The following is a 56,985-nucleotide window of genomic DNA, read 5'->3' on the forward strand; positions in this document are numbered from 1 at the left end:
CCGGCGTCGCCGGCCTCGGTGTCCATGGCCATGTCGAGCACGAAGGGCTGGCCCTCCTCGAGCACCACGGCGCCGTCGCGGAAGCGGGCGATGCGGATCTTGGGCCCCTGCAGGTCGCCCAGGGCGGCGACGCTCTTGCCCAGGCGGTCGGCGATCTGGCGCACGGCGATCAGCCGGCGGCGGTGATCGGCGGCGCTGCCGTGGGAGAAGTTGAGGCGCACCACGTCGACCCCGGTGCGAATCATGGCCTCCAGCACGCCCTCGCGGTCGCTGGCCGGGCCCAGGGTGGCGACGATCTTGGTGCGGCGAATGGGGGGGTGTGGCGACTGGGTTGACATCGCGATCCTCCGGCGTGGTGGTTGGCGGATGACTTACGGTAACGCCAGCAAGGTAATATTACTACAGAATATTCTCGATAAACGAGTTCGCTCCCTTCTCATAAGCCCTGCCAGCAGTAGGGGCATGGGTCATTTTCGCTTTCGCGAAAGTGAAAGTTTGTCGAACGCCGATCAGCATAAAGAGGCTTCAGTACGATGTTTATGTTGTAAAGTTACTAAAAGGCGCTTGAGTCTGTCGCTCTCCTGCGTCACATTGTGCGGTATTGCCATGAGCCGTGGGCCCGCGCGCATTCAAGAGCACGTCCTCCGCCAATCGGCTCGACTCCCTATCGACAACCCCTACGGAGGAAGCGAACCATGACGCTCAAGATCGCCATCAACGGGTTTGGCCGCATCGGCCGCAACGTGCTGCGTGCCCTGTACGAGAACGGGTATCGCAAGCAGATCCAGGTCGTAGCCATCAACGACCTGGGCGACCCCGCCCTCAATGCCCATCTGCTGCGGCACGACACCGTGCACGGCCACTTCCCCTTCAAGGTGGAACACGATGAGGAGAGCCTCAGCGTCGACGGGGATCGTATTGCCATCTTCTCCCAGCGTGACCCGTCCGCACTGCCCTGGAAGACGCTGGGCGTCGACCTGGTGATGGAGTGTACCGGCCTGTTCACCAAGCGTGAGGCTGCCGCCAAGCACCTCGAGGCCGGCGCGGAGCGCGTACTGATTTCCGCGCCCAGCGCGGATGCCGACGCCACTATCGTCTACGGGGTCAACGAGCACGTGCTGAAGCCCGAACACAAGGTGGTTTCCAACGCCTCCTGCACCACCAATTGCCTGGCCCCGGTGGCCAAGGCGCTCAACGACACGGTAGGCATCGAGAATGGGTTGATGACCACGGTGCATGCCTACACCAATGATCAGAACCTGTCCGATGTCTACCACAGCGACCCCTACCGGGCGCGCAGCGCCACGCATTCGATGATTCCGACCAAGACTGGCGCCGCCGCCGCGGTGGGCCTGGTACTGCCGGAGCTGGCGGGCAAGTTCGACGGGCTTGCCGTGCGCGTGCCGGTGATCAATGTCTCGCTGGTCGATCTGGTTTTCACCGCGGGGCGCGACACCAACAAAGACGAGATCAACGAGATCCTGGCCAAGGCCGCCGAGGTTTCCCCGGTGCTCTCCGTCAACGCCCAGCCGCTGGTCTCGATCGATTTCAATCACGACCCCAACTCTTCGACCTTCGATGCCAACCACACCCGAGTGAATGGCCTCCTGGTCAAGGTCATGGCCTGGTACGACAACGAGTGGGGCTTCTCCAACCGCATGCTCGACACTGCGCTGGCCATGCACGCCGTGGACGATGCCAAGCGGGACGCCGCCTGATGCGGTGACTCGCCTTTGCCCATCGCCGCTAACCTTGACTACGTTGAGAAAGTACATCCATGGATCAGGAGGTAAGTCATGAACCGTTATGGAGTGGGACTGCGTAGTGTGTTATTGGCCATTGCCGCCTCGCTGGCACTGGCGTTGGCCGGCTGTGGGACCAGCACTGGCGAGCGTGCGGCCAGCGGTGCCGGTGTCGGGGCTGCCGTAGGCGGCGCCGCCGGGGCGGCCACGGGAGGAAGTGCCGTGAAAGGGGCGGCGATCGGTGCCGGTGCGGGCGCCGCGACCGGGGCCGCCACCGATGAGGATGACATCGACCTGGACGATTGACGACGCCCTTCGCAAAGGGCGAGTTGGCGATAGTTCCTATTCCGCCGCACAGGTCGCATGACGGCCCGTGCGGCTTTTTCGACTCGCTCGTGGGCAGGCGGAGCGTGGCTGCGCTCAGTCGGGAATATGCCAGGTCTCGGGGCACTCCCGGCTATGGTACAGGCGCTGGGCGGTGGCATCGTTGCGCCGTTCGGCGAGCGTTTCGCGACCGGCGTCGAGAGCGTCCAACATACCTGGGCGGGGGTGGCGGACGGTCAGCAGCGTCAGTGCGTCTTCGCGTCTGACGGCATAATCCTGGTCGAGGGATGCGATGAAGGGTTGCAGGCGCTCGGGCTTGTCGTCGAGGCAGAGCGCGAAACGCATGGCGCCGCTGTCGACCAGGTTGGCGTGCAGGCCGGCCTTCACCAGGCGGCCGAGTATGTCGTGCTGGCGCGGTTCGTCCATGAAGGCGAAGTCGAGCGGCCGCACTTCCACCCAGACTTGATTCTCCCGTAGGACGCAGCAGGGTATGTCGGCATCATGGTCGCGCTCGGCGTCGATGACGGTGGGGGTGGCGTCGGGCGTTTCGAAGGAGCGTACCGTGAGCGGGATCGATTTCTCCTGCAATGGTCCCAGGGTCTTGGGGTGGATCACCTTCGCGCCGTGCCAGGCCAGCTCGGTGGCCTCGGCGTAGGAGAGGCGCTCGAGCTGCACCGCGTTGTCGAAGCGTCGCGGGTCGGCGTTGAAAAGCCCCGGCACGTCCTTCCAGATCACTACCTCACGGGCATCGAGGCAGTGAGCGAAGATTGCCGCGCTGAAGTCGGAGCCCTCGCGACCCAGCGTGGTGGCATAGCCTTCCTGGGTGCCGCCAATGAATCCCTGGGTCAGAATCACGCGCTGGCTGTTCGCCAAGTGTCGACGAACGGTTTCGGCCGTGGCCGCCCAGTCGAGATTGGCCGCCTGATGGCAGGCATCGGTGCGCACCAGCTCGCGAGCATCGTGCCAGTCGGTGGCGATACCGCAGTGGTTGAGCCAGGCCGCGACGATAGTGGTGGAGATCAGCTCGCCGTAGCAGACGGTTTGGTCATAGTGACTGGCATGAGTGTCGTGCCTGTGCTGGCGATGCTTCGCATCGAGTTCGTCAAACAGGGCGGAGACCCGCTCGGCAGGCGAACCCTGCGCCTTGCCGAAGAGCGCCTCGATCGTCTGGTGGTGTTCGGCCTGCAGCGCGTGGAGGCGCTCGCGGTAATCGTCGGCCCGGCTTTCATCACGGGCGGCGGCAAGCAGTCCCTGGAGCTTGTTGGTGGTCTTGCCCATGGCCGACACCACCACGACCAGCGGCCGGTCTGCATGGGTCTCGATCAGTGGCGTCAGGTGGCGAATGGCATCGGCATCCTTGATCGAGGCGCCGCCAAACTTGAAAACGGTGGTCATGTGGTTCTCCGTGTCAGCTGACTGTTCGCCCCTCACCATGGTGTAAAACCACGGGAAGGAAAAGGGGCCCCGGCCACGGCGTGCAAAAGCGGGTGCAGAGACGAAAAAGCCCCCGTATGGGGGCTTCCTGTTCGCGCCGCGTACTAGCTCAGGCGCTCCTTGTAGGCTTCATAGCCGAAACGCTTCACCGTGCGAACCTCACGGCTGACTTCATCCACCCGACAGATCGAGGGTAGGCGAATGCCATTGAAGGTGGTGGTCTTGACCATGGTGTAGTGGGCCATGTCGGTGAACACCAGGCGATCACCGATCGCCAGCGGCGTGTCGAAGGAATAGCTGCCGATCACGTCGCCGGCGAGGCATGTCGTGCCGCCCAGGCGGTAGGTATGTCCTTTCTCCCCCGGCTCGCCGGCCCCGATGATGTGCGGCCGGTAGGGCATTTCCAGGACGTCGGGCATGTGTGCGGTGGCGGAGGTGTCGAGGATGGCGTTAGGGCCGTCGTTCTCGACGATATCCAGCACCGTGCACACCAAGTAGCCGGTATTCAGCGCAATCGCCTCGCCGGGCTCCAGGTAGACGGTGAGGTGCGGATGCCGCTCGCGGAAGCCACGAATCAGCTGGACCAGCCGCTCGATGTCGTAATCGTCGCGGGTGATGTGGTGGCCGCCGCCGAAATTGACCCAGCGCAGGTCGGCCAGGTAACGACCGAACTTCTCCTCGAACGCTTCCAGGGTGACCTCGAGCGCGTCGCTGTTCTGCTCGCACAGGGTGTGGAAGTGCAGCCCCTCGAGGCCCGCCAGGTCGGCCGCTTCGAGCTGCGCCGCTCGCGTGCCAAGGCGTGAGCCAGGGGCACAAGGATCGTAGAGCGCCACCTTGCCTGTCGACCGCTCGGGATTGACGCGCAGCCCACAGGAAACCTGGCGCGGCGCCGCCGCAACGCTGTCACGGAAATGCCGCCACTGGCTCGGGGAGTTGAAACTGATATGGTCCGCATAGCGCAGTACCACTTCCATCTCCTCGTCAGTGAAGGCCGGCGAGTAGACATGCACCTCGCCGCCGAAGGTCTCCGCGCCCAGTCGCGCCTCGTCCTGTCCGCTGGCCGTGGTGCCAACCAGATACCGGCTCACTAGCGGGAAGGTATCCCACATGGCGAAGCCCTTGAGCGCCAGCAGGATTTTGGCGCCGCTCGTTTCCTGTACCTGCCCGAGCAGTTCCAGATTGCGACGTAGCAGTGCGTCATCGACCACGTAGGCCGGCGACGGGCAGGCGTGAATGTCGAAGTCGAGTCGTGTCATGCCAGGGGGTCGTGTTCCGGGTCGAGTTCCACCATCTGCCACGGCAGGCCCATGTCGCCGATGCGCGCCATGAAGGGGTCGGGATCGAGCTGCTCGACGTTGAACACGCCCGCGCCCTTCCAGATGCCTTCCAGCATCAGCATCGCCCCGGTCACCGCCGGCACGCCGGTGGTATAGGAGATCGCCTGGGACTTCACTTCACGGTAGCTCTCCTCGTGGTCGCAGATGTTGTAGATATACACCTTGCGCCGCTTACCGTCCTTGATGCCGTCTGCGATGATGCCGATGTTCGTCTTGCCCTTGGTGCGCGGGCCGAGCGAGGCCGGGTCGGGCAGCACCGCCTTGAGGAACTGCAGCGGGGAGATCTCACAGCCGTTCACCTCGATGGGCTCGATGCTCGTCATGCCGACGTTCTCGAGCACCTTGAGGTGGGTGATGTATCGCTCGGAGAAGGTCATCCAGAAGCGGATGCGCTCCAGTCCCTTGATGTTCTGGCTCAGGGACTCGAGCTCTTCATGATAGAGAAGGTAGATGTCCTTCTCGCCGATGCCGTCGAAGTCGAACTTGCGCTTCTCGGCCAGCGGCAGGGTCTCCTTCCACTCGCCTTTCTCCCAGTAGCGCCCGTTCGCGGTGATCTCGCGGATGTTGATCTCGGGATTGAAGTTGGTGGCGAACGGATAGCCGTGATCGCCGCCGTTGGCGTCGAGGATGTCGATGCGGTGGATCTCGTCGAACAGGTTCTTCTGGGCGTAGGCGCAGTAGATGTTGGTCATGCCCGGGTCGAAACCGCAGCCCAGGGTGGCCATGTTGCCTGCCTCGACGTAGCGGTCGTGGAAGGCCCACTGTTCCTTGTACTCGAACTTGGCCTCGTCCGGGTGCTCGTAGTTGGCCGTGTCCAGGTAGGGCACGCCGGTCTTGAGGCACGCCTCCATGATGGTCAGGTCCTGATAGGGCAGCGCCACGTGAATCAGCACGTCCGGCTTGAACGATTCGATCAGCGCGACCAGGGCGTCGACGCTGTCGGCATCCACCTGGGCGGTTTGAATCGGGCGGTCCAGCTGGGCCGCGATGGCCTTGCACTTGTCTTCATTGCGGCTGGCCAGACAGATCTCGCTGAACACTTCGGGATGCTGTGCGCACTTGTGTGTGACGACGCCTCCGACGCCGCCGGCGCCGATAATCAGGACTTTGCTCATGGGCCTCTCGAATCCAGATCGGGGAATGTCAATGAAAGGGTAGGGGCTTCTCGGTCATTCGGCCATCTCGTCATGCCCTGGCCCGATACGCCCGGTCTCGCTCAACGCTTGCGCGCAGATGATGGCCCCCCGTGAAGCCAGGGGCAAGTGATTTTGTCGTGATATATTAGACCAAAGAAGGGGGAGGGCGACAGCGGCGACGGTGAGCCCCAGGCGCCGGGTCGCGCGCAGAAAATCCGCTCGGCTTGCGATTTGGCGCATCGAGGCGTTGTGCATTCAAGGCCGTGTTTTTTCTAACTTTTTATTTCCTTGCTAACGATAAGGTTGTTCAAGAAAAAGCAGTGTTCAGGTTTGGCCCCGGCTGGTGCTCCGAAGGGGTTGCGTCTCATTCCGGCGAAGATTTGCCCATTAGCGAAGGTCAATAACCTGCGTTATGAATCCTTATATAAGCTTGTGGTTTAGTATGACGCCACGTAACCAAAGCCGGAGAGGCAGAGTGTGACCCTACTCGACAGTGTAGTGATACGGGAGCTTGGCCGTCACGCCGCGTTGACGGCGGAAGACAAGTCCCTGTTGTTGGGCCTAGAGCTCAATCCAAGGCGCATGTCGGCCGGGGAAGTGCTATGGCAGGAGAGCGCGGATGTCGATATGTTCTGCGTAATCAAGGAGGGCTGGGCCTACTCCTACCGTAACCTCGACAATGGCTCGATGCAGATTCTCAAGGTCTACCTTCCCGGTGATGTCATCGGCATGCGCGATTACGGCTTCTCCCGCCGGCTGGCGAGCGTGGCGATGATCAACGACGGTGTGGTCAGCCCCTTCACCTACCAGCAGCTCTTCGAGATCTTCGCTCGCTCGCCGGCATTGGCCGCCGGTGTTGTCGCCATGGCAATGCGCCAGCAGGCAATGCTCACCGAGCGTCTGGTATATATAGGGCGATACTCCGCCCACGAGCGGCTGGCGCACTTTCTCTACGAGTTGTACCAGCGCCTCAAGCGGATCGGCGCTGTGGAGGAGAACGGTTTTCTCATGCCGCTCTCGCAGGAACAGATCGGCGATGCGCTGGGACTGAGTGCGGTGCATGTAAGCCGGACCTTTTCGATGCTGCGTGACGAGGGGCTGGTGATCCGCGATCGCCATCACTTGATACTGCCCGATCCGGATGCCCTGGCTCGGCTGGTAGACTTCAACGGCACCTACATCGACGAAACCCTGCCTGCCGCCTTCCACCATTTTCAGGAGTCGTCTCGAATAGCACCGGCCTGAACGGGCGATAAGGGAGGGGGTATACCGAAAGAAGCACCCCTTGGGTGCTTCTTTCGTCTATCGCCCATACTCCAGCGACAAGGATGTCAAAGGAGGCAACCATGCCGCGTTCCATCGAAGTCAGCGCACCTTCCGACACGATCGACTGCATTCTTGAGCAGACCGCATCGGTTAACGGCGTCGTCAGCCTTTCTCGCCAAAAGGATGCCTCCCTCCTCCCCCAAGGCGATGTGCTCACCATTCAGGCAACGGATGAAGCGACACGCTCGCTGCTCGCTATACTGACCAACCTGGATGCGACCGTGAAGGGAACGGTCAGCCTCAGCGAACCTACCAGTTTGCTTTCGTCCGACTACCAAAAGGTGATCGACAAGGAGTCGAACGAGACGATATGGGATGACATGGCATTCCTGCTGCGCCGCGATACCAATGTCTCCTCCAACTATCTTGCCCTGATGACACTCGCGGGGGCCATCACGGCTGCCGGCCTCTGGTCCGACACGCTGCATCTGATCATCGGATCGATGATTATTGCTCCCGCCTTCGAGCCCCTGTTGCGGATGCCCCTGGGCCTGATTACGCGGGCCAAGGAGCTCGTGCCGAGCGGCTTGTTCTCGACGGGGGCAGGCTATCTTGCGCTTGCCTTGGGGGCGGCACTTTCCGCCAGCATACTGAACCTATGGGAGCCAGGTGCCAAGCACGGGCTGGCCGAGCAGCAGTGGGTTGAGTATTGGTCGACGCTCACGTTTCCCGGTGTGCTTATTTCCTGCTTCGGAGCGATAGCGGGGCCGATCATCGTCAGTGCCCAGCGCTCGGTCATGACCGTGGGTGTCATGATCACCCTCGCTCTGATTCCCAGTATGGGCATCGTGGGGCTGGGGCTGGCGATGGGAGATGTGGCCCTTGCGGGGCAAGGGGCGGTTCGTTGGTTGGTGGATGCCGTGCTCGTCACCGTCATGAGCGCCCTCGTGTTCGGGCTCAAGAAGCGCTTTCTGCACCATCGTCTGCATGCGCTCAGCTAGCGAGGAGCGGTTGAGGCTATGTAGGAAATTGCTTACAACACTCTGATCAGAATTCTTACAGGGTCCTCTATCTTGGGTTAAACCATTTTTCTCGTGGAGCGACTATCTTGTCGATACCGGGCAAGGGAAAGCCCTACAGGGAAGATCGAGCGACGGAACGCTCAGAGCCAAGGATGCTTGGGCAGGACGCCCAAGGTTGGTGGATAGGGAAGCGTCGATTGAAAGCCCGGCCCCGGTGGTCGGGCTTTTTCTTGGGCGGGAATGGGGTGTAAAGAGAGATGCTGAGCTTTTGCGTTCCTGCAGGGTTCGCCACAATATCGCGTCTCATCGCACCTGTCCCGGCCACAGGCCGGGGCTTTTTCCTTTCTTGCGGCCAGCATCAGCGCATTATGGGTGCACGGCCGGCTTTGAGAGCAAGCCTATGAGCCCGACGAATGAGCGTGCGCAATTTCGCCGTGACAAACGGCTGCGTTGTGCCACGCTTATAGATGCGCCAGGGAGGGGGCAACGGGATGAGCCCGGCCGGGATCGGCCGGGCTTTCGTTTTTCTGGCCCTCACTGGCACTAGGCCAATTGAAGACGCGACACGTGCCATCTGTGCCACTCCCAATCGCTCGGTATCGGCCCTACAGGATAGCGCGTCTGAAGGAGCGCTATTACCGCGGTTAGCGCATGAGTCAACGAGGCAGGCGCAGACCATGCTCTATGGAAACGAAAAAAGCACCCGAAGGTGCTTGATTCGTATGCTGAGTTGGTGGAGGCGGCGGGAATCGAACCCGCGTCCGCCGGCACTCGCTCTTCGGCTCTACATGCTTAGGTCCGTCTTTTGGTTTAACGCTACTGGCTCCGACGGGCAGGATCCAGCAACGCGATTCCTCTAAGGTTTAGCGATTGACGAGAGGACGTCGCCAACCGCGATCCCATCAGTTTTAGCTCATATCCCCTCCGCGATGAATGGGCACATCGCTTTGGGGCCGGGCTAGAAGCTAACAGCTATTTAAGCTGCCAGCGCGCCCTGAGCGTAGGTGTCGTCGTTTGCGACTATTTAGTCGTGATGTTGGATTTACGAGATACATCACGCTCTCGGCATGCACCTAGGAGGTTGTCACCGGCGTCGAAGCCATGTCGCCCCCGTAGCAGACCCATCTTACCAGTTTGGGCCATTCTATGACACCTGCGGGATGGGTCGGTTCCATCATTTCCCCGCTTCTTGTCTTTCGGGGGGAGCCACCAGGCGTTCGTGGATTATGACCGCTCAGGCCTTGGCATGTTCCCGCATGATGCGTCCCTTCTGCCGCTGCCAGTCGCGGTCCTTCTCGGTGGCACGCTTGTCGTGCAGCTTCTTGCCTGTCACCAGCGCCAGCTCGCACTTCACCTTGTTGCCTTTCCAGTAGAGCTTGAGCGGCACGCAGGTGTGGCCCTTCTCCTGCGAGCGAGAGAAGATCCTGGCGATCTCCTTGCGATGCAGTAGCAGTTTGCGCGTGCGCGAAGGGTCGGCGATCTCGTGCGTGCTGGCGGTATTGAGCGGTGTGATATGGCTGCCCAGCAGCCAGGCCTCGCCATCCTTCACCAGGATGTAAGTGTCGGTGAGCTGAGCCTTGCCGGCGCGCAGGCTCTTCACCTCCCAGCCGGCCAGCACCAGGCCGGCTTCGAAGGTCTCGTCGACGTGGTACTCGAAGCGAGCCTTCTTGTTCTGGGCGATGACGCTGCTGCCGGGACCCTTGCCCTTGCCTTTCTTGTTGGCCATGGAACCTCGTGTCATGTTCTGCCGATTGGCAACGTTCCCTTCGATATGGGGGGAAGCGTGATACCATTCAAGGCGTGAAATAACCGCTCATGATACGCCCTGGGCACTGTGAAGTCAGCGGAGAGCTCAATGCCAATGGTCAATCGGTCCGCCCTGGTGCGGCACACCCCGCGGGAGATGTTCGAACTGGTCAACGACTTCGAGCGCTATCCGGAGTTCCTGCCGGGCTGTCGCCGGGCCAGGCTGCTCGAGCGCGACGACTCGCACCTGATCGGTGAGATGACCCTGGGGCGGGCGGGGATCGAGCAGAGCTTCACCACCCGCAACGACCTGATTGAACCCGAGCGCATCGAAATGTCGCTGGTCAGCGGCCCCTTCAAGCGCCTGCGCGGCCGCTGGCTGTTCCTGCCGATGGGGGAGGGCGCCTGCAAGGTCAGCCTGGAGCTCGAATTCGAGTTCGCCAATCGGCTCCTGGGCATGGCTTTCGGCAAGCTGTTCCAGCAGGTGGCAGGCCAGTTGGTCGAGGCCTTCACCCGGCGCGCCGACGAGCTGTATGGGCGCTGAGGTGGAGATCGAGGTGGAAGTCGCCTTCGCGCTACCCGACAGGCAGCGTATCGTGACCTTGTTGGTGCCGCCCGGAACCAGCGCCCGCCAGGCCGTTGCCCTGGCCGGGCTGGAGCGGCTTTTTCCCGAGGTGACGGCCGCCGCCCTGGCCGAAGCGGACCTGGGTATCTTTGGCCAGCTGTTGCGCGACCCCGAGACACACCAGCTGCGCGAGGGCGATCGGGTCGAAGTCTATCGCCCGCTCGAGATCGATCCCAAGGAGGCGCGTGCCCGGCGCGCCGAGCGCGCCGGGCAATAACGCCAGCGGCGAGCGTTCGCGCTAGATGTCGAGCGGTTCGGTGGAGGCCGGTTCGCCGCCTCTCGGCAGGGTGCCGCCGGCATCGGGAGCACGCTCCGGCACTGCCTCGGGCTGGCTTTCGGGTAGCATGCCGGCGGGATCGGAGCCCTCGGAGGGCGGGCCGATATCGTCCTGGGGGGTCAGATCGATGTCGGCGCTCATGTTCCCCTGTTGTTCGATATCGACCAGGCGATCACCGGCGAAGGTCAGCGTTACCCGACGCTGCTGCACGCCGCCGTAGGCCTCGTCGAGGCGAAACACGTAGTCCCACTGGTTGGCATCGAAGGGTGCTTCCAGCAACGGGCGGCCCAGCACGTCGACGACCTGGGCGCGGCTCATGCCGGGCTGGAGCTGCTGCACCATGCCCTCGGTGATGTAGTTGCCCTGCGGAATGTCGCGCTTGTAGACGCAGCCGCCAGCGACTGTCAGGGCGATGACGAGGGGAAGGGTTTTGATCAGCTTTTGCATTTGAGTCCGTTCTTCACTATCGTGGATTCGGTCGATCATACCCGACCCTACCTGATACTGCGAAGAGCTAACATGGCCGACCAGAACCATGAACTGCGCAAGGCGGGCCTCAAGGTCACCTTGCCCCGAGTGAAGATCCTGCAGATCCTCGAAAATGCCACGGGCCAGCACCACCTGAGCGCCGAGGATGTCTACAAGACCCTGCTGGAAGCCGGGGAGGACGTTGGCCTGGCCACTGTCTATCGCGTGCTGACCCAGTTCGAGTCGGCGGGTTTGGTGAATCGCCACAATTTCGATGGCGGGCATGCCGTCTTCGAAATCTCCCAGGAAGAGCACCACGATCACATGGTGTGCCTGGACAGTGGCGAGATCATCGAATTTTTTGACGAAACCATCGAGCGTCGCCAGCAGGAATTGGCCGAGGAGCACGGCTACGAGCTCGTCGATCACGCTCTGGTGCTCTATGTGCGCCCGCGCGGCTCCAATACCACCCGCCAGGAAGGTTCGCCGCGCAAGTAGGCGCCTTTCCGTTGACGATGCGAAGCGGCCCCGATCCATGATCGGGGCCGTTTTCGTCGAGGCAAGGAAAAGACCGCGGCGTCAGTGGGCGGCGCCCTGCTGGCTGGCATCGAGCATCTCCCTGGCGTGGGCCAGGGTACGGTCGGAAAGGTTGACGCCACCGAGCATCCGCGCCAGCTCGCTGACCCGGCCGGCCTCGTCGAGCAGGGCCATGCGCGTCAGCGTGGTGTTGCGCTTGGCCTGCTTCTCGATATGCAGATGGTGATGGGCCTGGGCCGCCACCTGGGGCAAGTGGGTGACGGTCATCACCTGACCGTTGTCGCCCAGCCGGCGCAACAACTGCCCGACGATCTCGGCGGTGGCGCCGGAGATGCCCACGTCCACTTCGTCGAATACCAGGCTGGGGATGGTCGAATGGCGCGCCGCGACCACCTGGATCGCCAGGCTGATGCGTGACAACTCGCCGCCGGAAGCGACCTTGGCCAGTGGCCGTGGCGGTTGGCCGGGGTTGGCGCTGATCAGGAAGCGCACCTCCTCCATGCCGTCGGCCTGAGGAGTTTGGCGGCTCGCCACTTCAACGGCGAAGCGCGCCTTGCCCATGGCCAGGAAGGCGAGCTGCTCCTGCACCGCCTTGCCGAAGCGCTCCGCAGCCTGCCGACGGGACTCGCCGACTCGTCGTGCCTGCTCACGCCAGGCATCGCGCAGGGCCTCGACCTCCCCGCGCAGCGCCTCGAGGTCGTGCTCACCCCCTTCCAGGCCCTCCAGCTCGGCCTGCAACCGGCGATGCAGGGTGGGCAGTTCCTCTGGCATCACGTGGTGCTTGCGCGCGATGCGGTGAACCTCGCCGAGGCGCGACTCCACCCAGGCCAGCCGCTCCGGGTCCAGCTCGGTGGTGTCGACGAATCGGTTGAGCTCGCGCACGGCCTCCTCGACCTGGATACGCGCCTCGCCGAGCATGGCAAGCACTTCGGCCAGCGTGCCGCGGTCGCTACCCGGCAGCGGGTCGAGCCGATGCGCCGCCTGGTTCAGCAACGAAAGCACGCCGCCTTCGTCGCTGTCGCAGCATTCAGCCGTCAGCTGCGCCTCCCGCAGCGTCTCCTCGGCGTGGGCGAGCTGCTCCTGTTCGTGTTCCAGGGTGGCCAACTCCTCCTCGCCCAGGGCCAGGGTATCCAGTTCCTCGACCTGGTAGCGCAACAGCTGACGGCGCGCCTGCACCTCGTCGCCGCTCTCGGTCAATTGCTTGAGTCGGCGCCGGCTCGACTGCCAGCGCCGGAACGTCTCGGTGAGTTCGCCCACGGTGCTGCGGTTTCCGGCAAAATCGTCGAGCAGCCGCAGGTGGGTCTCTTCGCGCAGCAGCAGCTGGTGGGCGTGCTGGCCGTGAATTTCGACCAGATGCTCACCCAGCGCCTTGAGGTCGGCCACGGTGGCCGGCTGACCGTTGATCCATGCCTTGGAACGGCCGCTTGCCGTTACCACGCGGCGCAGCAGGCAGTCGTCGGCCGGCAGCTCGCGTTCGGCGAGCCAGCCGCGGGCAGCCGGCAGGCTGGCGATGTCGAAGCGTGCCGAGAGGTCGGCCCGCTCGCAGCCATGACGCACGCTACCGGCATCGGCGCGTTCACCGAGGCATAGCCCCAGGGCGCCCAGCAGGATGGATTTGCCGGCACCGGTCTCGCCCGTAATGGCGGTCATGCCGCCGGCAAGCTCCAGGTCGAGCGTGTCGACGATGGCGTAATCGCGTATGGCGAGCTGAATCAGCATGAGACCTCCCGGCGGTCGGCGCGAAAATGCTGGATATGCATACAACTTAATGCGTTTTTATACAGTAGTCGAGTTCCGCTCTCAATATGCCCTGTGCACCTTGGCGCCGTATCACTTGAGATTGGCCCAAGGGCCCCCATATAGGCGGCAGACCGTAAAGGCTTTTGCCGAATCGAACCCTTCCGGCCTGACTGGGCCGGCGTTGCTTCAGGAGATGCGCATGGCTAAAGAACCCCAGACCCCGCTTGACGATGAGCTGGAACGGCGCGAGGAAGAGGCTCGGCCGGAACCGGTGCAAGGTGAACTGGACGACGCGGTAGGCCTTGGGGATGGCGAGGCCACTGCTTCCGAGGAACCGTCGACGGTGAGCGACAACCCCGAGGCCGACATGTTGGCCGCTCAGGTCGAGGAACTGGAGCAGAGCCTGGCCGAGGCCAAGGATCAGGCGCTACGCGCCGCCGCCGAGGCGCAGAATGTGCGTCGACGGGCCGAGCAGGAGGCCGAGAAGGCGCGCAAGTTCGCTCTCGAGCGCTTCGTCAAGGAGCTGCTGCCGGTAGTCGATAGCCTGGAGAAGGCACTCGAATCCATGGGCGAGGATGCCACCGAGGCGCACCGCGAGGGCGTTGCCATGACGCTGAAAATGCAGCAGGACGTGCTGGCGAAGTTCGGCGTCGAGACGCTCGAGCCCACCGGCGAGCCGTTCGACCCGCAGTACCACGAGGCCATGGCCATGGTGCCCAATCCCGAGCTTGAGCCCAACAGCGTGATGGAAGTGGTCCAGAAGGGCTACACGCTCAATGGCCGCCTGGTACGCCCGGCCATGGTGGTGGTCAGCCAGGCCGCCGGCTGAGTCCGGTCGACGTTACCTATCAGCGAAAGCAGGGGCAGGGCTTGAAAACGCTCGAGGCGCCCCCCAGATAGACGTCAACCGCGGCAGTTGCCGCAGAGATGAATTCAAGGCAAACGATTTTTTGAGGATTTCCTATGGGACGCATCATCGGTATTGACCTGGGGACAACCAACTCTTGTGTGGCCGTGCTCGACGGCGACAGCGCCAAGGTGATAGAGAACGCCGAAGGCGCCCGCACCACGCCCTCCATCATCGCCTATACCGACGATGGCGAGATTCTGGTAGGGCAGTCGGCCAAGCGCCAGGCGGTGACCAACCCGCAGAACACCCTTTACGCCATCAAGCGCCTGATCGGTCGTCGCTTCAAGGACGATGTCGTGCAGAAGGACATCAAGATGGTGCCCTACGGCATCGTCGAGGCCGACAACGGCGACGCCTGGGTCGAGGTGAAGGGCAAGAAGCTGGCGCCGCCGCAGGTCAGCGCCGAAGTGCTGAAGAAAATGAAGAAGACCGCCGAGGATTACCTGGGCGAGACTGTGACCGAGGCGGTGATCACCGTACCGGCCTACTTCAACGACTCCCAGCGCCAGGCCACCAAGGACGCCGGGCGCATTGCCGGTCTCGAGGTCAAGCGCATCATCAACGAGCCCACTGCGGCGGCGCTGGCCTACGGCATGGACAAGGCGCGCGGCGACAAGACCATCGCCGTGTACGACCTGGGCGGCGGTACCTTCGATATCTCGATCATCGAAGTGGCCGACGTTGACGGCGAGACCCAGTTCGAGGTGCTGGCCACCAACGGCGACACCTTCCTGGGCGGTGAAGACTTCGACATGAAGCTGATCAACTACCTCGTCGATCAGTTCAAGGCCGACAGCGGTATCGACCTCTCCGGCGACAACCTGGCCATGCAGCGCCTCAAGGAAGCCGCCGAGAAGGCCAAGATCGAGCTGTCCAGCGCACAGCAGACCGACGTCAACCTGCCGTACATCACGGCCGACAACACCGGCCCGAAGCACCTCAACGTGAAGGTGACCCGGGCCAAGCTGGAATCGCTGGTGGAGGAGCTGGTCGAGCGCTCCATGGGGCCGTGCAAGACCGCACTGGCCGACGCCGGCCTGTCCGCTTCCGAAATCGACGACGTGATCCTGGTCGGCGGCCAGACCCGCATGCCGCTGGTGCAGAAGAAGGTTGCCGACTTCTTCGGCAAGGAAGCCCGCAAGGACGTCAACCCCGACGAGGCCGTGGCCGTGGGTGCGGCAATCCAGGGTGGTGTGCTGGGCGGCGACGTCAAGGACGTGCTGCTGCTTGACGTAACCCCGCTGACCCTGGGCATCGAGACCCTGGGTGGTGTAATGACGCCGCTGATCGAGAAGAACACCACCATCCCGACCAAGAAGACCCAGACCTTCTCGACCGCGGATGACAACCAGACGGCCGTGACCATCCACGTGCTGCAGGGCGAGCGCAAGCAGGCGTCGCAGAACAAGTCGCTGGGCCGCTTCGACCTGGCCGACATCCCGCCGGCGCCGCGCGGCGTGCCGCAGATCGAGGTGGCGTTCGATCTCGATGCCAACGGCATCCTCAACGTGTCGGCCAAGGACAAGGCCACCGGCAAGGAACAGTCGATTGTCATCAAGGCCTCCAGCGGTCTCTCCGATGAAGAGATCGAGCAGATGGTCCGCGATGCCGAGGCGCATGCCGACGAGGACAAGAAGTTCGAGGAACTGGTCGCCCTGCGCAACCAGGCCGACGGCATGATCCACGCCTCGCGCAAGACCCTCGAGGAAGCCAGCGACAAGGCGACCGACGAGGAGAAGCAGGCCATCGAGAGCGCCATCTCCGAGCTGGAGGAAGCGCTCAAGGGTGACGACAAGGACGCCATCCAGGCCAAGCTGGACGCGCTGACCGAAGCCTCCGGTAGCCTGGCCCAGAAGCTCTACGCCGAGCAGGCCGAGGCGGCCCAGCAGGCGGGCGGTGAGCAGGCCGAGGCCGGTGGCAAGCCGGACGAGGACGTGGTCGACGCGGAATACGAAGAAGTCAACGACGACCAGAAAAAGCAGTAATCGCCAAGGCAGTGCCACGGATGCCGGTAGCGCGGGGGGACGACTCCCGCGTTGCCGTTTCCGCGGATCGGGCAGAACTGCCTAGACCAGGAGGCGCATGGACCCATGTCCAAACGCGATTTTTACGAGGTGCTCGGCGTCGAACGCGACGCCGACACGAAGGACATAAAAAAAGCCTACCGACGGCTGGCGCAGAAGTACCACCCGGACCGCAACCCGGGTGATGACACCGCGGCCGAGAAGTTCCGCGAGGTCTCAGAGGCCTACGAGGTACTCTCCGACAGCGAGAAGCGCGCCGCCTACGACCAGTTCGGGCATGCCGGCGTCGACGGCCAGGCCGGTGGCTTCGGCGCTGGCGGCTTCGGCGGCGCCGGGGCCGGTGGCTTCAGCGACATCTTCGGCGACGTGTTCGGCGACATTTTCGGTGGCGGCGGCGGCCGGCGCAGCCCGCATGCGCCACAGCGCGGCAGCGACCTGCGCTACAACCTGGAGCTCGATCTCGAGAGTGCCGTCGCCGGCACCACCGTCGACATCCGCGTACCGCGCCACGTGGAGTGCGACCGCTGCGATGGCCAGGGTGCCGAGCCGGGCTCCACCAAGGAGACCTGCCCCACCTGTAACGGCCTCGGCCAGGTGCGCATGCAGCAGGGCTTCTTCGCCGTTCAGCAGACCTGCCCCACCTGCCACGGCAGCGGGGTGCACATCAAGGTGCCCTGCCACAAATGCCATGGCGAGGGCCGCATGCGCGAGACCCGCACCCTGTCGGTGAAGATTCCCGCCGGGGTGGATACCGGCGATCGCATTCGTCTCAACGGCGAGGGCGAGTCCGGCATCAATGGCGGCCCGCCCGGCGACCTCTATGTGCAGGTGGCGATCAAGCCGCACCACATCTTCCAGCGTGACGGCAAGCACCTGCAGTGCGAGGTGCCGATCAACTTTGTCGACGCCGCGCTCGGGGGCGAGCTCGAAGTACCGACACTGGATGGCCGGGTCAAGCTCAAGATCCCGCCCGAAACCCAGACCGGCAAGCTGTTCCGTCTGCGTGGCAAGGGCGTCAAGCCCGTCCGCGGCGGCCCGCCGGGCGACCTGCTGTGCAAGGTCGTGGTGGAAACCCCGGTCAACCTCGACGAGGAGCAGAAGGCGCTCCTGCGCCAACTGCAGGAGAGCCTCGACGGCAGCAACAGCCGCAGCCACTCGCCGAAGAAGACCAGCTTCTTCGACGGCGTGAAGAAGTTCTTCGAGGACATGAAGCCGTAAGCGTCGCTGTCTCGATACCTTACCCGGTGCCCCAGGGCACCGGGTTTTTCGTTGCGCCCGGAGCGGGTCGGCAGTTCGTGCGGTCGAACACTTTGTTGCGTGACAGGCGCGATGAAGGACTGGCGCAGGCGTGGGGTGCGCCTTAGTCTGAGTCTGTCATTCCCTACACGTATGGAGAACGTTCTATGCCGATGTCACGTGCCGAGGTCCTTACCGAATCCGGGGCGAGGCTGATGAACCGGCTGTGCAAGCACTGGGCGCACAAGCTGGAGGTGGAGCAGGGCGAAGAGGAGAGCCGCGTGGGGTTCGAGGACGGCTCCTGCGTGATGCGTGTCGAGCCGGGCAGGCTGGTGGTGGCCATCGAGGCGCTGGAGGAGGAGAGCCTCGACCGCCTGGAGGGCATCGTCGATTCTCACCTGCAGCGCATGGCGGGTGACGAGGAGCTTGCCATCGTCTGGGAAAATTGAGCGCGTCGCTAACGCCGCACCGCGCCCATCTGGGCATGTTGTTGTGGGCGCTGCTGGTGGGTTTGTCGTTTCCCGCCGTGGGGCTGATGAGCGAACTTCCGCCGCTGTCGCTTACCGCGCTGCGCTTTGCCATCGCCTGCGCGGGGTTATGGTGGCTGGCGCGGCGATCGCCGGATTTCTCGCCGCCCTGGCGGGTACTGCCGCTCTATGCCCTGATGGGGCTGTGCCTGGCCGGCTTCTTCGGTGCCATGTTCTGGGCCGCGCACCACGCCACGGCGCTCTCCATGGCCACGCTCTACGTGACCGTGCCGCTGCTGGCCTACCTGCTGGGGCTCGGGTTTCGCGTCGAGCGGTTGACCTGGCAGCTGCCTGCCGTCCTGGCGCTGGGCGCTTGCGGGGCGCTGGCATTGGCTTTCGCCGAGGCGCTCAGTCACGGCGAGAGCATGCAGCTGGGCGTGGGCGAAGTAGTTTTCTTCCTCGGCTGCGTATCGTCGGCGCTCTACCCGGTGCTGAGCAAATGGGGCCTGGCCCGCGGCTGGCTGCCCGAGTCGGCAGCGGTGCGTACCTTCTGGAGCCTGGGCCTGGGCGGGCTCGCCATCGGCCTGCTGGGGCTTGCCATCGAGCCCGCCAGCCACCTCGTCGCGATGCGCTGGCAGGACCTGGCCCTGGTGATCTACCTCGGGCTCTTCTCCAGTGCGCTCACCTTCTGGCTGATGCAGCGGGCCACCTCCGTGCTCACCCCCGGTGCCGTCACGGCGTATGGCTACATGGTGCCGTTCGTCTCCATGCTGCTGCTGTTCGTCACCGCGCCCGAGCAGATCGGTTGGCACTGGCTGCCGGGTAGCGTGCTGGTCATTGCCGCCATCGGGCTGCTGCTGCGTCAGGACGGCAGGCACCCGGCGAGCTAGTCCTCCTCCGCTTCGGGCTCGCTGCCCGGGGTGGCGGCCAGCCGCGGGAAGCCGGCGCGAATCTCGGCGTAGAGCTCGCGCGCGTCGTCGACGTGGCGCCGGGAGAAGTGGAACGGCACCAGCTGGCCGACGTTGGCCGCCGCGGCGATTTCGCCGCAGGCGCGGGCCGTCAGGTGGCCGGTGCGCCGGGCCTGCTCGGCCTGATCCTCGCGAAACGACGCCTCGCAGAACAGTACCTCGGCGCCGCGGGCAAGGGAGAGCAGGCGCTCGCGGTTACCGGGCGTATCGCCGAAGTCGGTGGCATAGACCAGGCGCTGGCCCGGCTGCGAGATCAGCAGCTGTCCCGCCAGCTCGGCGACGGGCCGCCGGCTGCCGTCGGGCAGGTCGATCAGTGCCTCTTCGTCGCTGGCCAGCACGCACTGCTTGAGTTCACCGAGCCAAGGGCCGGGCTCCCAGCCGTGCGCTTCCAGGCGCTCCTTGCGCACCTTGACCTGAACGTCGCCTTCAAAGGCGAAGGCCAGCACCGGCGTGCCGTGATCCAGCGTGACGGCGCGTACGCGAAAGCCGAGTTCCCGGTGCACCACGCCGTCGTCGACGTCTCTCGGCGAGAGTGCCTTCATCGGCTGGCCCGCCATCAGGCGGTAATGGGCCAGGCGTTCGCCGTGCAGCTCGAAGACCTCGAAGCGTGGCGCCTTCTCTTCCGCCCGATCCCACAGGATGCCGCGCATCATTCCGTCAATATGGCCGGCGAGCCCGGGCGGGCCGTAGACCCGGCACGGCGTGTAGTCACCGATGCGTGAGCGCAGCAGCCACAGGAAGCCGCCGATATGGTCGAAGTGGGCGTGACTGATGAACACGTCGCTGATTTGGTGGGCCAGCCGCGCCGACAGGCGCCCGGGGTCACCCAGATCGAACATCAGGCTGCGCTTGCGGTGGCGCAGCCGTAGGTGCAGCAGCGGGTCGCCGAATACACCATTGACCAGCGTGGCACGCAGGCCACCGAGGCGCAGCGTAGGGCGCGGGCCATCCGAGGCATCGTGAGGCGGCAGGCTGAATGCCGGCTCCTTGTCGGGTGCAGTGGTAGGCATTCCACGCAAGGGCCGTGCGGTGCCAAGCTGGCCGTCGGGGCGGCGCACGGCGTCGCGTACCACCAGGGCGTAGGGCATGGCCTCGAGGCTAGGAGCCAGCACCCGCAGCCGTTGACCCACCAAGGCGCATGTTTCACCGATTGCGAGGGTGCGGCCCGCGCCGTCGACCAGGCCGACCTGTCGTCCCCGCCAGGCGTTGGCGGCATCCCGCGGCGGCGGCGTACCGATGATGGACAGCCGCGTCAGGTCGAGCTCTCGTTCGGTCGTTTCAGCGAGGTAGGCGTTCCACGTCGCGGTACGCCACTGTGTGCGCTGCGGTTTGCTCGGGTGTCGGGCGGCGACGGCGGCCGGCAGGTGCAGCGACTCAAGGCCCAGCAGTGTGCGCTCGTTCGGGTAGGGGTCGGGCTCTCCGGCCGGCGCCAGGCGCACCACGGCGTCGGCACGACCGGCGCCGGCGAGTGCCGGCAGCAGTTCGGCGCCGCCGATGCCGCGCTCCACGCCCGGTGCGTCGATCAGCAGCGGCCCGGCCTCGACCCGTTCGGCGAGGCGGCGAACTGCCTCGACCAGCGGCAGGCGAAATCGTGAGCCGTCCAGCGTGGCCAGTGCCTCGAAGCCCACGAGGTGCCAGTCTCCCTGCTCGCCCAGGGTCGGGTCCCAACGGCCCAGGCAGACGGCGCCGGGTGGGCCGAAGCCGGGCAGGCCGGGGTCGGCGGCCAGGCAGTGGCAGTTCTGGCCCTTAGCGGCCAGCGCAGCCGCGACAGAGCGGGCGAGCGTGGTCTTGCCACTGCCGGGCGGGCCGGTCAGCAGGACCCGGGCGCAGCGCTCAAGCAGCGCGAGTAGTGGGGGGACGTGGGCTGGCTCCAGTGTCGTGGGCATGGGGCTCCTGGCTTTAGCGTGTCGCTATGCCCAGTGTGGGCGATGGCGCCTGCCTTGCCCAAACGGCCCGGTACGTCGTGGCTCTGGTATACTGCCCTCGTTCCCCAGCCTTCAGAGTTCGCAGGAGTCCGCATGACCCGTATCGCCATCGTCGGTGTCGCCGGCCGCATGGGCCGCACCCTGGTCAACGCCGTGCAACAGGATGCCGGTGCCACCCTGGCCGGCGGCATCGTCGAGCCGGGCAGTTCGCTGGCCGGCGCCGATATTGGCGAGCTGGCGGGGCTGGGCAAGCTGGGGGTCGCCGCGGTGGATTCCCTCGACGCCATCGTCGACGATTTCGACGTGCTGGTCGACTTCACCGCGCCCCGGGTGACACTGGCCAACCTGGCCTTCTGTGCTCAGCACGGCAAGCGCATGGTGATCGGCACCACCGGGCTTTCCGACGATGAGCTGGCCGAACTCGACGGCTACCGCGAGCGGTTGCCCTTCGTCTTCGCTCCCAACATGAGCGTGGGGGTGAACTTGACCCTGAAACTTCTCGAGACCGCGGCCCGGGCGCTGGGCGACGAAGGCTACGACATCGAGGTGATCGAGGCCCACCATCGCCACAAGGTCGATTCCCCATCCGGTACGGCACTCAAGATGGGTGAGGTGGTGGCGCAGAGCCTCGGACGCTCGCTCAAGGAGCATGGCGTGTTCGAGCGTGTCGGCCAGTGCGGGCCGCGGGATCCCAAGGAGATCGGCTTTGCCACGGTGCGTGCCGGCGACATTGTCGGCGAGCACACGGTGATGTTTGCCACCGAGGGCGAGCGCATCGAAATCACCCACAAGGCCTCGAGCCGCATGACCTTCGCCAAGGGGGCGGTGCGGGCGGCACGCTGGGTGGCCGAGCAGGGTAATGGCAGGTATGGCATGCAGGACGTACTAGGTTTGTGAGCCAAGACGATAGCCATAAGAGGCCGAATCCTGTAACATCTCCAAAATTTTGGCCGGGCGCCTGAAAAACAGCAGATCCACTGCGCGCTTGTTGCGTGGCCAGCCCCCGAGCAAAACAGACAACAAGCGGGATGAAACCGGTTTTTTCTATCGGCTTCGTCCCGCTTTTTTACGAGCCGAATCTGTCGCAGCGCGATAGCCGCCGAGCCTGCTCCCCGAGGCTCGCACCAGCATGGGAGGACTTTGTCTTGAACAGCCCCGCATTGAGCAGACCCGCGATATTGGCCCTGGAAGACGGCAGCGTCTTTCACGGTACGGCCATCGGCGCCGATGGGCAGACCAGCGGCGAGGTGGTGTTCAATACGGCCATGACCGGCTATCAGGAGATCCTCACCGACCTCTCCTACACGCGACAGATCGTCACCCTGACCTATCCGCATATCGGCAACACCGGCGTCAACGCCGAGGACGTCGAGTCCGACGGCATCGCCGCCGCGGGCCTGGTGATCCGCGACTTGCCGCTCGTCGCCAGCAACTTCCGCTCCGAGCAGTCGCTTTCCGACTACCTGAAGAGCCGCAACGTGCTCGGTATCGCCGACATCGACACGCGGCGGCTGACCCGTATCCTGCGCGACAAGGGCGCCCAGAACGGCGCGATCCTGGCCGGAAGCGAGGCCGAGGGCGACGACGCCGTCGAGCGCGCGCTGGCCGCGGCACGCGACTTTCCCGGCCTCAAGGGCATGGACCTGGCCAAGGAGGTCTCGTGCAAGGAGGGCTATGAGTGGAGCGAGGGCGAGTGGGTCCTGGGCCAGGGCAACGTCGATGCCGGCCATGGTGAGGGAAGTGCAGAACGCCCGTTCCATGTGGTGGTCTACGACTACGGCGTAAAGTACAACATCCTGCGCATGCTCGCCTCGCGCGGTTGTCGCCTGAGCATCGTGCCGGCCCAGACCCCGGCCAGCGAGGTACTGGCCAGGGAGCCTGACGGCATCCTGCTGGCCAACGGCCCCGGCGACCCGGAGCCTTGCGATTACGCCATCCGGGCGATCCGCGAGATCCTCGAGACCGACACTCCCGTCTTCGGCATCTGCCTGGGCCACCAGCTGCTGGCGCTGGCCGCCGGCGCGAAGACGGTGAAAATGAACCACGGCCACCACGGCGCCAACCACCCGGTACAGGATCTCGACACCGGCCACGTGATGATCACCAGCCAGAACCATGGCTTCGCCGTCGACGAGGCGAGCCTGCCAAGTAACGTGCGCGCCATCCACCGCTCGTTGTTCGACGGCACGCTGCAGGGCATCGAGCTGACCGACCGCCCGGCCTTCAGCTTCCAGGGCCACCCGGAAGCGAGCCCCGGCCCGCGCGACGTGTCGCCGCTGTTCGATCGCTTCGTCGAGATGATGAAGGCCCGCCGCTAGGACGAGCCCCGAGAACGTTATTCGCCACCTTATTTTGCGGGGAGCACCATGCCCAAGCGTACCGACATCAACAGTATCCTGATCATTGGCGCCGGCCCCATCGTCATCGGCCAGGCGTGCGAGTTCGACTACTCCGGCGCCCAGGCCTGCAAGGCGCTGCGCGAGGAGGGCTACCGGGTCATCCTGGTCAACTCCAACCCGGCCACCATCATGACCGACCCGGCCATGGCCGATGCGACCTACATCGAGCCGATCACCTGGCAGGCGGTGGAGAAGATCATCGAGGCCGAGCGTCCCGACGCCATCCTGCCTACCATGGGCGGGCAGACGGCGCTCAACTGTGCACTGAACCTCGACAAGCACGGTGTGCTGGAAAAATACGGCGTGGAGATGATCGGCGCCAACGCCGACGCCATCAACAAGGCCGAGGATCGCGACCTCTTCGACCAGGCCATGAAGCGCATCGGCCTGGAGTGCCCCAAGGCCGAGGTGGCCCACACCATGGAGGAGGCCTGGCGCATCCAGGAGTCGCTGGGCTTCCCGGTGATCATCCGCCCTTCCTACACCATGGGCGGCTCCGGCGGCGGCGTGGCCTACAACAAGGAGGAGTTCGAGGAGATCTGCACCCGCGGCTTCGAGCTTTCCAACAACCATGAGCTGCTCATCGACGAGTCGCTGCTGGGCTGGAAGGAGTACGAGATGGAGGTCGTTCGCGACAAGAACGACAACTGCATCATCGTCTGTTCCATCGAGAACTTCGACCCCATGGGCATCCACACCGGCGACTCCATTACCGTGGCGCCAGCGCAGACGCTGACCGACAAGGAGTACCAGATCATGCGCGACGCATCGCTTGCGGTGCTGCGCGAGATCGGCGTCGAGACCGGTGGCTCCAACGTGCAGTTCGGCGTCGACCCGGATACCGGCCGCATGGTGGTGATCGAGATGAACCCGCGGGTGTCGCGCTCCTCGGCGCTGGCCTCCAAGGCCACCGGCTTTCCGATCGCCAAGATCGCCGCCAAGCTGGCGGTGGGCTACACCCTTGACGAACTCTCCAACGACATCACCGGCGGACGCACCCCGGCTTCGTTCGAGCCGTCGATCGACTATGTGGTCACCAAGATTCCGCGCTTCACCTTCGAGAAGTTCCCCCAGGCCAACGATCGTCTGACCACCCAGATGAAATCGGTGGGCGAGGTGATGGCCATCGGACGCACGTTCCAGGAGTCGCTGCAGAAAGCGTTGCGTGGGCTCGAGACCGGCAACGACGGCCTCGATCCCAAGTTTCCTGAACTCAAGGACGGGGAGTTCACCGACGACGCCATGGCGCAGATCAAGGGCGAGCTGCAGGCCGCCGGCGCCGAGCGCATCTTCTACGTCGCCGACGCCATGCGCGCCGGCATGAGCGTGGAGGAGGTCTTCGCCCTGACCAAGATCGACCCCTGGTTCCTGGTCCAGCTGGAAGACCTGGTGCACATCGAGCAGGGTCTGGCCAAGCGCTCCCTCTCCGAGCTTTCGCCGCGCGAGCTGTTCGGCCTCAAGCGCAAGGGCTTTTCCGATGCGCGCCTGGCCAGGCTGCTCGGCGTCTCAGAGAAGGAGTTCCGCCGCACGCGCCAGAAGGCCGGCATCCGCCCGGTCTACAAGCGCGTCGACACCTGTGCCGCCGAGTTCGCCTCGGATACCGCCTACATGTACTCCACCTACGAGGAGGAGTGCGAGGCCGAGGTCTCCGAGCGCAAGAAGATCATGGTGCTGGGCGGTGGGCCCAACCGCATCGGCCAGGGCATCGAGTTCGACTACTGCTGCGTCCATGCCGCCTTCGCCATGCGCGACGACGGCTATGAAACCATCATGGTCAACTGCAACCCGGAAACCGTCTCCACCGACTACGACACCTCCGATCGTCTCTACTTCGAGCCGGTTACCCTGGAGGACGTGCTGGAGATCGCCGACAAGGAGCGGCCGACCGGCGTGATCGTGCAGTTCGGCGGCCAGACCCCGCTCAAGCTCGCCCGCGAACTCGAGGCCGCCGGCGTGCCGATCATCGGCACCACGCCGGACGCCATCGACCGTGCCGAGGACCGTGAGCGCTTCCAGCAGATGATCGACAAGCTGGGTCTCAAGCAGCCGCCCAACGCCACCGCGCGCAGCTTCGACGAGGCCTTCCTCAAGGCCGAGGCGATCGGCTACCCGCTGGTGGTGCGCCCGAGCTACGTGCTCGGCGGTCGCGCCATGGAGATCGTCTACTCCGCCGATGAGCTGGAAAACTACATGACCCACGCGGTCAAGGTCTCCAACGATTCGCCGGTACTGCTCGACCACTTCCTCAATGCGGCCATCGAGATCGACATCGATGCCGTTTCCGACGGCCATGAGGTGGTGATCGGCGGGATCATGCAGCACATCGAGCAGGCCGGCGTGCACTCCGGCGACTCGGCGTGCGCGCTACCGCCCTACTCGCTGCCCCCCGAGGTGCAGGACGAAATGCGCGATCAGGTCAAGCGCATGGCCGTCGAGCTCGGCGTGGTGGGTCTGATGAACGTGCAGCTGGCCTGGCAGGACGGCGAGATCTACGTCATCGAGGTCAATCCGCGTGCCTCGCGCACCGCGCCCTTCGTCTCCAAGTGCATCGGGACCTCGCTGGCCCAGGTCGCCGCTCGCTGCATGGCCGGCAAGACCCTGGCCGAGCAGGGCTTCACCCGCGAGATCGTGCCGCACTTCTACAGCGTCAAGGAGGCGGTGTTCCCGTTCAACAAGTTCCCCGGCGTCGACCCCATCCTGTCGCCGGAGATGAAGTCCACCGGCGAGGTGATGGGCAGCGGCGACACCTTCGCCGAGGCCTTCTACAAGGCTCAATTGGGCGCCGGCGAGGCGATCCCCGCGCTCAGCGGCGAGCGCAAGGCGTTCCTTTCTGTGCGCGAGCCGGACAAGGCCGGAGTTATCGAGATTGCACAATCTCTGCTAGGATTGGGTTTCACCCTGTGCGCGACCCGCGGCACTGCCGCTGCCCTCGAAGCCGCTGGCCTCGAGGTCGAGGTCGTGAACAAGGTTTACGAAGGTCGTCCGCATATCGTCGATCTGTTGAAGAACGACGACATCGCCTACATCGTCAATACCACCGAGGGTCGCCAGGCGATCAACGACTCCTCGGTGATCCGTCGTACCGCGCTGGCCCGCAAGGTGCCCTATGCCACCACCCTGGCAGGGGCGAGTGCCGTTTGCATGGCACTGGCGTACGGCAACGCGATTACGGTGCGGCGGTTACAGGAACTGCATGCAGGAGCAACGCAATGAACAAGGTCCCGATGACCGTTGCCGGCGAGGCACGCCTGCGCAAGGAACTCGAGGAACTCAAGGGCGAGGCGCGCCCCAGGGTGATCGCCGCAATTGCCGAGGCTCGTGAACACGGCGACCTCAAGGAGAACGCCGAGTATCACGCGGCACGCGAGCAGCAGGGCTTCATCGAGGGGCGTATCCAGGAGATCGAGAGCAAGCTCTCCAATGCCCAGGTGATCGACGTGCAGAAGCTGCCCCAGACCGGCAAGGTGATCTTTGGCGTCACCGTCGAGTTGATCAACCTCGGCAACGACGAGGAGGTCAGCTATCAGATCGTTGGCGAGGACGAGGCCGACATCAAGAGCGGCAAGATATCCGTTACCTCGCCCATCGCCCGCGCGCTGATCGGCAAGGAGGAGGGCGACGTGGTGGTGGTCGCTACGCCGGGCGGCGAGGTCGAATACGAGATCGCGAGCGTGCAGCACCTCTGAGCCGTCGGCAGGCGATCCTGTACGAAAAAGCCCGCGACATCATGTCGCGGACTTTTGTGTCGTGCTGCGGGCTTCGGCTGGCACAAGGGGTCTCAGTGGCGCCCGTGGTGATTCTCGAAGCGCTGGACGTTGGAAAGCTTCGGGTTGGCCTTGGGGTTCCGGCGATAGAGCAGTGCCATCTTGCCGATGGTCTGAACGCGCTCGGCGCCGCTGGCATTCAGTAGTTCCTCCAGCATGGCGGCACGATCGTCACGCTCGGCCAGGGCCAGCTTCACCTTGATCAGTTCGTGATCGGCCAGCGCGCGGTCGAGCTCGGCCAGCACGCCCTCGGAGACGCCGTTCTCGGAGACCGTGACGACCGGGTTCAGATGATGGCCGATGCTGCGGAATGCTTTCTTTTGTGCCTGTGACAAGCTCATGGTATCTTGCGTCTTCCCGGTTGCGCGTAACCTGTCATGGTACGGTGAAATGTGTCCCGGCGAAAGCGTAGCAAGGCCTTGTCGGCCCTCGACCAGCTCCGCATCATACCGAACCAGGCCGCCGAGCCTGCGTGTCGTTCGGCTTTTTCTGTCAAGGTGATCGTGTGGCTCGATCCACTTCCTCCTCTCGCGACGGTGCGTCCGACCCTTCACGCCGACAGCGTGGCGCCAGCAAGAGCAGTGCCGGCTGGCTCAAGGAGCACTTCGACGACCGCTTCGTCCAGCAGAGCTGGCAGGATGGTTACCGCAGCCGTGCCAGCTACAAGCTGCTTGCGCTCGACGACAAGGACCGGTTGTTCAAGCCCGGCATGAGCGTGATCGACCTGGGGGCCGCCCCGGGCGGCTGGAGTCAGGTGGCGGCGGATCGCGTGGGGCCGGAGGGGATGGTGATCGCTTCCGACATTCTTGAGATGGACGGCTTGGCCGGGGTCGAGTTCATCCAGGGCGACTTCACCGAGGACACCGTTCTCGAGGCGATACTTTCGGCCCTCGCCGGACGGCCGGTGGATCTGGTGATGTCCGACATGGCTCCCAATATGAGTGGCATGAGTGCCATCGACCAGCCCCAGGCCATGTACCTGGTGGAGCTGGCTCTCGACTTGGCGCGGCAAACGTTGCGCCCTGGCGGCCGCTTCCTGGCCAAGGTGTTTCAGGGCGAAGGATTCGACGCCTACCTGAAGGAGCTGCGAGGCAGCTTTACCAAGGTGGCGACCCGCAAGCCGGAAGCCTCCCGCGCCCGTTCGCGCGAGGTCTACCTGTTGGCGGATGGATATCGGGGCTGAGCCGCGGCTCGGCCCGAAACACGAGCCAGTGCGCGGCGTCACCCGCCCTGGCGTCCGATGATAGCCTTAGACTAACGGTGCTATGGCCAGACACGGCCGCGCAACTGTGCCACAGTGTGGAACTGTGCGGGCATGTCCCGCCGGGCGGAACATGGCCTGCCCCTGCGTGGTCTTACAGCCAGGCATCGTTGGCCGAGAGTAGCTTGCAATGAGGGTAGTCCCTTGAATGATATGGCGAAGAATTTGATCCTCTGGTTGGTCATCGCGGCGGTGCTGCTGACGGTGTTCAACAATTTCAGCGTCGATTCCACACCGCAGACGATGAACTATTCCCAGTTCGTCGAGCAGGTGCAGAATCAGCAGATCCGCAGCGTGACCATCGATGGCTACACCATCACCGGGGAGCGTGCCGACGGCTCGCAGTTCCAGACCATCCGGCCGGCGGCGGAGGATCCCAAGCTGATCGACGATCTGCTTGCCCATAACGTCACCGTGGTCGGCAGGGAGCCCCAGGAGCAGAGCCTGTGGACCCGGCTACTGATCGCCAGCTTCCCGATCCTGCTGATACTCGCCATCTTCATGTTCTTCATGCGCCAGATGCAGGGCGGCGGTGGCGGCAAGGGCGGCCCGATGAGCTTCGGCAAATCCAAGGCCAAGCTGCTTTCGCAAGACCAGATCAAGACCACCTTCGCTGACGTGGCCGGCTGCGACGAGGCCAAGGAGGAAGTCGAGGAGCTGGTCGACTTCCTGCGTGATCCCTCCAAGTTCCAGCGCCTGGGCGGTACCATTCCGCGCGGCGTGCTGATGGTGGGTCCGCCGGGTACGGGGAAGACGCTGCTGGCGAAGTCTATCGCCGGCGAGGCCAAGGTGCCGTTCTTCTCCATCTCCGGCTCGGATTTCGTCGAGATGTTCGTCGGGGTGGGCGCCTCTCGCGTGCGCGACATGTTCGAGCAGGCCAAGAAGCAGGCGCCCTGCATCATCTTCATTGACGAGATCGACGCTGTAGGCCGCTCGCGCGGCGCCGGAATGGGCGGTGGCAACGACGAGCGTGAGCAGACCCTCAACCAGCTCCTGGTCGAGATGGACGGCTTCGAAGCCAACGAGGGGATCATCGTCATTGCCGCGACCAACCGCCCCGACGTGCTCGATCCCGCGCTGCTGCGCCCGGGCCGCTTTGACCGCCAGGTGGTGGTGCCGCTGCCCGATATACGTGGCCGCGAGCATATCCTCAATGTGCACCTGCGCAAGGTACCGCTGGCCGACGACGTCAAGCCGTCGCTGATCGCACGTGGCACGCCGGGCTTCTCCGGCGCCGATCTGGCGAACCTGGTCAACGAGGCGGCGCTCTTCGCCGCGCGGCGCAACAAGCGCCTGGTGGGCATGGAGGAGCTGGAGCTGGCCAAGGACAAGATCATGATGGGCGCCGAGCGCCGCTCCATGGTCATGACTGACAAGGAAAAACTCAACACCGCCTACCATGAGTCGGGCCATGCCATCATCGGCCTGGTGATGCCGGAGCATGACCCGGTCTACAAGGTCACCATCATCCCGCGCGGACGTGCGCTGGGGGTGACCATGTTCCTGCCCGAGCAGGATCGCTACAGCCTGTCGCGCCAGCAGATCATCAGCCAGATCTGCTCACTGTTCGGCGGCCGTATCGCCGAGGAGATGACGCTGGGGCCGAATGGCGTCACGACCGGGGCTTCCAACGACATCAAGCGGGCCACCGAACTGGCCCACAACATGGTCGCCAAGTGGGGTCTCTCCGAAACCATGGGGCCGATCATGTACGACGAGGACGAGTCGCACCAGTTCCTCGGCGGCCCCGGCCAGGGCGGCGGCAAGCTCAAGTCCGGCGAGACCACGACTCGGCTCGACCAGGAAGTGCGCAAGATCATCGACGAATGCTATGCCGAGGCGAAGCGCATCCTCGAAGAGAACCGCGACAAGCTCGACGCCATGGCCGAAGCGCTGATGCAGTACGAGACCATCGACGCCGACCAGCTCCGCGACATCATGGAAGGCCGCAAGCCACGCCCGCCCAAGGATTGGGAAGACGGCGACTCCGGCAGCGGTTCGCCGATTGTCGGCGAAGCCGAGCCCAAACGCGACGAGGAGCCGGCGGCCGAGCCTACCGACAGCGGCAGCGCAGGAGGTGACGGCTCGAGCGGCGATCATGGCGACGAAGACGAGGACGAGGACACTCGGCGTCGGCCCTCCGACCCGCTGGGCGGCCCCGCCGGGTCATAACGACCGACGATCTTACTGAGGCGCCCCTCCGGGGCGCCTTTGCCATGGGGCGTCCTGGCACGGCCCGCGTCACAGGATTCTTCGCATGATGGAAACCCCTTTGCCGACCTGGCTGCCGTGTGGGCGGCATCGACTCGATCTCTCCTATCCCCGGGTCATGGGGATACTCAACGTCACCCCCGACTCTTTCTCGGACGGCGGCCGTCACGTGGCCGTCGACGATGCGCTGCGCCATGCCGAGCGGATGCTGGCCGAAGGGGCGGCGATCATCGACGTGGGCGGCGAATCGACTCGTCCCGGCGCCCAGGCGGTCACCGCCCAGCAGGAGCTCGACCGGGTCGCCCCGGTGGTCGAGCGGCTGGTGGGCGAGCTCGACGCGCTGGTCTCGGTGGATACGAGCAGCCCCGAGGTCATGAAGCAGGCCGCCCAGCTGGGTGCGGGCATGATCAACGACGTACGTTCGTTGCAGCGAGAGGGGGCGCTGGAGGCGGCGCTTGGCACAGGGCTTCCGGTATGCCTGATGCATATGCAGGGCGAGCCGCAGGACATGCAGCAAGCGCCCCGCTATGATGAGCCCATCGAGGACGCCGTGGCCGGATTCCTGGCGGCACGGGTGGCTGCCTGCGAAGCGGCCGGCCTGCGCCGCGAGCGCCTGCTGATCGACCCCGGCTTCGGCTTCGGCAAGACCGTCGAACACAATCTGCGCCTGCTCCACCGCATGGAGCGGCTGGCTGCCCTCGAACTGCCCGTGCTCGTCGGCATGTCGCGCAAGAGCCTGATCGGCAAGGTGCTGGGCCGGCCCGTGGAGGAGCGGCTGCCGGGCGGGCTGGCATTGGCCTCGCTGGCGGTCGAGCGAGGCGCCCGAATTCTTCGCGTTCATGACGTCGGCCCGGTCATGGATGCGGTGAACATGACCTGGGCCGTGCTAAGGGAAGGCTGCGAGCATGACTAGAAAATACTTCGGTACGGATGGCATCCGCGGAACGGTCGGGGATTACCCCATCACGCCTGACTTCATGCTCAAGTTGGGCTGGGCCATGGGCCGGGTGCTGGCCCGGGAGTCGGGTCGAGCGCGAGTGCTGATCGGCAAGGACACGCGCATCTCGGGCTACATGTTCGAATCGGCGCTCGAGGCGGGGCTGTCGGCGGCCGGCGTCGACGTGGCCCTGCTGGGTCCGATGCCCACGCCGGGCATCGCCTATCTCACGCGCACCTTCCGTGCCGATGCCGGTATCGTCATCTCGGCCTCGCATAACCCCTTCGCCGACAACGGGATCAAGTTCTTCTCCACCGAGGGCACCAAGCTCGCCGACACGCTGGAGGAGCGCATCGAAGCGATGCTGGATGAGCCGTTGACCACGGTAGCCGCCAGCCGGCTGGGCAAGGCGATGCGAATCGACGATGCCGCCGGCCGCTATATCGAGTTCTGCAAATCGACCATTCCCAACCGGGTCAACCTGCATGGGCTGCGCATGGTGCTCGACTGCGCCCACGGCGCCACCTATCACATTGCGCCCAGCGTGTTCCGCGAACTCGGTGCCGAGGTCAGCCTGGTCGGTGCCAGCCCGGACGGCCTCAACATCAATCGCGAGGTGGGCTCCACTTCGCCGGCCACCCTGCGCGCGGCTGTGATCCAGCAAGGGGCCGACCTGGGCATCGCCTTCGATGGCGATGGCGACCGGGTGCTGATGGTCGATGCCGACGGACGCGAGATCGACGGTGACGATATTCTCTACCTGATCGCTCGCGATCGTCACGAGCGCGCCCAGCTCGTCGGTGGCGTGGTCGGGACCCTGATGACCAACCTGGGGCTCGCCATGGCGCTCGAGCGCATGAACATCCCCTTCGAGCGCGTCAAGGTCGGCGACCGCTACGTGGTCGAGCGCCTGCTGGAAAAAGGCTGGCAGCTTGGCGGCGAGTCTTCCGGTCACATCGTCTGTGCCGACGTGCAGAGCACCGGCGACGGCATCGTTTCGGCGCTGCAGGTGCTGGCGATCATGATCAGCGAGGGCAAGCCGCTGCATGCCCTGCTCTCGGGGCTGGAGAAAGTGCCCCAGGCGCTGGTCAACGTGCGCCTGACACCGGGCAGCGATGCCAAGTCGCTCATCGAACGTCCGGCAGTGAAGGATGCCGTGGCGGCAATGGAGGCGGAGCTTGGCGAGGAAGGTCGTGTCCTGTTGCGTCCCTCGGGCACCGAACCGTTGATCCGGGTGATGGTCGAAGGGCGGGCGCATCTCGATGTCGAAGCATTGGCCAGTCGCCTTGCTGCCGACGTCGAGGGAGAGTTGGGTTGACACCGTTCCGGCGGTTGTCTTGACTTGGCAGCTCCTATACCATTTCGCACCACTTCGAAAGAGGACGCCGCATGCGAACGCCGCTGATTGCCGGGAACTGGAAGATGAACGGTTCGGCCTCTCTGGTCGAGAATTTCGGTCATGCCTTTGCCGAGAAGGCGCTCCCGGCGTCGCTGGACGTGGTCATCCTGCCTCCCTTCCCCTATTTGGATGCGGCGCGGCACGCCTTCGAAGGCACGCCGCTGCGGCTGGGGGCGCAGACCCTGAACCCGCTCCACTCCGGTGCCCGCACCGGCGAAGTGAGCGGGCGCATGCTCAAGGAGTTCGGTGTGGAGTATGCCTTGGTAGGCCACTCCGAGCGGCGGCAGCTCTACCGTGAGGATGATGCGGCCGTGTACGATCGGCTGCTGGCGGCGCTGGGTGCCGATATCACACCGATCCTGTGCGTGGGCGAGACCCTCGAGGAGCGCGACGCCGACAAGACCATGGAGGTGGTGCTGCGCCAGGTGGGCTATGTGATGGCGCGCCTGGAGCCGGATCAACGCCAGCGCGTGATCATCGCCTATGAGCCGGTCTGGGCCATCGGCACCGGGCGCACGGCCACGCCGGAGCAGGCTCAGGAGGTCATGGCGGGCATCCGCCAGTACCAGGCCGGCTACGACCGTGAACTTGCGGCAGGTCTGCGCCTGCTGTACGGCGGCAGCATGAACGCCGGCAACGCGGCTGAGCTGTTGGCCCAGCCCGACATCGACGGCGGCCTGGTGGGCGGCGCTTCGCTCAAGGTCGACGATTTCCTAGCCATTTGTCAGTCAGCAGGTTAACCCATGCAAGTTGCCATTCTCATGATCCATGTGGCGGTCGCCATCGCCCTGGTCGTTCTCATCCTGCTGCAGCAGGGCAAGGGCGCCGAAGCCGGCGCCGCCTTCGGTGGCGGGGCCTCGCAGACCGTGTTCGGTTCGCGCGGTTCCGGCGGTTTCCTGTCACGCACCACAGCGATACTGGCGGCGGGCTTCTTCGCCACCTCGCTGACGCTGGCCTATTTCGCCAGCCAGGCCAGCGAGGCGCCGGAAGCGGGCATCCCTGATGCGCGTCTGATCGAGCAGCAGCGCGGCCTGCCGACCCTTGACGACGAGGCCGGAGATGTGGATAATACCGCGCCAGTGCTGGAGGAAAGTGGCGACTGAGTCGCGGTTCCGGCAGTCAAGCAAGCCGAAGTGGTGGAATTGGTAGACACGCTATCTTGAGGGGGTAGTGACCTTACGGTCGTGCGGGTTCAAGTCCCGCCTTCGGCACCATCTGAAACGCTGCGATCCTGATGGGGTCGTGAGTCGTCAGAAGCAGGATTGGCACCAGGAAATTGTAAACGTGGCCGCGCCTTAGGTCTTGACCCAGGGGAGGCTGGCGTCTACAATCGCCGACCTGGAATGTTGCGGGGTGGAGCAGTCTGGTAGCTCGTCGGGCTCATAACCCGAAGGTCATCGGTTCAAATCCGGTCCCCGCTACCATTTTTCGGCAGGCATCCAAGCGGGATGCAAGATGCCGGAAGTGGTACTACAGGTTTCTTGTGAAAGGCCCCTTCCTGCGAAGGGGCTTTTTGTTAGCAGCTTACTGTCGGTCTTGGCCGGCAGTGCTTATCCGGGCAACGCCAATCAGCCACCTAGCTTTCCTGTTCACTCCCGGCCAGGTGCCTGATGCAACGGCTGTAGGAGCTTTCTCTGTGGCACTCAAGGACGCTGCGCTGTACGCCCTGATCGAACCGGTGGTGGTCGCCATGGGATTCGAGCTCTGGGGCATCGATTACCGCCCCCAAGGTAAGCATTCCCGGCTGGTGATCTACATTGACCATGCCGAAGGAGTGAATGTGGATCACTGCGCCGATGTCAGTCGACAAGTCAGTGCCGTACTCGACGTGGAAGATCCCATTCCGGGCGAATATCGCCTGGAGGTATCGTCGCCGGGCATGGACCGACCGCTTTTCTCCCTCGACCAGTTCGCCCGTTTCGCGGGCCATGAGGTGGCACTGAAACTGCGCGTTCCCTTCGATGGGCGGCGCAAGTTCCAGGGCCTGCTGGCTGGCGTCGAAGAGGACGAAGTGCTGTTGCAGCTCGACGGCGAGGAGTACTGCTTTCCCATTGAGAGCATTGACCAGGCGCGGGTAATTCCCCGGTTCGAGGACTGAGGCGGCACAGGCCGAGTTCGATGCAAGAGAACAGGTTTTCTGGCGAGGCAAAGGCATGAATAAAGAAATACTGACGGTCGTCGATGCGATCTCCAATGAAAAGGGCGTGCCCCGCGAAGTGATCTTCGCGGCTGTCGAAGCGGCACTGGCCAGCGCATCTCGCAAGCGCTTCGAAGGCCGCGAGGTCAGCGTGCGGGTGCACATCGACCGCAATACCGGGGACTACGAAACCTTTCGCCGCTGGGAAGTGGTGGAGGACGATGAGTTCGAGAACCCCGATGCCGAGATCAAGGAGACCTTCGCCGCGCGTCGCGAACCGCCGCTCAAGCTGGGTGACGTGGTCGAGGAGCAAATCGAGAACGCCGCCTTCGGCCGTATCGCCGCCCAGACCGCCAAGCAGGTCATTGTGCAGAAGGTGCGCGAAGCCGAGCGCGCGGAAGTGGTGCGTCAATACGCCGAGCGCGAAGGCGAGCTGGTCGCGGGTATCGTCAAGAAGACGACCCGTGATGGCCTCATCATCGACCTTGGCGACAATGCCGAAGCCTTCCTGCCTCGCAGCGAGATGATTCCCGGCGAGCGTTATCGCATGAACGACCGCGTGCGCGCCCTGCTGGTCAAGGTCGATGCCGAGGCGCGCGGCGCCCAGCTGATCCTGTCGCGGACCTGCCCCGAGCTGATCATCGAGCTGTTCAAGATCGAGGTGCCCGAGATCGCCGAGCAGCTCATCGAGATCAAGGGGGCGGCCCGCGATCCCGGTTCGCGAGCCAAGATCGCGGTCAAGACCAACGACCGTCGCATCGACCCGGTGGGCGCCTGCGTGGGCATGCGCGGTTCACGCGTGCAGGCGGTGTCGAGCGAACTGCAGAACGAGCGGGTCGACATCATCCTGTGGGACGACAACCCCGCGCAGCTCGTCATCAACGCCATGGCACCGGCCGATGTCGCCTCTATCCTTGTCGACGAGGATGCGCATGCCATGGACGTGGCCGTGGCCGAGGACAACCTGGCCCAGGCCATCGGTCGCAGCGGACAGAACGTGCGCCTGGCTTCCGAACTCACCGGCTGGCGGATCAACGTCATGACCGAGGGTGAGGCGGAGGACAAGCGCGAGCAGGAGATCGACAGCCTGGTCGAGCATTTCATCGAGCACCTGGGAGTCGAGGACGACCTCGCCCGGCTGCTGGTTGAGGAGGGCTTCACCACGCTGGAGGAAATTGCCTACGTGCCCCTCGAGGAGATGCTCGAGATCGAGGAGCTTGACGAAGACATGGTGGAAGAACTGCGAGCCCGCGCCAAGGATGAGCTGCTGACGCTGGCCATCGCCTCCGAAGAGGAGCTGGACGGCGCCCAGCCGGCCGACGACTTGCTGGAGATGGACGGCATGGAGCGTCACCTGGCCTTTATCCTGGCCAGCCGGGGCATCGTCACCATGGAAGACCTCGCCGAGCAGTCAGTCGACGATCTGATGGATATCGAGGGCATGGACGAGGAGCGCGCTGCAGCACTGATCATGACTGCCCGTGCGCCCTGGTTCGAGAGCGAACAGTAAACGGGTCACGGGCTGAGGAGGGTCGAGATGTCGGAAATGACCGTAAAAGATTTCGCAGCGAAGGTAGGGCGCGACGTGCCCCGCCTGCTGGAACAGATGAAGGAAGCCGGGCTTGAGCACAAGTCCGAAAGCGACGCCGTGTCCGAAGAGGACAAGCGCAAGCTGCTCGACTACCTGACCAAGAGCCACGGCGGCACCGGTGCGGGCGCGCGCAATCGCATCACCCTGACGCGCAAGACACGCAGCCGGATCAAGACCGGCGAGCGCGGCAAGACCATCGAGGTCCAGGTGCGCAAGAAGCGTACCTACGTCAAGCGTGCCGATGAGGAAGAAGCGCCGGCGCCCGAGCCTGCGGAAGAAGCCGGCCCGCGCCAGCTTGTCGGTGACATGGCCGATTCGCAGGCCAAGCGCCAGGCTGAACAGGCCGAAGCCGAACAAGCCAAGGCGCTTGAGGCCGAGCAGGCCTCCCAGGAGGAAGCCGCCAAGGCAGAGACTTCCAAAGCAGCTACCGAGACCGAGATCCCGGTGCCCGACCTGGAGGCCGAGCCCGAGGTCGCGACCGGCGAGCCCGAGCCTCCCGCGCCGCCCAAGGAGGGTCGTACCGACCGTCGTACCGCGCCGCCCAAGAAGGCTTCGGCCAAGAAGGGGCGTCACGATCGCGACGAGGACGACCGCGGCGATCGCGAGGAGCGTCGTCGTGGCGGCGGCAAGAAGGCCAAGCGCGCCGAGCGCCGTGGCGGGCGCCGCGGGGCCAGCCAGGGCGGCGGCAAGCACGGTTTCCAGAAGCCGACGCAGCCGATCGTGCGCGAGGTCTCGATCCCCGAGTCGATCAGCGTCGCCGAACTGGCCGACAAGATGTCGATCAAGGCGAACGAGGTCATCAAGACCATGTTCACCATGGGGGCGGCGGTGACCATCAACCAGACCATCGACCAGGACACCGCGGCCATCGTGGTCGAGGAAATGGGCCACAAGCCCAAGCTGGTCAAGGACGATGCGCTGGAGACCGAGGTGCTCGAGGGCATCTCCTACGAGGGCGAGGAGATCACCCGCTCCCCGGTGGTCACGGTCATGGGGCACGTCGACCACGGCAAGACCTCGCTGCTGGACTACATCCGCCAGGCCAAGGTGGCGACCGGCGAAGCCGGCGGCATTACCCAGCACATCGGTGCCTATCATGTTGAGGACGAGCACGGTGGTGTGACTTTCCTCGACACCCCGGGCCACGCGGCATTCACCGCGATGCGTGCCCGCGGCGCCAAGGCCACCGACGTGGTCATCCTGGTCGTGGCGGCTGACGACGGTGTCATGCCCCAGACCATCGAGGCGGTCGAACACTCCAAGGCAGCCAACGTGCCGATGGTGGTGGCGGTCAACAAGATCGATAAGCCGTCCGCCGACCCGGACCGGGTCAAGAACGAGCTGTCGCAGCACGGGGTCATCTCCGAAGAGTGGGGCGGCGACACCCAGTTCGTCCACGTCTCGGCCAAGACCGGCGAAGGCATTGACGAGCTGCTCGAAGCCGTGCTGCTGGTGTCCGAGGTTCTCGAGCTCAAGGCGGTGCCGGAAGCGCCGGGCAAGGGCGTGGTGGTCGAGTCGCGTCTCGACAAGGGCCGCGGCCCGGTGGCCACCGTGCTCGTCCAGAACGGTACCCTGAAGAAGGGCGACATCGTGCTCGCCGGCCTGCACTACGGCCGTATACGGGCGCTGGTCAACGAACTGGGCCAGCAGGTCGACGAGGCCGGGCCGGCCATGCCGGTGGAAATCCAGGGTCTCGACGGTACGCCCGAGGCAGGCGACGACTTCATGGTCGTGGCCGACGAGAGGAAGGCCCGCGAAGTCGCCAACTTCCGTCAAGGCAAGTACCGCGAGGTGCGCCTGGCGCGCCAGCAGAAGGCCAAGCTGGAGAACATGTTCAGCCAGATGGGCCAGGACGAGGTGGCCAAGGTCAACATCGTGCTCAAGGCCGACGTGCAGGGCTCGCTGGAGGCGATCCGCGGCGCGCTGGAGGAGCTCTCCACCGACGAGGTCCAGGTTTCCGTGGTGTCCTCCGGCGTGGGTGGCATCACCGGTACCGACGCCAACCTGGCGCTGGCTTCCGAGGCGATCATAGTCGGCTTCAACGTGCGTGCCGACGCTGCCGCCCGCGAGATCATCGAGCGCGAGGGGCTGGACCTGCGCTACTACAGCGTCATCTACCAGCTTATCGACGAGGTCAAGCAGGCCATGAGCGGCATGCTGGCGCCGGAGTGGAAGGAAGAGATCGTCGGCGTGGCCGAGGTTCGCGACGTCTTCCGCGCGCCCAAGATCGGCGCCGTGGCCGGCTGCATGGTGGTCGAGGGCACTGTCTTCCGTAACAAGAAGATCCGCGTGCTGCGCGACAACGTGGTCATCTACGAAGGCGAGCTCGAGTCGCTGCGCCGCTTCAAGGACGACGTGCAGGAAGTGCGCAGCGGCATGGAGTGCGGCATCGGCGTGAAGAACTACAACGACGTCCAGGTCGGCGACAAGATCGAGGTCTTCGACCAGGTCAGGGTCGAGCGGACGCTGTAATCGCAGCGGGAGTGGAGCATGCGCGAGTTCAAGCGTACCGACCGGGTCGGCGACCAGTTGCAGAAAGAGCTGGCCATGCTGATCCAGCGCGAGGTCAAGGATCCACGCCTGGGCATGGTGACCGTCAGCGGGGTCACGGTCAGCCGTGACCTCGGCTATGCCGACGTCTACGTGACCCTGCTGGGCGAGGACAGCCCCGAGCGCATCAAGGAGAACCTCAAGGTTCTCAAGCAGGCCGCGGGTTTCCTGCGTAGCCAGATCGCCCGGCGCATCAAGCTGCGTCACGTGCCGGAGTTGCGCTTCCACTACGACGAGAGCGTGGTGCGTGGACAGCGGCTCTCTTCTCTGATCGACGAGGCCGTCTCCAGCGACCGGGCTCGCAATGAAGGCGATGAAGGCGAACCGGGCAACGGCGACGAGGGAGAGCGCGGCTGATGGCAAGGCGTCGTCGCGGACTGCCCGTCAACGGCGTGCTGCTACTCGACAAGCCCAAGGGCGCTTCGAGCAATCACGCCCTGCAACGGGCGCGGCGTGCGCTGCAGGCGCAGAAGGCGGGTCATACCGGCACGCTGGACCCCATGGCAACGGGGCTGCTGCCGGTCTGTCTGGGTGAGGCGACCAAGTTCTCGGCCCATCTGCTCGAGGCCGACAAGGTCTATCGCACCCGGGTCCAGCTCGGAACGGTGACCGATACCGGGGATGCCGAGGGCGAGGTGATCGAGCGCTGCTCGGTGCCGCCGCTGGCGGCGGAGGATGTCGAACGTGTGCTGGAACGCTTTCGCGGCGAGATCGAGCAGGTGCCGCCGATGTATTCAGCGCTCAAGCACCAGGGGCGCAAGCTCTACGAGCTGGCCCGTGAGGGCAAGAGTGTCGAGCGTGCAGTGCGACGAGTGACGGTGTATGATGCCCGGCTGCTCGCCTTCGAGGATGATGCCTTCGAGCTCGAGGTACGGGTGAGCAAGGGGACGTACATTCGTACCCTGGCTGAGGACATCGGGCGTGCGCTGGGCTGTGGAGCGCACATCACCGCCCTGCGGCGGCTCGCCACCGGCCCCTTCGCCAGCGAGGGCATGCTGGCGCTGGAAACCCTCGAGTCGCTGCCGGGTCAGAGTGAGCGCGAGGCGAGGCTGATGCCCGTCGATGTGCTGGTGGCACACCTGCCACGTCTTGACTTGAGCGACATGGCGAGACAACGGCTCGTACACGGCCAGACGGCCAGCATCGAGCCTACCGCCATCGCCTCCGGGGCGACGGCGAGACTCTACTGCGGCGAGGACTTCATTGGCCTCGGCGTGGTGACGGGGCCACAGGAAGTGGCGCCGAAACGGCTGCTCAGCACGGTGGCCGGCTGAGGGCGGCGCGAGTGCTGCCCCGAAGGGAGAGACGCCCGAGACTGCAAATATGCGTGGTCTCACACATTCACGTTTCAGGCATATTGCTTACTGGAGAAACAGATGGCACTTACCGCTGAACAGAAGGCCGAAATCGTCAAGGAATTCGGTCGTGGCGACAACGACACCGGTTCCCCCGAGGTTCAGGTGGCCCTGCTGACCGCCAACATCGACGGGCTGCAGGACCACTTCAAGACCAACAAGCAGGATCACCACTCTCGTCGTGGCCTGATCCGCATGGTCAACCAGCGCCGCAAGCTGCTGGACTACCTGAAGCGCAAGGACCTGTCGCGCTATCAGGCACTGATCCAGCGCCTGGGTCTGCGTCGTTAATCGACGCGACGCCGGGTACGAAACGGGCAGCCTCAGGGCTGCCCGTTTTGCGTTTCTGGGGTCGATAACGGCGGTATAGGTGGCTCTCGCGCGCGTCAACCCCTAAAATGGTCGCCGAGTCAAAAACGACCCATACATGTAGAGAAAAGTTGAAGGAAGTCGCCGTGAATCCGGTCAAGAAAACGTTTCAGTACGGACGTAGCACCGTTACCCTGGAAACTGGACGCATCGCCCGCCAGGCCACCGGTGCCGTTCTGGTCACCATGGATGAAACCGTGGTGCTGTGTACCGTCGTCGCCCGCAAGGAAGCCAACCCCAGCCAGCCGTTCTTCCCCCTTTCCGTTCACTATCAGGAAAAGACCTACGCGGTCGGCAAGATTCCCGGCGGCTTCTTCAAGCGCGAGGGGCGTCCCACCGAGAAGGAGACGCTGACCTCACGGCTGATCGACCGCCCGATCCGCCCGCTCTTCCCCAAGGGCTTCATGAACGAGGTGCAGGTCATCTGCACGGTGCTCTCCACCGACCGCAACCATGACCCGGACATCGCCGCCATGCTCGGCACGTCCGCCGCGCTGGCGATCTCGGGGGTGCCGTTCAATGGCCCCATCGGTGCTGCCCGCGTCGGTTTCAACGAGGAGAAGGGCTACTTCCTCAACCCCACCGTGGAAGAGCTCACCAGCTCCGAGCTGGACATGGTCGTCGCCGGTACCGAGAAGGCCGTGCTGATGGTCGAGTCCGAGGCCGAGGAGCTGCTCGAGGACGAAATGCTCGGTGCCGTGCTCTATGCGCATCAGGAGATGCAAACGGCCATCAGCGCGATCAACGAACTGGTCGCCGAAGCCGGCAAGCCCAAGTGGGACTGGCAGCCTCCCGCCGAGAACACCGCGCTCAAGCAGGCTGTCGCCACGGCCTTCGAGGCCAAGGTCGGCGACGCCTATCGCATCACTGACAAGATGGCCCGCCAGGACGCCCTGTCAGCGCTCAAGGAGCAGGCGGTGGTGCAGCTGGCCGGCGAGGAGGAGGGGGCATTCGATCCCGATGAGGTCAAGAGCGCCTTCGCCAGCCTCGAGAAGCGCGTGGTGCGTTCGCGGGTGATCAAGGGCGAGCCGCGCATCGACGGCCGCGACCAGAAGACCGTGCGCCCGCTGGCCATCGAAGTGGGCAGCCTGCCCAAGACCCACGGTTCGGCGATTTTCACCCGCGGCGAGACCCAGGCCATCGTCATCGCGACCCTGGGTACCCTGCGTGACGCCCAGCTGATCGAGTCGCTGGAAGGCGAGCGCAAGGATCGCTTCCTGCTGCATTACAACTTTCCGCCCTACAGCGTGGGCGAGGCCGGCTTCATGGGGGGCCCCAAGCGCCGCGAGATCGGCCACGGCCGCCTGGCACGCCGCGGCGTGCAGGCCATGCTGCCCGACGAGGCGGATTTCCCCTATACCATCCGCGTGGTTTCCGAAATCACCGAGTCCAACGGCTCCAGCTCCATGGCTTCGGTATGCGGTGCCTCGCTGGCGCTGATGGATGCCGGTGTGCCGATGAAGGCCCCGGTGGCCGGCATAGCCATGGGCCTGGTGAAGGATGACGACGGCTTCGCCGTACTCACCGACATCCTCGGTGACGAGGATCACCTGGGCGACATGGACTTCAAGGTGGCCGGTTCAGCCTCCGGCGTTACCGCCCTGCAGATGGACATCAAGATCGAGGGCATCAACGAGGAGATCATGGAGATCGCCCTGCAGCAGGCCCACGAGGCTCGCCAGCACATCCTCGAGCAGATGAACACGGTGATCAGCCAGAGCCGTTCCGAGGTCTCTGAGAACGCGCCCTCGATGGCTACCATCAAGATCGACCCGGAGAAGATCCGCGACGTCATCGGCAAGGGCGGCGCCACCATCCGCAAGATTTGCGAGGACACTGGCGCTTCCATCGACCTCGACGATGATGGCACCGTACGTATCTACGCCGAGGACAAGGCGGCGGCCAAGAAGGCCATCGACATCGTGCTGTCGATTACCGCCGAAGCCGAGATCGGCAAGCTCTACCGAGGCAAGGTGGTGCGGATCGCTGACTTCGGTGCCTTCGTCAACATCATGCCGGGCACCGACGGCCTGGTACACATCTCGCAGATCGTGCCCGAGCGTGTCAACGACGTGCGCGATTTCCTCAACGAGGGTGACGACGTGGTGGTCAAGGTGCTCGACATCGACAACCGCAACCGCGTGAAGCTCACCATCAAGGAGATCACCCCGGAAGAGAAGGCCGCCTTCGAAGCCGAGCAGGCCGAGACCGCGCTGTAAGCCGCACTCGACGCCGCAACTCAAAACCGCCCCCATGGCCTGGCCATGGGGGCGGTTTCGTATATTCCTCCTATAAGAGGAAGCCGCTGATTCATGGCGCGAGCGATGAGAGGCTGATCGCCGCCGGAGCGCAGAACCGAGCGTAGCGACAAACATCCGGAGGATAGCCCCGAAGGGACGAGAAGCCGAAGGCTCCAAGTCAACCGGAATGTAGCCCGCTACGTGAGGATTCCGACGGTCCGACGCTTCGGCACCGCCGGCGTCAGGATGGCTAGGTTCGTTCCCGACGAACCCAGCGCACTTCCCACATCCATGTGGGTCGTCGAGCGCAGCAATGAATCAGGGTTTTCTCACCTCTCGATGGCGAGGGCGACACCCTGCCCACCGCCAATACACAGCGTGGCCAGGCCCTTCTTGGCGTCGCGGGCGATCATCTCGTGCAGCAGGGTCACCAGCACGCGGCAGCCGGAGGCGCCGATGGGGTGGCCGAGCGCGATGGCGCCGCCGTTGACGTTGACCTTGGAGGTATCCCAGCCAAGCTCCTTGTTGACCGAGAGCGCCTGGGCGGCGAAGGCCTCGTTGGCCTCGACTAGATCGAGGTCGTCCAGGCTCCAGCCGGCCTTCTCCAGGCAGCGGCGCGTGGCCGGTGCCGGGCCGATGCCCATGATCGCCGGGTCGACGCCGGCATTGCTGTAGCCGGCGATGCGTGCCAGTGGCTCAAGGCCGAGCTCACGGGCTTTGTCGGCGGAGCAGATCATCACCACGGCGGCGCCGTCATTGAGCGATGAGGCGTTGCCGGCGGTAACGGTGCCGTCCTTCTTGAAGGCCGGCTTCATGGCGCCGAGTTTGTCCGCGGTCACTTCGCGCGGGTTCTCGTCGGTGTCGAAGACCACCGGGTCGCCCTTGCGCTGGGGAATTTCCACCGGGACGATCTGGCTCTTGAAACGCCCTTCCTTGATAGCGGCGGCGGCCTTCTGTTGGGAGGCGGCCGCGAATTCATCCATGGCCTCGCGATTGATGCCGTACTTTTCGGCAAGGTTCTCGGCGGTGATGCCCATATGATAATTGTTGAAGGCGTCCCAAAGGCCGTCATGAACCATGGTATCGATCGCCTTCCAGTCGCCCATGCGTTGGCCGGTGCGTGAGTTTGGCAGAACGTGGGGCGAAGCGGACATGTTCTCCTGGCCGCCGGCGAGAATCAGCTCGGCATCGCCGCAGCGGATCGCCTGGGTGGCCAGGTGTAGGGCCTTGAGGCCGGAGCCGCACACCTTGTTGATGGTCATGGCGGGCACGGCAGCAGGCAGGCCGGCCTTGATGGCGGCCTGGCGAGCCGGGTTCTGGCCCACGCCGGCGGTGAGGACCTGGCCGAGGAGCACCTCGTCGACCTGGTCGGCAGCCACGCCGGTGGAGGCCAGGATATCCTTGATCACCAGCGCACCGAGGTCGCTGGCGGGAATGCCGGCAAGCGATCCCCCGAAGGCGCCGATGGCAGTACGGCGAGCGGCAACGATCACCACATCTTGCATTGGAATTCTCCTGAGTCGTTCGCTGACGTTAACTGGACCAGCATAGGCGACAGTTGTGCGCTGCGGCAATGCTTGCATGGGTAACGGCAGCGCTCGCCGTTGCGCCACCTCGGCCGCTCAGGCGAACTGGACGGGGATGGCGTTGCTGGTATGGCTGACGGCGTTGCCTTCCTGCAGGTAGACCAGGCTCGGCTGATGCTTCTCCAGTTCGGCCTCGCTGTAGTGAGCATAGCTGCAAATGATCACCCGGTCGCCGGGGCCGGCCAGGTGGGCGGCGGCACCGTTGATCGAGATGACCCGCGAGGCCTCCTCGGCACGAATGGCATAGGTGGTAAAGCGCTGGCCGTTCTCGACGTTATAGATCTGGATTTGCTCGTTTTCGCGGATGCCGGCCATGTCCAGCAGCTCCCCGTCAATGGCGCAGGAGCCCTCGTAGTTGAGTACGGCATGGGTGACGCGAGCCATGTGCAGCTTGGCCTTGAGCATGACGGTGAACATGCGGACTGCTTCCTCCGGGTGCGTTTCAGGCGCGCCTTCAGCGCGGCAGGGTCAGGGTCAGGTTGTCGATCAGGCGGGTCGTTCCCAGGCGGGCCGCAGCCAGCAGCACGGCCTCGCGGGTCGTGGCGGTGACCGGTCCCAGGTCGGCGGCACGCAGCTCCAGGTAATCAGGCGCGAAACCGGCAGCACGCAGCCGGGCCAGGCCGGCCTCGAGGCTGGCTTCGATGGGCTCGCCGCCTTCGAGCGCCTCGCGCAGGGTGGCCAGGGTGCGCTGCAGCTCTGGCGCCGTGGCGCGCTCGGCGTGGTCGAGATAGCCATTGCGAGACGAGAGCGCCAGGCCGTCCTCGGCGCGCACGATGGGGACGCCGACGATCTCGATCGGGAAATGCAGATCGTCGACCAGCTTGCGGATCACCGCCAGCTGCTGGTAGTCCTTCTCGCCGAAGCAGGCCACGTCGGGTTGCACGAGATTGAAGAGAATACTGACCACGGTGGAGACACCGTCGAAATGGCCGGGCCGTGAACCGCCACACAGCCCTTCGCTGACGGCGGGAACGCAGACGCGCGTCTGATTGTCCAGGCCGCGGGGATAGAGGGTGGCGACGTTAGGGGTGAACAACAGGTTGCAGCCGGCCGCCTCGAGTTTCTGCTGGTCGTCGGCGAGGGTCCGCGGATAGGCGTCGAGGTCCTCGCCCGGGCCGAACTGCAGCGGATTGACGAACACCGTCGCCACGACGACATCGGCATGAAGGCGGGCGGTGTCCACCAGCGCCAGATGCCCGGCGTGCAGATTGCCCATGGTCGGGACCAGTCCGATGCGCTGGCCGCGGCGGCGGTATTCGCCGAGCGTTTCGCGCAGCGCGGGGATGTCTCGCAGAGTACGCATCAACGGGCTCCTGGAGGGAACGAACGGAACTAGAAGCTATGCTCCTCGGCGGGGAAGCGACGCGCCTTGACCTCTTCATGGTAGCGACGGAAGGCACCGGCAATATCGTCGGCCTCTGCCATGAAGTTCTTGACGAAGCGCGGCGTACGTCCATGGGTGACGCCCAGCACGTCGTGCATGACCAGGATCTGGCCGTCGGTGTCGGGGCCGGCGCCGATGCCGATCACGGGCACGTCGAGGGCCTCGGTGATGGCGCGGCCCAGGCTTGCCGGCACGCACTCGAGCAGGATGATCGAGGCGCCCGCCTCGACCAGGATGCGGGCATCGGCGAGAATCTGGTCGGCGCGCGCGGCGTCGCGACCCTGCACCTTGTAGCCGCCGAGTTGGTAGACGGTCTGCGGCGTCAGCCCCAGATGCGCACAGACGGGCACGCCGCGGCGGGTCATTTCTCGGATACCTTCGGCCATCCAGGCTTCGCCTTCGACCTTGACGATTTCCGCACCGGCGCGCATCAGTTCGGCGGCGTCATTCAGCATGCGTTCGGTGGAAGCGTTGCTCATGAAGGGCAGGTCGGCCATCAGCAGGCTCGCCCCCTTGGCCCCTGCCACACAGCGCGTGTGGTAGCGGATGTCGTCGAGGGTCACCGGCAGGGTACTGGCATGGCCCTGCAGCACCATGCCCAGCGAGTCGCCAACCAGCAGGACTTCAATGCCTGCATCGGCCGCGGTGCGAGCGAAGGTGGCATCGTAGGCGGTCAGGCAGCTGAAGGTATCACCTGCGCGCTTGTAGCCCTGCAGTGTGCTTAGCGTGACGGTTTTCATGGCGTGCTCTCGTTGTGTCTCGGGCAACCGGCGGGTTCTACGCGCACCGGCGCTGCGCGTGATTGTTACCAGAATACGACGGTCGTGTCGACTGGTAACACCGGTGCGCTTCAGTTGGCGTTGTGAGGTAACACCTGGACCTCTTCGGCTGACGCTAGGGTCCTCGAAAGCGTCGTGATACGCCGGCCGTCGGGAAGGTGCAGCTGCGGCGTTAGCTCGGCGAGCGGCAGCAGCACGAAGGCGCGGCTGGCCATTTCGGGATGCGGCACGCGCAGTCGCGGCAGTTCGAGGGTCTCGTTTCCGTAAAGTAGCAGGTCGAGGTCGAGGGTGCGCGGCCCCCAGTGGCGCTGGCGCACCCGGCGATGCCGCTGCTCCAGCGACTGCAGCTGGTCGAGCAGGGCGAGGGGAGAGAGTCGAGTGCGCAGGTGCGCCACGGCATTGATGAAGTCGGGCTGATCCTGGGGGCCAACGGGGCGACTGACGTACAGCCGCGAGGCGGCCATGCGGGTCGTCAAGGGCAGGGCGTCGAGTTCCTCGAGTGCGCGGCGGACCTGCTCAACAGGAGCGTCAAGATTGCTCCCGAGCCCGACGTACGCGTCGACAAGAGGCGTCATGCAGGACCGGGAGGGCCGCGCCGACGGCGCTTGCGGGGTCGCCGACGTCGCGGACTGTTGCCGCCGGGGCCGGTGTCGGCACCGGCCTTCTCCAGCAGGCGCCGCTGTTCGTGCTCGTCGCCCTCCTGGTAGGCCGTCCACCACTCGCCCAGGCCGGGCTCGATCTCACCCGCAGCCTCACGCAGCAGCAGGAAGTCGTAGGCCGCACGAAAGCGAGGATGCTCGCGGGTCTGCAGGGCACGCTTGCCGCGCCGCTGGGGCAGGCGTTGCTGCAGGTCCCAGATATCGCGCATCGGCAGGCTGAAGCGCTTGGGTATCGAGATGTGCTTCAACTGCCGCGACAGGACCTGCTGCGAGGCCAGCTGCAGCGCCGGAATTGGAGGCATGCCCTCGTCTTCAAGGCGAGCCTGGCGACGTTGAACGGGGCCCCACAACAGGGCCGCGAAAAGAAACGCCGGCGTCACCGGGCGCTCCTCGTGAATCCGCCTGTCGGTGCTGGCCAGGGCGTGCTCGATGAGCGGCTCGGCCCAGGCCCGTTCGGCCAAGGTCTCGTCGGTTTCGGGGAAGAGCATGGCAAACAGGCCATAGTGGCGCAGCAGGCGGAAGGTCTCGACGCCGTGGCCGGCCATGAGCAGCTTGAGCACTTCGTCGAACAGCCGGGCCGGGGGGATCTGTAACAGCAGCGGTGCCAGCTCGGTAATGGGGGCCTCTGAATCCGGGGCGACATGGAAGTCGAGCTTGGCGGCGAAGCGTACGGCGCGCAGCATGCGCACCGGATCCTCACGGTAGCGCACGGCCGGATCGCCGATCAGGCGCAGGGTACGCGATTCGATGTCGCGCATCCCGTCGGCAAAGTCGTGAATCGAGAAATCCGCAATGCTGTAGTAGAGCGCGTTGACGGTAAAGTCGCGGCGGATGGCATCTTCCTGGATGTTGCCCCAGACATTGTCGCGCAGCAGCAGGCCATGTTCGGACTGCTGGGCGATATGGTCGCCGTGATCATCGCTGTGGGTGCCGCGAAACGTCGTGACCTCGATCACCTCGCGACCGAAGCGCACATGCACGATGCGAAAGCGACGGCCGATGATGCGTGAATTGCGGAACAGTTCACGCACCTGCTCCGGCGTGGCATCGGTGGCGACGTCGAAGTCCTTGGGCATCTTGCCGAGCAGCGAGTCGCGAATGCAGCCACCGACCAGGTACGCTTCGAAACCCGCATTGTGCAGACGATAGAGCACCTTCAGTGCCGGCTCGCTGAAGTGCTGGCGCGAAACGGGATGCTGATCGCGAGGGATGATGCGAGGGCCTTCCTGCCCCCCGGAGGCATCCTGAGGGCCGAAAAGCGTCCTGAAGTGTGCACCAGGGCTTTGCAGAAAGCGGGTAAATCCTTTGAACATGCGGCGATTTCGACTCGCAGTGTGCGAAAGTCCTAGAGTGTAGCGGACCACCGACACCTTGCAAAGCGGCGTGCCGTTTCAGCGTATGGCGACCCTGGGGAGAACAAAGCAAAAGAGGAGGCCGCTGGGCCTCCTCTGACAAGCTAAACGGTGCTGCGTCCTTGCGGCTGTTTCTTCTTCGTGATGGCGCATCGCCTTGAATACGCACCACAGTCACCAAGCATCACAGGTAAACCATGTTGTTGTGATTATTGACGTTCCTGGTTGCGACCGCCTCGTATTCAAAACAATAATCCAACCACGACGGCATAGGTGGTATGCCTGCCTTCGGCTTGTTGATGTTGTTGCCGAAGGTGCGCCCTTGCGACCGTTGTTCTTGTTTTGGGCCGGGGTTGGCGCATCGCGTCCTGATGGATCCGGTGCTTCGCTCTTCTCTTGTTGTTGTTGCACTCGCAGCGAAGGGCGGCTCTCTCCGGGGCATCTTGTTGTTGTTGCCTCTGGCCGCATCTTTTCCACAGCCTGCCATTGTTGTTGTTGGCGCAGGCCCTGCCTTCCACCTTGCCTTGTTATGTTTGTTGGCTAGGATGGCAGCCGGATGTTGTTTTTCTTGTCCTGTACATTGCACAGCATATGCCAGGGCGAGATTTTTTAAGCCATATCAGGTCGTTAAAAAAGCAGTGCCCGGGAGGGTCGGTATGGCGGGGCAGATGTGTTACCCCTGTTGCGCCATGGCAGGGCATGTTCTGGGTGGGAAGGTAACACCTGGTGCAGGTGAGCCCGAACGGGCACAAAAAAAGCGCCATTGGCGAAGGTCAAGGCGCGTAGATCGTTAGTCGTAGGGCGAGCGTGCCGAGCGTCAGGCGCTGTTGCGTCGAGCCTGTTTCTTGCGCGGGATACCCAGGCGCTGGCGACGCTCCCAGAGGCATTTGCGGCTGATTCCCAGCTTCTGGGCGAGTTCGGTCTCGCTCATGTGGTCCTGGTGTTCCAGCACGAAGTGCTGGAAGTAGTCCTCGAGCGATAGATCCTCTTCGGCATCCGCTTCCGTGTTTTCGGTCTGGCTGGGTGCCGGCGGCGGCTCGACGCTATGACGTGCCTGGCTGGACAGGCCTGGCCTCAGGCCCAGGTCGTCGGGATGGATCAGGTGGCCTTCGGCAAGGATAACGCCGCGCTCAAGGGCATTTTCGAGTTCGCGTACGTTGCCGGGCCAGGGGTAATCGCGAATCTCCCGGCGTGCCGCTCGAGACAAGCGCACCCCTTCACGGCGGTGGCGGCGGCAGGCTTTGTCCAGCAGCGCGTCGGCGATCAGCAGTATGTCATCCTCCCGCTCCCGCAGGGGTGGAAGGTCGATTTGCATCACGTTGAGCCGGTAATAGAGGTCGAGGCGGAATTCGCCGGTCTTGGAGAGCGCACGCAAGTCGCGGTGAGTGGCGGCAATCAGCCGCACATCGACGTGACGCGTTTCGACCGAGCCGATGCGACGGATCTCGCCCTCCTGCATCACGCGCAGCAGGCGCGCCTGGGCATCCAGCGGCAACTCGCCGATCTCGTCGAGGAACAGGGTGCCGCCGTCAGCGGCCTCGACCAGCCCGGTGCGGGCGGCGCTGGCACCGGTGAAGGCGCCCTTCTCGTGGCCGAATAACTCCGATTCGATCAGCGTCTCGGGGATTGCCGCGCAGTTGACGCAGATGAGCGGTGCGTGGGTACGCCGGCTCTGCTGATGGATGGCGCGTGCCACCAGCTCCTTGCCGGTGCCCGACTCACCCTGGATCAGCACGGTGACGTCGGCCGGTGCGGTCTTGCGAATCCGCGTGTAGACCGCCTGCATGGCCGCGCATTCACCGATCATGGGCTGGCGCGAACCGCCGGCATCGGTGATGTCGGGCGGTGGGGCGCGATGCGAGGCCTGCTGGTGGAGCACCCGGGCCACGGTCTCCAGCAGTTCGTCATGGTCGAAGGGCTTGGCCACGTAGTCGACGGCGCCCTGTTTCAGGGATTCCACCGCCGAGCGCATGCTGGCGTAGCTGGTCATGATCAGTACCGGCACCGGGGCGGCCTGCTCGATCAGGTCGGTACCGGGTTCGCCGGGCAGACGCAGGTCGCTGATCACCAGGTCGAAGCCGCGCGGCTCCAGGGCCAGCGCCTCATCCACGCTCCCGGCTTCGCTGACCTGATAATCATGGCGTTCCAGCATCCTGCGCAATGCGGTGCGGATGATGGCTTCGTCTTCAACGATCAGAATCCGGCTCATCGGTATGTTCACCATCCTCTCGTTCGGTGGGCAGCCATAGGCAAATGCGCGTGCCCTGCTCCCGCCCAGGGGGCGGCGACTCGATCTCGATCCTGCCATGATGCTCGGCAACGATGCTATAGACCAGGGGCAGGCCGAGTCCGGTACCTTCACCCGGCGGTTTGGTGGTGGTAAAGGGTTCGAAGAGATGTTGGCGAACCCGGTCGTCGAGGCCGTGTCCCTCGTCGGTGACCGTGACCTTCAGCATGCTGCCTTCCGGTTCCGCGTCGATCACCACTTCCCCGCCCGGCTCACTGGCATCGCGCGCGTTGCTCAGCAAATTGATCATCACCTGGGCCAGCCGCTGGGCATCGCCGAGCACCTCGAGCTCGGCCGGACAGCGATTACAGTAACGGACATCCTCTCCCGAGCGCGCCAGCCGGATCAAGTGCAGCGCCTCGTCGGTGATCGCGGCGATGGAGACGGGGGCCAGCGTGGTGCCGTTGACATGGCGACCGCCGTGGGCGAACCCCACCAGCGAGCTGACGATGCGGGAGATGCGGTCGGTGAGCTGCTGCACCTGGCGGGCCGTCTCCAGCACCTGGGGGTCGTCGGTATCGTAGCGCAGATTCTGCGCCAGCGACGAGATGCCGGTCACAGGGTTGCCGATTTCATGGGCCACCCCGGCTGCCAGCTGGCCGATCGAGGCCAGCCTCGCGGCGTGTACCAGTTCGTCCTCGAGCCACTTCATCTCACTGTGATCCTCGATCAGGATGACGGTTCCGCCGCGGATATCGTCGTCGGCCTGGAGCTCCGCGCGGTGGAAGGTCAGGTAGCGGACGCTACCCTTCAGCTCGACCGGCTGCTTGTAGAGATGATCGTTGGGTTCGTCCAGGGCGCGGCCCAGCAGCTCGGCCCAGGGGGCCGGCAGCCCGTCGCGACGCGCACCCACCACACCGGTACCGTCGATGCCGGATAGCTCGGCCAAGGCATCGTTCCACATCAGCAGTTCATCATCGACGCCGAAGGCGCACAGCCCCACCGGCAGGCGCGTGAGGATGCGGCGGTGGTAGCGACGCAAGCCGTCGAGTTCACGTGCCAGGCCGGTAAGGCGCGAACGGTAGGCCTCGAGCCGGCTCTCGACAAAATGGATGTCGTCGGTGGGTTCCTGGCCGCTGCGGCGATAGGGCAGGTAGCGGTCGACGATGTCCTGGGCCACCGACGGGCCCATGAGCCCGGAGAGGTTGGCTTGAATGCGGTCACGCAGGCGACGCAAGGCGTAGGGGCGTCCATCCAGTGGCGACATGCCCAGGTCGGTAAGCGCCCGCTCCACTTCACGCTGGGCGACATTCTCACCCAGCGCCTGGGCCAGCGGCTGCTTGAACTCCTCTCCGGTGGTGGCAATCAATTGCAGCCGCTTGGGTCGGATCACCGCGTCCACCGAGCAAGCCTCGGCGGCGGCACGTTCGCCATCGGAGGTACGGGTTGCCAGCGAGACGACGATGAAGACGAGGACGTTCAGGGCCAGCGATACCAGCGTCACGGTGTACCAGTGGGGCTCGCCGGCAAGCAGCTCGAGGCCCGGCGGGATCAGGATAAGGCTGGGGAGGCCGGTAAGCAGCGGCAGCCACAGGCCGGCTAGCCAGATCAGCACGCCGACGACCAGCCCCGACACCATGCCCTTGCGGTTGGCACCTGGCCAGTAGAGTAGTGCCAGCAGGCCCGGCAGGCACTGGGCCATGCCGACGAAGGCCGCCAGCCCCAGCGTAGTCAGGTCGTGATGGACGCCCACCGTGCGGTAGAACAGCCAACTGCCGATGATCACCATCGCCATCAGTGCCCGGCGCAGCCAGCGCAGCCAGCGATAAAGGTTGGGCTGGGCCTCGGGCGGGTGGGCCACCAGCAGCACGTGGTTGAGGATCATGCCCGACAGGGCCATGGCGACGATGACCATGGTACCGCTGGTGGCGGCCAGACCGGCGAGGAAGGCCAGCGCCTGGACCCAGAACGCGTCGGACAGGCCGAAGGCCAGATAAGCGGCGCCGATCACTTCATCGGCGCCCAACCGCTGTCCCGCCCACAAGATCAGCGGTACCGGTATCGCCATCAGCAGCAGGAACAGCGGCAGCGACCAGCTCGCCTGCAGCAGGGTATGGCGCGACAGGGTCTCGGCGAACGTGATGTGGAAGATGTGCGGCATCAGCAGTGCTGCAGCGAAGAACAGCAGCAGCAGGGTGCGCCAATGGGCGGCATCGGGCTGCTCCACGCCGGCCTGGTAGAACTGCCCGGGGCCGTCCAGCCAGGCCTGCAGGTCGGCGGGGCCGTCGAAGACCACGAACAGGGCGAACGCACCCAGCGCCAGCATGGCGACGAGCTTGATGACCGAGGTGAGGGCGATCACGGCCAGCAGGGTGTCGTGCCGAGCGGGTCCCTTGCCGTGGCGGGTGCCGAAGATCATCGCAAACAACGCAATCAACAGGCTCAGGGCCAAGGCGAGCAGGGCGGGCGAGGCGGCGCCGGTCATCAGATAGATGGCGTCGCCCAGGGTCTGGACCTGCAGTGCCAGCAAGGGCATCACCGCGAGCAGGCTGATCACGGTGATTAGCGTGCCGACCCAGCGCGAGCGAAAGCGGAAGGCGAACAGGTCGGCCAGCGAGGCGAGCTGGTGGGTGCGGGTCATGCGCTGGATGGGGACCAGCAGCACCGGTGCCAGCAGGAAGGCACCTGCCACGCCCAGGTAATAGGCCAGATAACCGTAGCCCGAGGCGGCGGCCAGCTCCAGGCTGCCGTAAATCGCCCAGGCGCTGGCGTAGACGCCGAGCGCCAGGGTATAGACGGCGGGGTGACGCGTCACGTTGCGGCTGAGCCAGCCCCTCTCCACCGCCAGTGCGCAGAGGAACATCAGCAGCAGGTAGCCGCCGCCCAGAGCGAAGACGCCGGCCAGGCTAGCGCTCATCGAGTTTCCTCTTCTGCTCGAGCCACAGCGTCAGGGCGATCAGCACGCCCCAGATGACAAACGGGCGATACCAGGCCACGCCGGGACTCGACCAGCCGCTCATCAACAGCGGCGACAGCAGGTAGCCACCGAAGACCAGGAACAGCATGATGCGGTAGACGTACATGGGGCTCCTCACTCCCTGCGCTGGGCTTCGGCACGGATACGCTGCGGCTCCCAATGAACGATCGCCCAGGAGAGTTGTTCGCACACCGCTGCCTCGCTCAGCTCGTCGGGCGGGTTCTGGTCGAGCGCGACCAGGGCGCGGTGAAGCAACGGGCGCACCGCGACGTCCTCGAGCGGCAGCGCCGGCGCCAGGTTCTGCTTGGATAGCTTCTGGCCTTGATGGTTGACGATCAAGGGCAGGTGCAGGTAGCGCGGCTCGGGCAGGCCAAGCGCATGCTGCAGTTGGCGCTGCCAGGGCGTGTTGTCGAGCAGGTCGAAGCCGCGTACCACGTCGCTGATGCGCTGGTCGGCATCGTCCACCACCACGGCGAGCTGATAGGCCCACAGCCCATCCTTGCGCCTGAGCACCACGTCGCCGAGCTCGGCCGGATCGAAACGCTGCTCGCCGAAAAGGCGGTCCTGCCACACCACCGGGCGCAGGCCGAGATCGCTGCGCAAGCGCCAGGCCGTCGGCTTGCCAGCTTCTCGCACGCCTTCACGACACCAGCCGGGATAGGTGGAATAGTCGCGCCACTGCTTGCGCGAGCAACTGCAGGGATAGGCCAGGCCCAGCGCCTTGAGCCGCTCGAGAGCGGCCGCGTAGTCCGGGTCGCGATCATGCTGCCAGAGCACGGGGCCATCCCAATGCAGGCCGAAGGCCTCGAGCTGGCGCAGGATGGTGTCGGCGGCTCCCGGTGGGCAGCGCGGCGGGTCGATATCTTCGACGCGGACGCGCCATTCGCCGCCGGCCCGCCGGGCATCGAGAAAGCTGGCCAGGGCGGCGATCAGCGAGCCGAAGTGCAAGGCGCCGGAGGGCGTGGGGGCGAAGCGGCCGCGGTAGCCGGTCATGGCTGGTTCCTGGCGGCGGTGGCCAACACGTAAACGGGCACCCAGCGGTGCCCGTTGCGAAGTGGCGCGAGGTGCATCACGCCCGCCTCAGCCGCCGAGCTGCTTTTCCTTGAGCTCGGCCAGGGTCTTGCAGTCGACGCACAGCGTCGCGGTGGGGCGAGCCTCCAGGCGACGGATGCCGATCTCGACGCCGCAGGCCTCGCAGAAGCCGTAGTCGTCCTCATCGATCTTCTCGAGCGTCTCGTTGATCTTCTTGAGCAGTTTGCGTTCACGATCACGGGTACGCAGCTCCAGGCTGAACCCTTCTTCCTGGGTGGCCCGGTCCGCCGGGTCGGCGTAGTTGTTCGCCTCTTCCTGCAGATGGCGCACCGTGCGATCGACCTCTTCCATGAGCTCCTGTTTCCAGCCCAGCAGGATCTGTCGGAAGTGCTCAAGCTGCTGCTCGTTCATGTACTCTTCACCCGGTGCCGCTTCGTACGGGGTGAATTTTTTGGGCGCTTCCGCTTTCTTGTCTGCTACTGGCATGGGACTGCCTCGTTACTTGAGTGACTGCTGATCAATACCCCGCAACTTGCGCAAGGTATCTCACGCCAAAGGCATGCTTGTTTATCGGAATTCGATACGTTTTGCAATACCCAATGGGAACGGCAGAGGCCTCCCGGCAGGCCGAAACGGTGGTATGGTTTTTTGACCGCCGGATCGGGAAAAGTGCCGCCGCCGGCCACCTATTTGCGTTCAGGAGTTTGCCATGTCATGGAATCCACGCGTTGATCGCGTTGCGCCCTTTCGTGTGATGAGCCTGCTGGAGGCCGCCCAGGCACGCGAGGCGGCCGGCCATGACGTCATTCACCTGGAAGTGGGCGAGCCCGACTTCCCCACCCCGGAGCCGGTGGTGGCGGCCGGGCAGGCGGCACTGGCGGCGGGGCGCACGCGCTATAGCCCGGCCGCGGGGCTGCCGGCGCTGCGCGAGGCCATCGCCGGCCACTATGGCAACCACTTCGCTGCCGAGGTCGATCCCCGGCGCATCCTGGTCACGCCGGGGGCTTCCGGCGCGCTGCTGCTGGCCAGCCAACTGCTGGTCGGCCCGGGCGACCGCGTCCTGATGGCCGACCCCAACTACCCCTGCAACCGGCACTTCATGGCCCTGGCCGGCGCCGAGGTGGACGCCGTCCCCGTCGGCCTGGAGAGCGGCTGGCAGCTCGACGCCGATCTCGTCGCGGACCACTGGCTCGATGACACACGCCTGGCGATGCTCGCCACGCCCTCCAACCCCACCGGCCATATGCTCGATGCGGCACAGCTGAAGGCAGTGGCCGACACGGTGGCCGAGCGCGGGGGTCACCTGCTGGTGGATGAGATCTATCAGGGGCTCAGCTACGACATCGCGCCGCTGTCGGTGGCCTCGCTCAGTAGCGATGCCTTCGTGGTCAACAGCTTCTCCAAGTACTTCGGCATGACCGGCTGGCGCCTGGGATGGCTGCTGGCACCGGAGGAGGCCGTGGAGCCGCTGACCCGGCTGGCGCAGAACGTCTTCCTCGCCGCGCCCACCCCGGCCCAGCACGCGGCGCTGGCCGCCTTCACCCCCGAGTGCCGCGATCTTCTGGAAGAGCGGCGCCGCGAGATGGGTCGTC

The 56,985-nt window shown here is 64.8% G+C and carries 50 protein-coding genes, 2 tRNA genes and 1 other RNA gene (1 of these 53 only partly in view); 32 read left to right on the plus strand and 21 right to left on the minus strand.

Features of this window, described 5'->3' with window-relative positions; all coding sequences use genetic code 11:
* Window positions 1–338: pyruvate kinase (locus ACOJCM_RS06280; protein WP_445211214.1), on the minus strand; the 338-nt coding region annotated here is incomplete at its 3' end.
* A gap of 357 nt (window positions 339–695) precedes the next feature.
* Between ACOJCM_RS06280 and gap the strand changes: the two genes are divergently transcribed.
* Complete coding sequence (gene gap, locus ACOJCM_RS06285; protein ID WP_445211215.1) at window positions 696–1,718, plus strand: type I glyceraldehyde-3-phosphate dehydrogenase; 1,023 nt, start codon at window positions 696–698, stop codon at window positions 1,716–1,718.
* Window positions 1,719–1,796: 78 nt separating this feature from the next.
* Window positions 1,797–2,048: a hypothetical protein gene (locus tag ACOJCM_RS06290; protein ID WP_445211216.1), complete on the plus strand. Its 252-nt coding sequence runs from the start codon at window positions 1,797–1,799 to the stop codon at window positions 2,046–2,048.
* 114 nt (window positions 2,049–2,162) lie between these two features.
* Here ACOJCM_RS06290 and ACOJCM_RS06295 read toward each other — a convergent pair whose 3' ends face one another.
* The 3 genes from ACOJCM_RS06295 to ACOJCM_RS06305 form a co-directional block, all read right to left on the minus strand.
* Entirely contained in the window at window positions 2,163–3,461 is a 1,299-nt protein-coding gene (locus tag ACOJCM_RS06295; RefSeq protein ID WP_445211217.1) for an aspartate kinase, read from the minus strand.
* 143 nt (window positions 3,462–3,604) lie between these two features.
* Window positions 3,605–4,756: a carboxynorspermidine decarboxylase gene (nspC, locus tag ACOJCM_RS06300; RefSeq protein WP_445211218.1), complete on the minus strand. Its 1,152-nt coding sequence runs from the start codon at window positions 4,754–4,756 to the stop codon at window positions 3,605–3,607.
* Complete coding sequence (locus ACOJCM_RS06305) at window positions 4,753–5,952, minus strand: saccharopine dehydrogenase family protein (protein ID WP_445211219.1); 1,200 nt, start codon at window positions 5,950–5,952, stop codon at window positions 4,753–4,755. Before ACOJCM_RS06305 ends, nspC begins: the two co-directional genes overlap by 4 nt.
* A 498-nt stretch (window positions 5,953–6,450) precedes the next feature.
* Between ACOJCM_RS06305 and ACOJCM_RS06310 the strand changes: the two genes are divergently transcribed.
* On the plus strand, window positions 6,451–7,218 hold the full coding sequence (locus tag ACOJCM_RS06310) for a Crp/Fnr family transcriptional regulator (RefSeq protein WP_445211220.1): 768 nt from the start codon (window positions 6,451–6,453) through the stop codon (window positions 7,216–7,218).
* Window positions 7,219–7,319: 101 nt separating this feature from the next.
* Entirely contained in the window at window positions 7,320–8,240 is a 921-nt protein-coding gene (locus tag ACOJCM_RS06315) for a DUF389 domain-containing protein (RefSeq protein WP_445211221.1), read from the plus strand.
* A gap of 752 nt (window positions 8,241–8,992) precedes the next feature.
* On the opposite strand, the gene ssrA is transcribed toward ACOJCM_RS06315, so the two are convergent.
* Window positions 8,993–9,373: a transfer-messenger RNA gene (gene ssrA, locus ACOJCM_RS06320) on the minus strand.
* Between the two features lie 122 nt (window positions 9,374–9,495).
* Entirely contained in the window at window positions 9,496–9,987 is a 492-nt protein-coding gene (smpB, locus tag ACOJCM_RS06325; protein WP_445211222.1) for an SsrA-binding protein SmpB, read from the minus strand.
* 129 nt (window positions 9,988–10,116) lie between these two features.
* Between smpB and ACOJCM_RS06330 the strand changes: the two genes are divergently transcribed.
* Together ACOJCM_RS06330 and ACOJCM_RS06335 are read left to right on the plus strand one after the other, a co-directional pair.
* Window positions 10,117–10,551, plus strand: coding sequence for a type II toxin-antitoxin system RatA family toxin (locus ACOJCM_RS06330; RefSeq protein ID WP_445211223.1), 435 nt, complete (start codon window positions 10,117–10,119; stop codon window positions 10,549–10,551).
* Entirely contained in the window at window positions 10,541–10,849 is a 309-nt protein-coding gene (locus tag ACOJCM_RS06335) for an RnfH family protein (protein ID WP_445211224.1), read from the plus strand. Before ACOJCM_RS06330 ends, ACOJCM_RS06335 begins: the two co-directional genes overlap by 11 nt.
* Before the next feature lie 21 nt (window positions 10,850–10,870).
* Here ACOJCM_RS06335 and ACOJCM_RS06340 read toward each other — a convergent pair whose 3' ends face one another.
* Window positions 10,871–11,356 carry an outer membrane protein assembly factor BamE domain-containing protein gene (locus ACOJCM_RS06340; protein ID WP_445211225.1) on the minus strand — a complete coding sequence of 162 codons (486 nt, stop codon included), beginning with the start codon at window positions 11,354–11,356 and terminating at the stop codon, window positions 10,871–10,873.
* A 72-nt stretch (window positions 11,357–11,428) separates the two neighbouring features.
* Between ACOJCM_RS06340 and fur the strand changes: the two genes are divergently transcribed.
* Window positions 11,429–11,875 carry a ferric iron uptake transcriptional regulator gene (fur, locus tag ACOJCM_RS06345; protein WP_445211226.1) on the plus strand — a complete coding sequence of 149 codons (447 nt, stop codon included), beginning with the start codon at window positions 11,429–11,431 and terminating at the stop codon, window positions 11,873–11,875.
* A gap of 81 nt (window positions 11,876–11,956) precedes the next feature.
* On the opposite strand, the gene recN is transcribed toward fur, so the two are convergent.
* Window positions 11,957–13,633, minus strand: coding sequence for a DNA repair protein RecN (gene recN / locus ACOJCM_RS06350; protein ID WP_445211227.1), 1,677 nt, complete (start codon window positions 13,631–13,633; stop codon window positions 11,957–11,959).
* 220 nt (window positions 13,634–13,853) lie between these two features.
* On the opposite strand from recN, the gene grpE reads away from it, so the two are divergent.
* From grpE to ACOJCM_RS06375, 5 genes are all read left to right on the plus strand, one after another.
* Window positions 13,854–14,483 carry a nucleotide exchange factor GrpE gene (gene grpE / locus ACOJCM_RS06355; RefSeq protein ID WP_445211228.1) on the plus strand — a complete coding sequence of 210 codons (630 nt, stop codon included), beginning with the start codon at window positions 13,854–13,856 and terminating at the stop codon, window positions 14,481–14,483.
* Window positions 14,484–14,617: 134 nt separating this feature from the next.
* On the plus strand, window positions 14,618–16,549 hold the full coding sequence (gene dnaK, locus ACOJCM_RS06360; protein WP_445211229.1) for a molecular chaperone DnaK: 1,932 nt from the start codon (window positions 14,618–14,620) through the stop codon (window positions 16,547–16,549).
* A gap of 105 nt (window positions 16,550–16,654) precedes the next feature.
* A complete protein-coding gene (gene dnaJ / locus ACOJCM_RS06365; RefSeq protein ID WP_445211230.1) occupies window positions 16,655–17,806 on the plus strand; it encodes a molecular chaperone DnaJ in 1,152 nt (383 codons plus the stop codon).
* 185 nt (window positions 17,807–17,991) lie between these two features.
* Window positions 17,992–18,273, plus strand: a complete 282-nt coding sequence (locus tag ACOJCM_RS06370) for a DUF2218 domain-containing protein (protein ID WP_445211231.1) — start codon at window positions 17,992–17,994, stop codon at window positions 18,271–18,273.
* Window positions 18,270–19,181, plus strand: coding sequence for a DMT family transporter (locus tag ACOJCM_RS06375; RefSeq protein WP_445211232.1), 912 nt, complete (start codon window positions 18,270–18,272; stop codon window positions 19,179–19,181). Before ACOJCM_RS06370 ends, ACOJCM_RS06375 begins: the two co-directional genes overlap by 4 nt.
* On the opposite strand, the gene ACOJCM_RS06380 is transcribed toward ACOJCM_RS06375, so the two are convergent.
* Window positions 19,178–21,145 (minus strand): MBL fold metallo-hydrolase, encoded by a 1,968-nt coding sequence (locus ACOJCM_RS06380; RefSeq protein ID WP_445211233.1) that lies wholly within the window; start codon window positions 21,143–21,145, stop codon window positions 19,178–19,180. The genes ACOJCM_RS06375 and ACOJCM_RS06380 overlap by 4 nt on opposite strands.
* 132 nt (window positions 21,146–21,277) lie before the next feature.
* On the opposite strand from ACOJCM_RS06380, the gene dapB reads away from it, so the two are divergent.
* From dapB to greA, 4 genes are all read left to right on the plus strand, one after another.
* Entirely contained in the window at window positions 21,278–22,081 is an 804-nt protein-coding gene (gene dapB, locus ACOJCM_RS06385; protein WP_445211234.1) for a 4-hydroxy-tetrahydrodipicolinate reductase, read from the plus strand.
* 263 nt (window positions 22,082–22,344) lie between these two features.
* On the plus strand, window positions 22,345–23,502 hold the full coding sequence (carA, locus tag ACOJCM_RS06390; RefSeq protein WP_445211272.1) for a glutamine-hydrolyzing carbamoyl-phosphate synthase small subunit: 1,158 nt from the start codon (window positions 22,345–22,347) through the stop codon (window positions 23,500–23,502).
* A gap of 48 nt (window positions 23,503–23,550) precedes the next feature.
* Complete coding sequence (gene carB, locus ACOJCM_RS06395; protein ID WP_445211235.1) at window positions 23,551–26,796, plus strand: carbamoyl-phosphate synthase large subunit; 3,246 nt, start codon at window positions 23,551–23,553, stop codon at window positions 26,794–26,796.
* Window positions 26,793–27,269, plus strand: coding sequence for a transcription elongation factor GreA (greA, locus tag ACOJCM_RS06400; protein WP_445211236.1), 477 nt, complete (start codon window positions 26,793–26,795; stop codon window positions 27,267–27,269). Before carB ends, greA begins: the two co-directional genes overlap by 4 nt.
* A gap of 92 nt (window positions 27,270–27,361) precedes the next feature.
* Here the strand turns inward: greA and yhbY are convergent, their stop codons facing one another.
* The gene (gene yhbY, locus ACOJCM_RS06405; RefSeq protein WP_445211237.1) at window positions 27,362–27,688 is read right to left on the minus strand and encodes a ribosome assembly RNA-binding protein YhbY; all 327 of its coding nucleotides are present in this window, start codon (window positions 27,686–27,688) and stop codon (window positions 27,362–27,364) included.
* A gap of 164 nt (window positions 27,689–27,852) precedes the next feature.
* On the opposite strand from yhbY, the gene rlmE reads away from it, so the two are divergent.
* The 15 genes from rlmE (at window position 27,853) to pnp (ending at window position 43,376) form a co-directional block, all read left to right on the plus strand.
* Complete coding sequence (gene rlmE, locus ACOJCM_RS06410; RefSeq protein WP_445211238.1) at window positions 27,853–28,530, plus strand: 23S rRNA (uridine(2552)-2'-O)-methyltransferase RlmE; 678 nt, start codon at window positions 27,853–27,855, stop codon at window positions 28,528–28,530.
* A 222-nt stretch (window positions 28,531–28,752) separates the two neighbouring features.
* Window positions 28,753–30,780, plus strand: coding sequence for an ATP-dependent zinc metalloprotease FtsH (gene ftsH / locus ACOJCM_RS06415; protein ID WP_445211239.1), 2,028 nt, complete (start codon window positions 28,753–28,755; stop codon window positions 30,778–30,780).
* A gap of 85 nt (window positions 30,781–30,865) precedes the next feature.
* Complete coding sequence (gene folP / locus ACOJCM_RS06420; protein ID WP_445211240.1) at window positions 30,866–31,732, plus strand: dihydropteroate synthase; 867 nt, start codon at window positions 30,866–30,868, stop codon at window positions 31,730–31,732.
* On the plus strand, window positions 31,725–33,074 hold the full coding sequence (gene glmM, locus ACOJCM_RS06425; RefSeq protein ID WP_445211241.1) for a phosphoglucosamine mutase: 1,350 nt from the start codon (window positions 31,725–31,727) through the stop codon (window positions 33,072–33,074). Before folP ends, glmM begins: the two co-directional genes overlap by 8 nt.
* Window positions 33,075–33,145: 71 nt before the next feature.
* Window positions 33,146–33,895 (plus strand): triose-phosphate isomerase, encoded by a 750-nt coding sequence (gene tpiA / locus ACOJCM_RS06430; RefSeq protein ID WP_445211242.1) that lies wholly within the window; start codon window positions 33,146–33,148, stop codon window positions 33,893–33,895.
* A gap of 3 nt (window positions 33,896–33,898) precedes the next feature.
* Window positions 33,899–34,258 carry a preprotein translocase subunit SecG gene (gene secG, locus ACOJCM_RS06435; protein WP_445211243.1) on the plus strand — a complete coding sequence of 120 codons (360 nt, stop codon included), beginning with the start codon at window positions 33,899–33,901 and terminating at the stop codon, window positions 34,256–34,258.
* A 24-nt stretch (window positions 34,259–34,282) separates the two neighbouring features.
* A tRNA-Leu gene (locus ACOJCM_RS06440) sits at window positions 34,283–34,369 on the plus strand.
* Between the two features lie 133 nt (window positions 34,370–34,502).
* Window positions 34,503–34,579, plus strand: a tRNA-Met gene (locus ACOJCM_RS06445).
* A gap of 212 nt (window positions 34,580–34,791) precedes the next feature.
* Window positions 34,792–35,253: a ribosome maturation factor RimP gene (gene rimP, locus ACOJCM_RS06450; RefSeq protein WP_445211244.1), complete on the plus strand. Its 462-nt coding sequence runs from the start codon at window positions 34,792–34,794 to the stop codon at window positions 35,251–35,253.
* Window positions 35,254–35,308: 55 nt separating this feature from the next.
* The gene (gene nusA / locus ACOJCM_RS06455) at window positions 35,309–36,802 is read left to right on the plus strand and encodes a transcription termination factor NusA (protein ID WP_445211245.1); all 1,494 of its coding nucleotides are present in this window, start codon (window positions 35,309–35,311) and stop codon (window positions 36,800–36,802) included.
* A 27-nt stretch (window positions 36,803–36,829) separates the two neighbouring features.
* Window positions 36,830–39,355, plus strand: a complete 2,526-nt coding sequence (gene infB, locus ACOJCM_RS06460; RefSeq protein ID WP_445211246.1) for a translation initiation factor IF-2 — start codon at window positions 36,830–36,832, stop codon at window positions 39,353–39,355.
* Window positions 39,356–39,373: 18 nt separating this feature from the next.
* Window positions 39,374–39,790 carry a 30S ribosome-binding factor RbfA gene (gene rbfA, locus ACOJCM_RS06465; RefSeq protein WP_445211247.1) on the plus strand — a complete coding sequence of 139 codons (417 nt, stop codon included), beginning with the start codon at window positions 39,374–39,376 and terminating at the stop codon, window positions 39,788–39,790.
* Complete coding sequence (truB, locus tag ACOJCM_RS06470; RefSeq protein ID WP_445211248.1) at window positions 39,790–40,707, plus strand: tRNA pseudouridine(55) synthase TruB; 918 nt, start codon at window positions 39,790–39,792, stop codon at window positions 40,705–40,707. Before rbfA ends, truB begins: the two co-directional genes overlap by 1 nt.
* 102 nt (window positions 40,708–40,809) lie before the next feature.
* Entirely contained in the window at window positions 40,810–41,079 is a 270-nt protein-coding gene (gene rpsO, locus ACOJCM_RS06475) for a 30S ribosomal protein S15 (protein WP_445211249.1), read from the plus strand.
* 164 nt (window positions 41,080–41,243) lie between these two features.
* Window positions 41,244–43,376 carry a polyribonucleotide nucleotidyltransferase gene (gene pnp / locus ACOJCM_RS06480; protein WP_445211250.1) on the plus strand — a complete coding sequence of 711 codons (2,133 nt, stop codon included), beginning with the start codon at window positions 41,244–41,246 and terminating at the stop codon, window positions 43,374–43,376.
* Between the two features lie 350 nt (window positions 43,377–43,726).
* Here pnp and ACOJCM_RS06485 read toward each other — a convergent pair whose 3' ends face one another.
* The 11 genes from ACOJCM_RS06485 to dksA all read right to left on the minus strand — a co-directional run bounded on the left by ACOJCM_RS06485 (window position 43,727) and on the right by dksA (window position 55,879).
* A complete protein-coding gene (locus ACOJCM_RS06485) occupies window positions 43,727–44,902 on the minus strand; it encodes an acetyl-CoA C-acetyltransferase (protein ID WP_445211251.1) in 1,176 nt (391 codons plus the stop codon).
* Between the two features lie 117 nt (window positions 44,903–45,019).
* Window positions 45,020–45,400, minus strand: coding sequence for an aspartate 1-decarboxylase (gene panD / locus ACOJCM_RS06490; RefSeq protein ID WP_445211252.1), 381 nt, complete (start codon window positions 45,398–45,400; stop codon window positions 45,020–45,022).
* A gap of 37 nt (window positions 45,401–45,437) precedes the next feature.
* Window positions 45,438–46,286: a pantoate--beta-alanine ligase gene (gene panC, locus ACOJCM_RS06495; protein WP_445211253.1), complete on the minus strand. Its 849-nt coding sequence runs from the start codon at window positions 46,284–46,286 to the stop codon at window positions 45,438–45,440.
* Window positions 46,287–46,315: 29 nt separating this feature from the next.
* Entirely contained in the window at window positions 46,316–47,107 is a 792-nt protein-coding gene (gene panB, locus ACOJCM_RS06500; RefSeq protein WP_445211254.1) for a 3-methyl-2-oxobutanoate hydroxymethyltransferase, read from the minus strand.
* A 110-nt stretch (window positions 47,108–47,217) separates the two neighbouring features.
* Window positions 47,218–47,721, minus strand: coding sequence for a 2-amino-4-hydroxy-6-hydroxymethyldihydropteridine diphosphokinase (folK, locus tag ACOJCM_RS06505; RefSeq protein WP_445211255.1), 504 nt, complete (start codon window positions 47,719–47,721; stop codon window positions 47,218–47,220).
* Window positions 47,718–49,118 carry a polynucleotide adenylyltransferase PcnB gene (gene pcnB, locus ACOJCM_RS06510; protein WP_445211256.1) on the minus strand — a complete coding sequence of 467 codons (1,401 nt, stop codon included), beginning with the start codon at window positions 49,116–49,118 and terminating at the stop codon, window positions 47,718–47,720. Before pcnB ends, folK begins: the two co-directional genes overlap by 4 nt.
* 856 nt (window positions 49,119–49,974) lie before the next feature.
* The gene (locus tag ACOJCM_RS06515) at window positions 49,975–51,366 is read right to left on the minus strand and encodes a sigma-54-dependent transcriptional regulator (protein ID WP_445211257.1); all 1,392 of its coding nucleotides are present in this window, start codon (window positions 51,364–51,366) and stop codon (window positions 49,975–49,977) included.
* Window positions 51,344–54,301, minus strand: a complete 2,958-nt coding sequence (locus tag ACOJCM_RS06520) for an ATP-binding protein (protein ID WP_445211258.1) — start codon at window positions 54,299–54,301, stop codon at window positions 51,344–51,346. Before ACOJCM_RS06520 ends, ACOJCM_RS06515 begins: the two co-directional genes overlap by 23 nt.
* Window positions 54,291–54,467 (minus strand): hypothetical protein, encoded by a 177-nt coding sequence (locus ACOJCM_RS06525; protein WP_167119311.1) that lies wholly within the window; start codon window positions 54,465–54,467, stop codon window positions 54,291–54,293. The genes ACOJCM_RS06520 and ACOJCM_RS06525 overlap by 11 nt, the downstream gene beginning before the upstream one ends.
* 8 nt (window positions 54,468–54,475) lie before the next feature.
* A complete protein-coding gene (gluQRS, locus tag ACOJCM_RS06530) occupies window positions 54,476–55,354 on the minus strand; it encodes a tRNA glutamyl-Q(34) synthetase GluQRS (protein ID WP_445211259.1) in 879 nt (292 codons plus the stop codon).
* Window positions 55,355–55,441: 87 nt separating this feature from the next.
* Complete coding sequence (gene dksA / locus ACOJCM_RS06535) at window positions 55,442–55,879, minus strand: RNA polymerase-binding protein DksA (RefSeq protein ID WP_111415238.1); 438 nt, start codon at window positions 55,877–55,879, stop codon at window positions 55,442–55,444.
* A 223-nt stretch (window positions 55,880–56,102) separates the two neighbouring features.
* On the opposite strand from dksA, the gene ACOJCM_RS06540 reads away from it, so the two are divergent.
* Window positions 56,103–56,985: the 5' portion of an aminotransferase class I/II-fold pyridoxal phosphate-dependent enzyme gene (locus ACOJCM_RS06540; RefSeq protein WP_445211260.1), read on the plus strand. Its footprint extends 278 nt past the window's final position; 883 of the gene's 1,161 nt are visible here — the first part of the coding sequence; its start codon is at window positions 56,103–56,105; its stop codon lies beyond the right edge, outside the window.

The organism is Billgrantia hypersalina (assembly GCF_052584175.1).

Bases quoted from the DNA above. Each gene is read 5' to 3' on its own strand.
- pcnB (WP_445211256.1), bottom strand. From the start codon at position 49,118: ATGTTCAAAGGATTTACCCGCTTTCTGCAAAGCCCTGGTGCACACTTC.
- ACOJCM_RS06305 (WP_445211219.1), bottom strand. From the start codon at position 5,952: ATGAGCAAAGTCCTGATTATCGGCGCCGGCGGCGTCGGAGGCGTCGTC.
- secG (WP_445211243.1), top strand. From the start codon at position 33,899: ATGCAAGTTGCCATTCTCATGATCCATGTGGCGGTCGCCATCGCCCTG.
- glmM (WP_445211241.1), top strand. From the start codon at position 31,725: ATGACTAGAAAATACTTCGGTACGGATGGCATCCGCGGAACGGTCGGG.
- panC (WP_445211253.1), bottom strand. From the start codon at position 46,286: ATGCGTACTCTGCGAGACATCCCCGCGCTGCGCGAAACGCTCGGCGAA.
- carB (WP_445211235.1), top strand. From the start codon at position 23,551: ATGCCCAAGCGTACCGACATCAACAGTATCCTGATCATTGGCGCCGGC.
- nspC (WP_445211218.1), bottom strand. From the start codon at position 4,756: ATGACACGACTCGACTTCGACATTCACGCCTGCCCGTCGCCGGCCTAC.
- ACOJCM_RS06330 (WP_445211223.1), top strand. From the start codon at position 10,117: ATGCCAATGGTCAATCGGTCCGCCCTGGTGCGGCACACCCCGCGGGAG.
- ACOJCM_RS06295 (WP_445211217.1), bottom strand. From the start codon at position 3,461: ATGACCACCGTTTTCAAGTTTGGCGGCGCCTCGATCAAGGATGCCGAT.
- fur (WP_445211226.1), top strand. From the start codon at position 11,429: ATGGCCGACCAGAACCATGAACTGCGCAAGGCGGGCCTCAAGGTCACC.
- rbfA (WP_445211247.1), top strand. From the start codon at position 39,374: ATGCGCGAGTTCAAGCGTACCGACCGGGTCGGCGACCAGTTGCAGAAA.
- ACOJCM_RS06485 (WP_445211251.1), bottom strand. From the start codon at position 44,902: ATGCAAGATGTGGTGATCGTTGCCGCTCGCCGTACTGCCATCGGCGCC.
- folK (WP_445211255.1), bottom strand. From the start codon at position 47,721: ATGACGCCTCTTGTCGACGCGTACGTCGGGCTCGGGAGCAATCTTGAC.
- tpiA (WP_445211242.1), top strand. From the start codon at position 33,146: ATGCGAACGCCGCTGATTGCCGGGAACTGGAAGATGAACGGTTCGGCC.
- gap (WP_445211215.1), top strand. From the start codon at position 696: ATGACGCTCAAGATCGCCATCAACGGGTTTGGCCGCATCGGCCGCAAC.
- ACOJCM_RS06335 (WP_445211224.1), top strand. From the start codon at position 10,541: ATGGGCGCTGAGGTGGAGATCGAGGTGGAAGTCGCCTTCGCGCTACCC.
- ACOJCM_RS06520 (WP_445211258.1), bottom strand. From the start codon at position 54,301: ATGAGCGCTAGCCTGGCCGGCGTCTTCGCTCTGGGCGGCGGCTACCTG.
- ACOJCM_RS06370 (WP_445211231.1), top strand. From the start codon at position 17,992: ATGCCGATGTCACGTGCCGAGGTCCTTACCGAATCCGGGGCGAGGCTG.
- ACOJCM_RS06525 (WP_167119311.1), bottom strand. From the start codon at position 54,467: ATGTACGTCTACCGCATCATGCTGTTCCTGGTCTTCGGTGGCTACCTG.
- dnaK (WP_445211229.1), top strand. From the start codon at position 14,618: ATGGGACGCATCATCGGTATTGACCTGGGGACAACCAACTCTTGTGTG.
- infB (WP_445211246.1), top strand. From the start codon at position 36,830: ATGTCGGAAATGACCGTAAAAGATTTCGCAGCGAAGGTAGGGCGCGAC.
- truB (WP_445211248.1), top strand. From the start codon at position 39,790: ATGGCAAGGCGTCGTCGCGGACTGCCCGTCAACGGCGTGCTGCTACTC.
- yhbY (WP_445211237.1), bottom strand. From the start codon at position 27,688: ATGAGCTTGTCACAGGCACAAAAGAAAGCATTCCGCAGCATCGGCCAT.
- rpsO (WP_445211249.1), top strand. From the start codon at position 40,810: ATGGCACTTACCGCTGAACAGAAGGCCGAAATCGTCAAGGAATTCGGT.
- recN (WP_445211227.1), bottom strand. From the start codon at position 13,633: ATGCTGATTCAGCTCGCCATACGCGATTACGCCATCGTCGACACGCTC.
- folP (WP_445211240.1), top strand. From the start codon at position 30,866: ATGATGGAAACCCCTTTGCCGACCTGGCTGCCGTGTGGGCGGCATCGA.
- dapB (WP_445211234.1), top strand. From the start codon at position 21,278: ATGACCCGTATCGCCATCGTCGGTGTCGCCGGCCGCATGGGCCGCACC.
- panD (WP_445211252.1), bottom strand. From the start codon at position 45,400: ATGTTCACCGTCATGCTCAAGGCCAAGCTGCACATGGCTCGCGTCACC.
- ACOJCM_RS06515 (WP_445211257.1), bottom strand. From the start codon at position 51,366: ATGAGCCGGATTCTGATCGTTGAAGACGAAGCCATCATCCGCACCGCA.
- ACOJCM_RS06340 (WP_445211225.1), bottom strand. From the start codon at position 11,356: ATGCAAAAGCTGATCAAAACCCTTCCCCTCGTCATCGCCCTGACAGTC.
- panB (WP_445211254.1), bottom strand. From the start codon at position 47,107: ATGAAAACCGTCACGCTAAGCACACTGCAGGGCTACAAGCGCGCAGGT.
- ACOJCM_RS06315 (WP_445211221.1), top strand. From the start codon at position 7,320: ATGCCGCGTTCCATCGAAGTCAGCGCACCTTCCGACACGATCGACTGC.
- ACOJCM_RS06290 (WP_445211216.1), top strand. From the start codon at position 1,797: ATGAACCGTTATGGAGTGGGACTGCGTAGTGTGTTATTGGCCATTGCC.
- greA (WP_445211236.1), top strand. From the start codon at position 26,793: ATGAACAAGGTCCCGATGACCGTTGCCGGCGAGGCACGCCTGCGCAAG.
- nusA (WP_445211245.1), top strand. From the start codon at position 35,309: ATGAATAAAGAAATACTGACGGTCGTCGATGCGATCTCCAATGAAAAG.
- ACOJCM_RS06380 (WP_445211233.1), bottom strand. From the start codon at position 21,145: ATGCCCACGACACTGGAGCCAGCCCACGTCCCCCCACTACTCGCGCTG.
- smpB (WP_445211222.1), bottom strand. From the start codon at position 9,987: ATGGCCAACAAGAAAGGCAAGGGCAAGGGTCCCGGCAGCAGCGTCATC.
- gluQRS (WP_445211259.1), bottom strand. From the start codon at position 55,354: ATGACCGGCTACCGCGGCCGCTTCGCCCCCACGCCCTCCGGCGCCTTG.
- dksA (WP_111415238.1), bottom strand. From the start codon at position 55,879: ATGCCAGTAGCAGACAAGAAAGCGGAAGCGCCCAAAAAATTCACCCCG.
- grpE (WP_445211228.1), top strand. From the start codon at position 13,854: ATGGCTAAAGAACCCCAGACCCCGCTTGACGATGAGCTGGAACGGCGC.
- dnaJ (WP_445211230.1), top strand. From the start codon at position 16,655: ATGTCCAAACGCGATTTTTACGAGGTGCTCGGCGTCGAACGCGACGCC.